The organism is Sphingomonas sp. Leaf257 (genome assembly GCF_001422185.1).
GTDB lineage: Bacteria > Pseudomonadota > Alphaproteobacteria > Sphingomonadales > Sphingomonadaceae > Sphingomonas > Sphingomonas yabuuchiae.
In genome coordinates, this window is sequence record NZ_LMMH01000023.1 from 1 (window position 1) to 54,835 (window position 54,835).

General features: G+C 65.2%; 61 protein-coding genes and 1 tRNA gene (1 of these 62 cut by a window edge). 29 read left to right on the top strand and 33 right to left on the bottom strand.

Features of this window, described 5'->3' with window-relative positions; genetic code table 11:
* The 23 genes from ASF14_RS10815 to ASF14_RS10935 form a co-directional block, all read right to left on the bottom strand.
* A partial coding sequence (locus ASF14_RS10815; protein ID WP_201780576.1) for a hypothetical protein occupies window positions 1-248 on the bottom strand: 248 nt, incomplete at its 3' end.
* A 188-nt stretch (window positions 249-436) separates the two neighbouring features.
* Window positions 437-889 carry a hypothetical protein gene (locus ASF14_RS10820; protein ID WP_056434809.1) on the bottom strand — a complete coding sequence of 151 codons (453 nt, stop codon included), beginning with the start codon at window positions 887-889 and terminating at the stop codon, window positions 437-439.
* Between the two features lie 131 nt (window positions 890-1,020).
* On the bottom strand, window positions 1,021-1,233 hold the full coding sequence (locus ASF14_RS10825) for a hypothetical protein (RefSeq protein WP_156361150.1): 213 nt from the start codon (window positions 1,231-1,233) through the stop codon (window positions 1,021-1,023).
* Window positions 1,234-1,235: 2 nt separating this feature from the next.
* A complete protein-coding gene (gp17, locus tag ASF14_RS10830; RefSeq protein ID WP_056434811.1) occupies window positions 1,236-1,670 on the bottom strand; it encodes a tail completion protein gp17 in 435 nt (144 codons plus the stop codon).
* Between the two features lie 626 nt (window positions 1,671-2,296).
* Window positions 2,297-2,647, bottom strand: coding sequence for a phage head completion protein (locus ASF14_RS10840; protein WP_056434813.1), 351 nt, complete (start codon window positions 2,645-2,647; stop codon window positions 2,297-2,299).
* A complete protein-coding gene (locus tag ASF14_RS10845) occupies window positions 2,647-2,943 on the bottom strand; it encodes a head-tail connector protein (protein ID WP_056434814.1) in 297 nt (98 codons plus the stop codon). The genes ASF14_RS10840 and ASF14_RS10845 overlap by 1 nt, the downstream gene beginning before the upstream one ends.
* A 2-nt stretch (window positions 2,944-2,945) precedes the next feature.
* Entirely contained in the window at window positions 2,946-3,257 is a 312-nt protein-coding gene (locus tag ASF14_RS10850) for a hypothetical protein (RefSeq protein ID WP_056434815.1), read from the bottom strand.
* Window positions 3,258-3,310: 53 nt separating this feature from the next.
* Window positions 3,311-4,606 carry a phage major capsid protein gene (locus tag ASF14_RS10855; RefSeq protein ID WP_082442199.1) on the bottom strand — a complete coding sequence of 432 codons (1,296 nt, stop codon included), beginning with the start codon at window positions 4,604-4,606 and terminating at the stop codon, window positions 3,311-3,313.
* 12 nt (window positions 4,607-4,618) lie between these two features.
* Window positions 4,619-5,317 carry an HK97 family phage prohead protease gene (locus ASF14_RS10860; protein ID WP_156361170.1) on the bottom strand — a complete coding sequence of 233 codons (699 nt, stop codon included), beginning with the start codon at window positions 5,315-5,317 and terminating at the stop codon, window positions 4,619-4,621.
* On the bottom strand, window positions 5,317-6,615 hold the full coding sequence (locus ASF14_RS10865; protein ID WP_056434816.1) for a phage portal protein: 1,299 nt from the start codon (window positions 6,613-6,615) through the stop codon (window positions 5,317-5,319). Before ASF14_RS10865 ends, ASF14_RS10860 begins: the two co-directional genes overlap by 1 nt.
* Window positions 6,615-8,168: a terminase TerL endonuclease subunit gene (locus ASF14_RS10870; RefSeq protein ID WP_236697026.1), complete on the bottom strand. Its 1,554-nt coding sequence runs from the start codon at window positions 8,166-8,168 to the stop codon at window positions 6,615-6,617. The genes ASF14_RS10865 and ASF14_RS10870 overlap by 1 nt, the downstream gene beginning before the upstream one ends.
* Before the next feature lie 194 nt (window positions 8,169-8,362).
* Entirely contained in the window at window positions 8,363-8,842 is a 480-nt protein-coding gene (locus ASF14_RS22040) for a hypothetical protein (RefSeq protein ID WP_201780577.1), read from the bottom strand.
* 79 nt (window positions 8,843-8,921) lie between these two features.
* The gene (locus ASF14_RS10880) at window positions 8,922-9,278 is read right to left on the bottom strand and encodes an HNH endonuclease (protein WP_056434818.1); all 357 of its coding nucleotides are present in this window, start codon (window positions 9,276-9,278) and stop codon (window positions 8,922-8,924) included.
* Window positions 9,279-9,475: 197 nt separating this feature from the next.
* Entirely contained in the window at window positions 9,476-9,892 is a 417-nt protein-coding gene (locus ASF14_RS10885) for a hypothetical protein (protein ID WP_056434819.1), read from the bottom strand.
* 278 nt (window positions 9,893-10,170) lie between these two features.
* Window positions 10,171-13,224 (bottom strand): phage/plasmid primase, P4 family, encoded by a 3,054-nt coding sequence (locus ASF14_RS10890; protein WP_168371520.1) that lies wholly within the window; start codon window positions 13,222-13,224, stop codon window positions 10,171-10,173.
* 308 nt (window positions 13,225-13,532) lie between these two features.
* The gene (locus tag ASF14_RS10900; RefSeq protein WP_056434822.1) at window positions 13,533-13,712 is read right to left on the bottom strand and encodes a hypothetical protein; all 180 of its coding nucleotides are present in this window, start codon (window positions 13,710-13,712) and stop codon (window positions 13,533-13,535) included.
* Window positions 13,709-14,119 (bottom strand): hypothetical protein, encoded by a 411-nt coding sequence (locus tag ASF14_RS10905; RefSeq protein WP_056434823.1) that lies wholly within the window; start codon window positions 14,117-14,119, stop codon window positions 13,709-13,711. Before ASF14_RS10905 ends, ASF14_RS10900 begins: the two co-directional genes overlap by 4 nt.
* Window positions 14,112-14,651 carry a hypothetical protein gene (locus ASF14_RS10910; RefSeq protein ID WP_156361151.1) on the bottom strand — a complete coding sequence of 180 codons (540 nt, stop codon included), beginning with the start codon at window positions 14,649-14,651 and terminating at the stop codon, window positions 14,112-14,114. The genes ASF14_RS10905 and ASF14_RS10910 overlap by 8 nt, the downstream gene beginning before the upstream one ends.
* A 22-nt stretch (window positions 14,652-14,673) precedes the next feature.
* Window positions 14,674-14,952 carry a helix-turn-helix transcriptional regulator gene (locus tag ASF14_RS10915; RefSeq protein ID WP_056434825.1) on the bottom strand — a complete coding sequence of 93 codons (279 nt, stop codon included), beginning with the start codon at window positions 14,950-14,952 and terminating at the stop codon, window positions 14,674-14,676.
* The gene (locus ASF14_RS10920) at window positions 14,949-15,425 is read right to left on the bottom strand and encodes a phage regulatory CII family protein (RefSeq protein WP_056434826.1); all 477 of its coding nucleotides are present in this window, start codon (window positions 15,423-15,425) and stop codon (window positions 14,949-14,951) included. Before ASF14_RS10920 ends, ASF14_RS10915 begins: the two co-directional genes overlap by 4 nt.
* Complete coding sequence (locus ASF14_RS10925; RefSeq protein ID WP_056434827.1) at window positions 15,415-15,954, bottom strand: hypothetical protein; 540 nt, start codon at window positions 15,952-15,954, stop codon at window positions 15,415-15,417. Before ASF14_RS10925 ends, ASF14_RS10920 begins: the two co-directional genes overlap by 11 nt.
* Window positions 15,951-16,727, bottom strand: coding sequence for a Rha family transcriptional regulator (locus ASF14_RS10930; RefSeq protein ID WP_056434828.1), 777 nt, complete (start codon window positions 16,725-16,727; stop codon window positions 15,951-15,953). Before ASF14_RS10930 ends, ASF14_RS10925 begins: the two co-directional genes overlap by 4 nt.
* A gap of 38 nt (window positions 16,728-16,765) precedes the next feature.
* Window positions 16,766-17,101: a hypothetical protein gene (locus ASF14_RS10935; protein WP_056434829.1), complete on the bottom strand. Its 336-nt coding sequence runs from the start codon at window positions 17,099-17,101 to the stop codon at window positions 16,766-16,768.
* Between the two features lie 86 nt (window positions 17,102-17,187).
* On the opposite strand from ASF14_RS10935, the gene ASF14_RS10940 reads away from it, so the two are divergent.
* From ASF14_RS10940 to ASF14_RS10960, 5 genes are all read left to right on the top strand, one after another.
* Window positions 17,188-17,889: a S24 family peptidase gene (locus tag ASF14_RS10940; protein WP_056434830.1), complete on the top strand. Its 702-nt coding sequence runs from the start codon at window positions 17,188-17,190 to the stop codon at window positions 17,887-17,889.
* A gap of 90 nt (window positions 17,890-17,979) precedes the next feature.
* The gene (locus tag ASF14_RS21505; RefSeq protein ID WP_156361152.1) at window positions 17,980-18,240 is read left to right on the top strand and encodes a hypothetical protein; all 261 of its coding nucleotides are present in this window, start codon (window positions 17,980-17,982) and stop codon (window positions 18,238-18,240) included.
* A complete protein-coding gene (locus tag ASF14_RS10950; RefSeq protein ID WP_056434832.1) occupies window positions 18,227-18,748 on the top strand; it encodes a hypothetical protein in 522 nt (173 codons plus the stop codon). Before ASF14_RS21505 ends, ASF14_RS10950 begins: the two co-directional genes overlap by 14 nt.
* An 85-nt stretch (window positions 18,749-18,833) precedes the next feature.
* Window positions 18,834-19,016, top strand: a complete 183-nt coding sequence (locus tag ASF14_RS21895; protein WP_056434833.1) for a hypothetical protein — start codon at window positions 18,834-18,836, stop codon at window positions 19,014-19,016.
* Window positions 19,013-20,086 (top strand): tyrosine-type recombinase/integrase, encoded by a 1,074-nt coding sequence (locus tag ASF14_RS10960; protein WP_056434834.1) that lies wholly within the window; start codon window positions 19,013-19,015, stop codon window positions 20,084-20,086. Before ASF14_RS21895 ends, ASF14_RS10960 begins: the two co-directional genes overlap by 4 nt.
* Before the next feature lie 81 nt (window positions 20,087-20,167).
* Here the strand turns inward: ASF14_RS10960 and ASF14_RS10965 are convergent.
* The 3 genes from ASF14_RS10965 to ASF14_RS10975 form a co-directional block, all read right to left on the bottom strand.
* Window positions 20,168-20,243: transfer RNA gene (locus tag ASF14_RS10965), tRNA-Ile, on the bottom strand.
* Window positions 20,244-20,402: 159 nt separating this feature from the next.
* The gene (locus ASF14_RS10970) at window positions 20,403-20,669 is read right to left on the bottom strand and encodes a hypothetical protein (protein WP_056434835.1); all 267 of its coding nucleotides are present in this window, start codon (window positions 20,667-20,669) and stop codon (window positions 20,403-20,405) included.
* A 192-nt stretch (window positions 20,670-20,861) separates the two neighbouring features.
* Window positions 20,862-22,259 (bottom strand): M20/M25/M40 family metallo-hydrolase, encoded by a 1,398-nt coding sequence (locus ASF14_RS10975; protein ID WP_056434836.1) that lies wholly within the window; start codon window positions 22,257-22,259, stop codon window positions 20,862-20,864.
* Window positions 22,260-22,365: 106 nt separating this feature from the next.
* Here ASF14_RS10975 and ettA point away from each other — a divergent pair, with 106 nt between their 5' ends.
* Together ettA and ASF14_RS10985 are read left to right on the top strand one after the other, a co-directional pair.
* Window positions 22,366-24,045 (top strand): energy-dependent translational throttle protein EttA, encoded by a 1,680-nt coding sequence (gene ettA, locus ASF14_RS10980; RefSeq protein ID WP_056434837.1) that lies wholly within the window; start codon window positions 22,366-22,368, stop codon window positions 24,043-24,045.
* Between the two features lie 149 nt (window positions 24,046-24,194).
* Window positions 24,195-25,379, top strand: a complete 1,185-nt coding sequence (locus ASF14_RS10985) for a sensor histidine kinase (RefSeq protein ID WP_236697027.1) — start codon at window positions 24,195-24,197, stop codon at window positions 25,377-25,379.
* 33 nt (window positions 25,380-25,412) lie between these two features.
* Here the strand turns inward: ASF14_RS10985 and ASF14_RS10990 are convergent, their stop codons facing one another.
* The 4 genes from ASF14_RS10990 to ASF14_RS11005 all read right to left on the bottom strand — a co-directional run bounded on the left by ASF14_RS10990 (window position 25,413) and on the right by ASF14_RS11005 (window position 29,231).
* Window positions 25,413-26,189 carry an NYN domain-containing protein gene (locus ASF14_RS10990; RefSeq protein WP_056434838.1) on the bottom strand — a complete coding sequence of 259 codons (777 nt, stop codon included), beginning with the start codon at window positions 26,187-26,189 and terminating at the stop codon, window positions 25,413-25,415.
* Between the two features lie 26 nt (window positions 26,190-26,215).
* Complete coding sequence (locus ASF14_RS10995; protein ID WP_056434839.1) at window positions 26,216-26,596, bottom strand: DoxX family protein; 381 nt, start codon at window positions 26,594-26,596, stop codon at window positions 26,216-26,218.
* A 112-nt stretch (window positions 26,597-26,708) separates the two neighbouring features.
* Complete coding sequence (greB, locus tag ASF14_RS11000) at window positions 26,709-27,191, bottom strand: transcription elongation factor GreB (RefSeq protein WP_056434840.1); 483 nt, start codon at window positions 27,189-27,191, stop codon at window positions 26,709-26,711.
* 30 nt (window positions 27,192-27,221) lie between these two features.
* Window positions 27,222-29,231, bottom strand: coding sequence for a lytic transglycosylase domain-containing protein (locus ASF14_RS11005; protein ID WP_056434841.1), 2,010 nt, complete (start codon window positions 29,229-29,231; stop codon window positions 27,222-27,224).
* 80 nt (window positions 29,232-29,311) lie between these two features.
* On the opposite strand from ASF14_RS11005, the gene dapA reads away from it, so the two are divergent.
* The 12 genes from dapA (at window position 29,312) to ASF14_RS11065 (ending at window position 43,658) form a co-directional block, all read left to right on the top strand.
* The gene (gene dapA, locus ASF14_RS11010; protein WP_056434842.1) at window positions 29,312-30,211 is read left to right on the top strand and encodes a 4-hydroxy-tetrahydrodipicolinate synthase; all 900 of its coding nucleotides are present in this window, start codon (window positions 29,312-29,314) and stop codon (window positions 30,209-30,211) included.
* Between the two features lie 90 nt (window positions 30,212-30,301).
* Window positions 30,302-30,625 carry a hypothetical protein gene (locus tag ASF14_RS11015; RefSeq protein ID WP_056434843.1) on the top strand — a complete coding sequence of 108 codons (324 nt, stop codon included), beginning with the start codon at window positions 30,302-30,304 and terminating at the stop codon, window positions 30,623-30,625.
* A gap of 79 nt (window positions 30,626-30,704) precedes the next feature.
* Window positions 30,705-31,184, top strand: a complete 480-nt coding sequence (gene smpB / locus ASF14_RS11020) for an SsrA-binding protein SmpB (RefSeq protein ID WP_007403364.1) — start codon at window positions 30,705-30,707, stop codon at window positions 31,182-31,184.
* Window positions 31,184-31,759, top strand: coding sequence for a DUF2062 domain-containing protein (locus tag ASF14_RS11025; protein WP_056434844.1), 576 nt, complete (start codon window positions 31,184-31,186; stop codon window positions 31,757-31,759). The genes smpB and ASF14_RS11025 overlap by 1 nt, the downstream gene beginning before the upstream one ends.
* A 95-nt stretch (window positions 31,760-31,854) precedes the next feature.
* Complete coding sequence (locus tag ASF14_RS11030) at window positions 31,855-33,912, top strand: M13 family metallopeptidase (protein ID WP_056434845.1); 2,058 nt, start codon at window positions 31,855-31,857, stop codon at window positions 33,910-33,912.
* A 63-nt stretch (window positions 33,913-33,975) separates the two neighbouring features.
* On the top strand, window positions 33,976-36,003 hold the full coding sequence (locus ASF14_RS11035) for a M13 family metallopeptidase (protein WP_056434846.1): 2,028 nt from the start codon (window positions 33,976-33,978) through the stop codon (window positions 36,001-36,003).
* An 81-nt stretch (window positions 36,004-36,084) separates the two neighbouring features.
* Window positions 36,085-38,505 (top strand): hybrid sensor histidine kinase/response regulator, encoded by a 2,421-nt coding sequence (locus ASF14_RS11040; RefSeq protein WP_056434847.1) that lies wholly within the window; start codon window positions 36,085-36,087, stop codon window positions 38,503-38,505.
* Between the two features lie 27 nt (window positions 38,506-38,532).
* Window positions 38,533-38,895 carry a response regulator gene (locus ASF14_RS11045; RefSeq protein WP_428968041.1) on the top strand — a complete coding sequence of 121 codons (363 nt, stop codon included), beginning with the start codon at window positions 38,533-38,535 and terminating at the stop codon, window positions 38,893-38,895.
* An 88-nt stretch (window positions 38,896-38,983) separates the two neighbouring features.
* Window positions 38,984-40,705: a dihydroxy-acid dehydratase gene (ilvD, locus tag ASF14_RS11050; protein WP_056434848.1), complete on the top strand. Its 1,722-nt coding sequence runs from the start codon at window positions 38,984-38,986 to the stop codon at window positions 40,703-40,705.
* Window positions 40,692-41,078, top strand: coding sequence for a hypothetical protein (locus ASF14_RS11055; RefSeq protein WP_056434849.1), 387 nt, complete (start codon window positions 40,692-40,694; stop codon window positions 41,076-41,078). The genes ilvD and ASF14_RS11055 overlap by 14 nt, the downstream gene beginning before the upstream one ends.
* The gene (locus ASF14_RS11060; RefSeq protein WP_056434850.1) at window positions 41,075-42,457 is read left to right on the top strand and encodes a bifunctional ADP-dependent NAD(P)H-hydrate dehydratase/NAD(P)H-hydrate epimerase; all 1,383 of its coding nucleotides are present in this window, start codon (window positions 41,075-41,077) and stop codon (window positions 42,455-42,457) included. Before ASF14_RS11055 ends, ASF14_RS11060 begins: the two co-directional genes overlap by 4 nt.
* Before the next feature lie 4 nt (window positions 42,458-42,461).
* Window positions 42,462-43,658, top strand: a complete 1,197-nt coding sequence (locus ASF14_RS11065) for a class I SAM-dependent RNA methyltransferase (protein ID WP_056434851.1) — start codon at window positions 42,462-42,464, stop codon at window positions 43,656-43,658.
* Here ASF14_RS11065 and truA read toward each other — a convergent pair.
* Together truA and fmt are read right to left on the bottom strand one after the other, a co-directional pair.
* Window positions 43,640-44,389, bottom strand: coding sequence for a tRNA pseudouridine(38-40) synthase TruA (gene truA, locus ASF14_RS11070; RefSeq protein WP_056434852.1), 750 nt, complete (start codon window positions 44,387-44,389; stop codon window positions 43,640-43,642). The genes ASF14_RS11065 and truA overlap by 19 nt on opposite strands.
* Complete coding sequence (fmt, locus tag ASF14_RS11075; protein WP_056434853.1) at window positions 44,386-45,291, bottom strand: methionyl-tRNA formyltransferase; 906 nt, start codon at window positions 45,289-45,291, stop codon at window positions 44,386-44,388. Before fmt ends, truA begins: the two co-directional genes overlap by 4 nt.
* Before the next feature lie 54 nt (window positions 45,292-45,345).
* Between fmt and recR the strand changes: the two genes are divergently transcribed.
* The 3 genes from recR to rmuC all read left to right on the top strand — a co-directional run bounded on the left by recR (window position 45,346) and on the right by rmuC (window position 48,056).
* Window positions 45,346-45,942: a recombination mediator RecR gene (gene recR, locus ASF14_RS11080; RefSeq protein ID WP_056434854.1), complete on the top strand. Its 597-nt coding sequence runs from the start codon at window positions 45,346-45,348 to the stop codon at window positions 45,940-45,942.
* Between the two features lie 45 nt (window positions 45,943-45,987).
* Complete coding sequence (def, locus tag ASF14_RS11085) at window positions 45,988-46,509, top strand: peptide deformylase (RefSeq protein ID WP_056434855.1); 522 nt, start codon at window positions 45,988-45,990, stop codon at window positions 46,507-46,509.
* 92 nt (window positions 46,510-46,601) lie between these two features.
* Complete coding sequence (gene rmuC / locus ASF14_RS11090) at window positions 46,602-48,056, top strand: DNA recombination protein RmuC (protein WP_056434856.1); 1,455 nt, start codon at window positions 46,602-46,604, stop codon at window positions 48,054-48,056.
* 345 nt (window positions 48,057-48,401) lie between these two features.
* On the opposite strand, the gene ASF14_RS11095 is transcribed toward rmuC, so the two are convergent.
* On the bottom strand, window positions 48,402-50,009 hold the full coding sequence (locus ASF14_RS11095) for a phosphoenolpyruvate carboxykinase (RefSeq protein WP_056434857.1): 1,608 nt from the start codon (window positions 50,007-50,009) through the stop codon (window positions 48,402-48,404).
* A gap of 210 nt (window positions 50,010-50,219) precedes the next feature.
* Between ASF14_RS11095 and ASF14_RS11100 the strand changes: the two genes are divergently transcribed.
* The 7 genes in view from ASF14_RS11100 to ASF14_RS11130 are tightly spaced (at most 18 nt apart) and all read left to right on the top strand, a layout consistent with a single transcriptional unit that may run on beyond the window.
* Window positions 50,220-50,927 carry a response regulator transcription factor gene (locus ASF14_RS11100; RefSeq protein WP_056434858.1) on the top strand — a complete coding sequence of 236 codons (708 nt, stop codon included), beginning with the start codon at window positions 50,220-50,222 and terminating at the stop codon, window positions 50,925-50,927.
* Window positions 50,896-52,461 carry a sensor histidine kinase gene (locus ASF14_RS11105; protein WP_056434859.1) on the top strand — a complete coding sequence of 522 codons (1,566 nt, stop codon included), beginning with the start codon at window positions 50,896-50,898 and terminating at the stop codon, window positions 52,459-52,461. Before ASF14_RS11100 ends, ASF14_RS11105 begins: the two co-directional genes overlap by 32 nt.
* Window positions 52,461-52,889, top strand: a complete 429-nt coding sequence (locus tag ASF14_RS11110; protein WP_056434860.1) for an HPr kinase/phosphorylase — start codon at window positions 52,461-52,463, stop codon at window positions 52,887-52,889. The genes ASF14_RS11105 and ASF14_RS11110 overlap by 1 nt, the downstream gene beginning before the upstream one ends.
* Window positions 52,889-53,800 (top strand): RNase adapter RapZ, encoded by a 912-nt coding sequence (rapZ, locus tag ASF14_RS11115; protein WP_156361154.1) that lies wholly within the window; start codon window positions 52,889-52,891, stop codon window positions 53,798-53,800. Before ASF14_RS11110 ends, rapZ begins: the two co-directional genes overlap by 1 nt.
* A gap of 18 nt (window positions 53,801-53,818) precedes the next feature.
* Complete coding sequence (locus tag ASF14_RS11120; protein WP_042482384.1) at window positions 53,819-54,226, top strand: PTS sugar transporter subunit IIA; 408 nt, start codon at window positions 53,819-53,821, stop codon at window positions 54,224-54,226.
* Window positions 54,223-54,495 carry an HPr family phosphocarrier protein gene (locus tag ASF14_RS11125; RefSeq protein WP_056434862.1) on the top strand — a complete coding sequence of 91 codons (273 nt, stop codon included), beginning with the start codon at window positions 54,223-54,225 and terminating at the stop codon, window positions 54,493-54,495. The genes ASF14_RS11120 and ASF14_RS11125 overlap by 4 nt, the downstream gene beginning before the upstream one ends.
* Window positions 54,495-54,835, top strand: the 5' end (the start) of a protein-coding gene (locus ASF14_RS11130) for a TrmH family RNA methyltransferase (RefSeq protein WP_056434863.1). The gene runs 460 nt beyond the window's last position; 341 of the gene's 801 nt are visible here — the first part of the coding sequence; its start codon is at window positions 54,495-54,497; the stop codon falls past the right edge of the window. Before ASF14_RS11125 ends, ASF14_RS11130 begins: the two co-directional genes overlap by 1 nt.

Here is a 54,835-nt window from a genome sequence, read left to right on the forward strand (position 1 = left end):
GCATAGTCTTCCGCCGTCGTTTCGCGCCGCTGATCGGCCGACATGGCGGACGGCTTGCCCTCATTGTCCTGCGCCCGCTTCAGCGCGCGCTGCGTCTGGAGTTCTTCGATCCGGGCATATTGCGGCGAGGCCGGGCCATAGAGATGGATACGGACGGGCTGGCCGTCATGGAACATCAGATTGCCGCTGGCGTCCTTCAGGTGCAGCGGGGCGGCGGTGCTGATCGCCTTGGTGGTGATATCGAGCATTGGAAACCTCTTTGCGGCGGGATTGCGCGGGATGCACCGACCCGCCCCGTCCCGCGCAACGCCTTGGTGGTGATATCGAGCATTGGAAACCTCTTTGCGGCGGGATTGCGCGGGATGCACCGACCCGCCCCGTCCCGCGCAACGCGGGGCGGGCCGATGCTCTTGATCCGGCTGGAGCCGGAAGGGGGTTAGGCGGGGGCGGGGACCTTCACCGGCTTGGTGCAGATTTCGATGGCCGGGGCAGCGGTCAGCATGGTGTCGGCACCGTCCGCCGTTTCGGGCATCCCGAAGGTGCGACCCTGAAAATAGCGCATCGCTCCGTCCTGATAGGTGACGGCGAAGGCATAGAGCTTTTGGCTCTCGTCATCGCCCGACGTCTGCAACAGGGTCTGCCCGGCGTCCGCGCTGTCGAGCGCGATCGTCGGCGACAGCGCGCCATAATCGGGCGAGCCCTTATACTTCTGTTTGCCGCCCTTCATCGGCTGAAATTCAACCTTGGCGAAACTGGTCCCGAAGGTGCCCAGCTTTTCCACCTGCCCGATGACCAGAAACGACAGCGCGGCGAAACCGGCCTTGTCCTGTGTGGCGGGCGCAGCGGCGGAAATGGCGAGCGTGGTGCCCGCCGCAGTCTGCGAAGTCATAGTGTGTTGCTCCTGTTAAGCGGCGGGATGGATCAGGCGTTGGCCGCCTTGCCCTTGGTCTTGCCCTCGTNTGGTGCCCGCCGCAGTCTGCGAAGTCATAGTGTGTTGCTCCTGTTAAGCGGCGGGATGGATCAGGCGTTGGCCGCCTTGCCCTTGGTCTTGCCCTCGTCGGGCTGGGCGTCGGCCACCTTTTCGACCAGACCGGCCAGCGTCAGGTTCAGCAGTTCGCCAGCGGTCAGCTGCAAATCATGATCCTTCACGTAATTGGTCTCGGTGCCTGCATCGGTGAAATCGCGCAGTGCTTTGGCCTTGAACTTAGGGGCTTCGGTCGTCGTATCAGTCATGGTCATGCTCCAGTGAGGGCGTCGTAAGTGACGCGGAAATCTTGGGCCTGTTCGTAGGTGTCGCCGGGGCCATCCACGTCCGGCCCGCGCCCGGCGAGCAGGATGGACACGTTCAGGCCGCCCCCGATCTTGCCGGTGCGATCCGCGCCCGCATCGGCCACCAAGCCGATCACGGCGCGTTGCTGCGCCCAGCTGACCGCGCGGACCGTCACCGACACGCGATCAGTGCAACGCCGGGTCGTGCTGCGCTTCAGCCGCTTGCGGTCCACGACGCTGACCGTGCGGACCAGCAGGGCGGGCAGGCGTTCGTCGCCTGACAGGCGGCCGCCCTTGATGCTGTCGCGGTCGACCAGCGCCAGCAGCGGCGCATAGGCCTGCAACACCGCGCCAATGATCGTCGCCCCGTCGATCACGTCGGGGATAGGCTGGTCGCTCATGCGTCATCGTCCATGTCGTCGGGGGCCAGGCCTTTCCGGCTCAGGCGGGTGGTGATGTATTTTTGGGCGGCGCGGATCGCCTCGGTTTCCTTCACGTCCAGCGCCGGGCGCAGGAACGGAAAGGCGCGCGATCCGGTGTGAAAGACCTCCGGCCCGACCGGCCGCCCACCNGGATCGCCTCGGTTTCCTTCACGTCCAGCGCCGGGCGCAGGAACGGAAAGGCGCGCGATCCGGTGTGAAAGACCTCCGGCCCGACCGGCCGCCCACCGATCACAAGGGTGGGGCTGGCGTTGCTGTCCTTCAGCTTTTCATTCAGCTTTCGCGCACCAATGCCGCCAACGGCTGCGATGAAGTGCGGCGCGGTCCCGTATTCGAGCCAGACGCCTAGCGAATAGCTGAAGCCCCGCTTGACCGTCACGACAACGCGGATCGTGTCATCCGTGACGGCGCGGGCCTTCACGACGATATCCGCCGCTACGCGCTCCGACTCGCACCGATCGCGCGCTTCCTCGGCGATGACCTTCGCGCCCGCGCGCGCCGCGCCGGGCAGCAGCTTGGTCCGGCAATAGTCGGGGATCGCGGCGATATAGCGCTTGACCTCATCGCGCCCCGTGACCTTGGCCACGTCAGGCCGGGTTCCCGGCCGGGGTGTAATCCTCCACCATAAATTCGATGCCGTCGCGTCGCCCGATTTCGACGGGGACAGTGACGATTTGCATGATGCGCGCGCCCATCACCAAACGCATCTGGTTGGTGATATCCGCCCGGTAGCGCATCCGCACCCGTGCGCGGCGGGTGGTAGTCGTCATCCCCTGATCGACCGCCTCGCCCCGGCTGGGCAGCACGTCTTGCACCTGCGCCGGGATAGGGCCGCCGATCGGTGTCCATCGCCGACTGCCCGCGTCGGAAAAGCCCTTTCCCTGATCCAGCCGTTGCACGATGACACGGCGGTCCAACATGCTGGCGGTCACGCGCATCAGACGCCCCAATGCCGCAACGGGGCCAACAGCGCCGCCACCGATTGCGGCGGCCCCGCCGAAGCGTCGCGCTCATCGTACCAATGCGCGGCAAGCATCAGGATCGCGCGGGTGGCGATCGGCATGTCCTCAGTGGGCAAGGATGGAGCGGTGCCGACGATCGTCCGGTTCGTCCATTTTTCGGCCATACGGCGCGCCGCAACGATCAGGTCCAACAGATACCCGTCTTCGTCAGCAAAGGACGGATCAAGCCGCAGCTGGTCCTTCAGCTGCTTGACGGAGACGGGTTCGGCCATGGTCAGCCCTGCGCCTGATCGGCGCCAGCGGCCTTGGTCTTCGGGGCAGGGGCCTGCTTGTTGGCAGGGGCCTGCTGCTGCTTGTTATCGGGCTCTTTCTGCATTGCACCTTCTCCTTGGCCTGCGGCTTCACCCTCGGCACCCTCGGCAGCGTCAGCTTCGTCGGCTTCGTCTTCGAGAATTTCGACCAGCCCATTCGCGAACAGCGCATGGCCGCGCGCCCGGGTGACGATATGTTCGCTACCGGCCTCGACATTCTTGTCCGTGTCGGAGCCTTCCTCGCCGGAATAATCCCGGAGAACCTTGATTTTCATGGTGATCAACCTTCAGTCGAATGACCGGGCGGGATCACTCCCGCCCGGATGGATCAGGCGGCCGCCGGGAACGATCCGTAGACCAGCGCCTCCGGCCGATAGACGGCCAGACCCAGCCGTTCTTCGGCCAGGATGGTCACGAGGTTGCGGACGAAATTGTCGCGGTCATCGGTGCTGAGCGTGACATTGGCGTCTTCGCGGTCGAACACCTGCGCCGCCAGCTTGAACGCGCCGGTCAGGAACTTGCCCGGCGTCTGGGCGGGCGTATCGACCACCGGCAGGCCCCACAGCGTCTTCGTGCCGGAGGTTTTGGGATCACCGATGATATAGCGGCCCTGCGCATCCTTCAGCGTCTCGATACGGGTCCAGTCGATCGGATGAAGGACATGGCCGGTGGCCGGGAACTCGGCCAGCACCGCCTGCAACATCGCAAGGCGAAGCTGATCGATCATGGTCGCCTGCGCAAAGGCGAAGGGCGCGCTGTATGCGACGGCCTGCGGGATCAGGCCCAACAGGTTCGAGCCGGTGCCGTCACCCTTCAGCAGCTGAAGTTCCTCGGCATAGGCCAGACCGTAACGCAGGCGGCCGTCGACATAGCTTTGCAGCATCGGCGCGTCGGCCATGATTTGCTTGGACGCCTGTACCCAGTGGGCGATCGTCGCGACAGGCTTGGTCAGCAAGTCGAACTTCAGGTCCGATTGCGGCTTGAGGCCGCCTTCCGCCACCGTGCCCGCCGCGTTCACGAAGCCCGTTTCCTGCACATACTGGATGGCGTTGGAATTGGTTCGGCCCGGCGTCAGCAGATCACGGACGGTCATGCGACGTTCGGGCGGGGCGACGATGCCGTCCTGCCGATCGGGAATGATCAGGTCGCCAGCCGATCCCGCCGCGTCGGTGGTCAGGCTGGTGATCAGCGCCTTGGTCGGGAACTGGACCGAGCCCTTGGACGGGCTGCGCTGCATGAAGGACTTGATATCCTCGGCTTCGACGAACTGCTGACCCACCGATTTGCGTTCGTCGGGCGTGCCACCCGTGCCGAACCGGGCAAGCTTCTGCTCGATTTCGGTCATCTGCGCGGACAGATCGTTGAACTTCACCAGCGCTTCGTCGGCCGATTCCTTGGCCTTGGCCGACAGCTGCTCGCCCTTTTCCATACGCCCTTTGGCGTCCTCGGCGAACTCCTTAACCTTGTCGGTGGCGGCCTTCAGGTCGCGGGACAGCTGCTTGATATCGGGGGCGTCCCCGCCATCCTTGCGGCCAAATTCGACAGGTTCGTAACCGGGCGCGATTCCGACGCCCATGGCAATGGCCGCCGCGCTGGACGCAGCGAGAATATTCGGATGCTTCATGATGTTACCTCGTTAGAAGGTGGGCAGGCTGAAACCTGACAGGGTTTCGGAAAGGGACTTCAGTTCGCCAGCGCTGGCGGACTCGCTCCGCAGCAGATGATCCAGACCGTGATTGGCGATCGCGGCGGCCTGGGATTTCGAGAAGGGGAAAGCCTCGCGCAGTGCCTTCTCAAATTCGGGCTTGGTGGGCAGCTGCCCACGTTCCAGCTTGAATTTTACCGCCTCGACACGGGCGTCATCCTTGGCGGGGAAGGTAACAAGGCTGACCTCCACCAGATCGAGCTTATGGAGCGTGCGAATGCCGGTCTTTTCGTCATAACTGGCCTGACGCACCCAATAGCCGATCGACAGGCCCGTCACCGCGCCCGCCTTCAGCAGGGCATGGGCTTCCCGCGCCTGCGCAACATCGTCCTTCAGCAGTCGCCCTTTGACCTTCAGGCCATGGGCATCCTCGGCCAGCTGGTCGTAAACGCCGATGGGCTCGGCCGCACGATGCTGCCACAGGACCGGCACGATGCGGCTTTTCGCCTTCAGTTCGGCGAGGCTTTCGAGAAAGGCCCCCGGCGCGACGATTTCGCCATAGCTGTCCGGATCGCCGCCGAAGACCGAGCCATAGCCCTCGAACGATCCGTCGTCTGCCACGTCGCTGGCCTTGATCGACAGGCTGAAGTCGCGAACCTTCAGCTGCCCATGCTTGTGGTGCATCAGCATCACGCGTCTTCCTTCTGTTTGAGGGACGGCATCCCCTCCGGGAACAACCAATCGATAATAGAGCGCCGGGCGGCCTCCCCGCTGGCACTGGTCAGTTCGCCCAGCTTGGTGGCCGGGATCATGTTGGACTGAATGGTCAGATCGTCCCCACCGGGGAGCGGGGCCAGATTTTCGAGGCGGCGAACCTCGTTACGGGTCATGATCCCGTTCTGAACCATTTGGCTGTAGAAGGACGCGCGTGCCGCGCTGTCCGCGCGCAGCAGCCCCTCGAAATTGAATTCCACCGTGATCCGCAGCCGCTCGGCCGGGGTCAGCAGCTGTTTCATGATCGCCTGTTCGATCCGCTTCAGCCGTTCGCGCAGGGTGAATATCAGGAAGCCGATCGTCTGCTGTTCCAGCCCGCTGCCCCAGCTGGTGCTGTTGGTGGTGTGTCCGACCATGTGGGGCGGGACACCAAACCAGCGGCACCCATCCTCCACCGAAAATTGCCGGGATTGCAGCATCTGGGCATCGACCGCGCTCAGCTGGATCGACTCCCAACCAAGCCCAGCCTCCAGCACGATCGGCCGCCCATTGTTCTCGCCCCCCATCGGGTCGACCACATATTTGTAAATGTCGTCGCGCTGTTCGGGGGTCAGCACGCGATTGTCTTTCGTGGTCAGGACGCCGGATGAGCGAAGGCCGTTCTTGTATACCAGCGCGGCCGCCTCATCTGTGGCCAGTGCCAGGCCGAACGACTGGCGACCGAAGGACAGGGTGGACAGGCCGCCCAGCGGCGCGCCGCCAAAGCCCCGGACATGGAACATCTCGTCCTGCCCGATTTCGACTAGCTTACCCCCATCCGAGTAGCGATACCGCAGCGAGCCATTTTCGATCCGGCGAGCCTGCACCAGTTCTGGACGAATTGGGGTTAGCGCCACGATCCGCTTGCCCGCGCCGCGGCTGATCCGGGCATAGGCATTGCCCCACAATTCGAGGCTGACGCACATGAATTGCCAGAAATCCAACGCCGTCTGATCGGCGTTCGGGCTGTATTGGAGCAGGGTGTAAAGCGGGTGCCCCTTGAACCGCTCCCTCGTATCGTGCGGCCCGTCCTGATAGACCACCAAGGGCAGTGACGAAATCGTGCCAGCTACCAGCCGGGTGCAAGCCCAGACCGTCGAGAGGGTCAGCGCGTTGGCCGCGTTGACGGTTTTTCCCGACGTATTCGGCTCCGTCAGAACGCCCGACCATGAGCGCGGATCGAGCAACGACAGCAGCATTTTCATGCCGCGCCGCATCTTACGTCCGAACTCCATTATGCGCGCGCCCGGAGCGCGGCCAGATAGTCGTCCATACCGGCTCCTTTCGCCTCAGGGTTTTCGGTCATCAGCATCACCGCGTTGAACATGGCGGCGAGCGGATCGATTTTGGCGCTGGGCGTGGCCTTCACGATGGCGACCGCGCTTACGCCGCGCGGCTCCATCTTCGCGTTGCCGACGCACCAGCGCATCAGTTCCTTGCCTTCGTGGCGCAGCGTCCGCGCCGCGACCTTGCGGGCCGCGCCCTTAATGGCGGCGCTCAGCTTGTACCCCTGTCCGATCGACCGCAGCTGATTGTCAGGGTCAAAGCCCCGCGCGACCAGTTCGTCCACGATCGCCGACACGCCCACCGGGTCCAACCCGATCGCGCCGGTTTCCGGGAACAGCCCGGCGTCGCGGACGCGGCAAAGCACGTCGACGACGCCAATCACGTCCTCGGTCAGTTCGTGATCCGTGCTGTCCTCGGCATCCAGATCAATGACCGCCTCATCCGGCATTTCGCATCGGAACAGTGAACCTTCATCGACCAATTGGTTAAGCATGGTCGCGATATCGGCCCGGCGCTTCCAGACGACGGACCAAGCCCATGCTCGGCACCAGACCAGCCAGCGCTTCGACCCCTTTTCCCGGCCGATCAGGCACAGGCCTAAAAGGTCATCCAAGCCGCCGCCATCGATCCCGGCCACGATAACTTCGCAACGCCGGATCAGGTCATCCAGCGTCAGCGCCGTATCGGCCGCCGCATCCCAGAAATCCGCGCCCGTCCAGCGATCCCGCGAAAGGCGGGTGCCGATTTCAACGTTGAGATGCTTGGCCAGGAACTTCTGTAAATCCCCCGGCTCGCCTGCGCGGGCCTCAGCTAACTTTTCCTCAATGAACTCCACATCAACCGATCGGCCGATGTTAGGGTTGGTGACGTAGAATTGATCGGGGTTCAGGTATGCTTCCGTGTCAAGCATCGCTTGGGGCCACTCATAAAGCATTCCCAGCTTACGCTTGTTAACGATGGTCCCGTCCCGGATGCCCCGGAACTGGTCCAGCCGATCCTTGAAGACGCCGCGTGGCAATTCGTCGCTATGCGTCGTCAGGTAGACAGTGAAACCTTCGCGCCGGGACACCTGCCCGCCGGTCGCCTCCATCAGCATGGCGGCGGCATTGGCCTGCTTGCCGAACTGCCACAGTTCCTCAACCAGCACGAAAGCGGCCTTTTTGCCACTGACCACGCCCGCGTCGGCCGACACGACCTTCAGTTCCGACTTGTTCACCCGGTGCCGGATGGTCCGTTCATGATCGACCACGTGCAGGATAGCGATCAATTCGGGGTCCGCCCGGACCATGCCCGCCGCTGGCACGAACACGTTGCCTGCCACCTCTTTGGTGGGGGCGAGCACCAGCAGTTCGGCCGAATGCCGCCAGTTGCGGATCAGGGCCGTGACCATGATCCCGGCCGCAATGGTCGACTTAGCGTTCTTCTTGCTGATCAGGAGCATGAACTCCCAGATCAGCCGCTTGCCGCTCTCCGCATCATAGGCCCCGAAGATCGCGGCCACGAAGTCGAACACGAACTGTTCGCACGCCTCCCCGAAAGTCGGCATTCCCGGCACGTCGACGATGCGCAGGCCCTTGAAAATCTCAAGCGCGGCTTCCGCCTCATCTGGGAACAGCGGCTCCATTGGGATCAGGCTTTCGCCTGCGACGATCCGCTTTTCCCAATCTGGGCAGGCGGTCGACCATTCCCGTGCCATTAATTTATGAGCCTAGGCGGGGGTGGTGGCGCATATTTGCCCTGAACTTCTGCCGCCCGCTGCTGCGCGGCCGCCTTCTTGCCCGGCTTGGCCGGTTTGGGCGGCGCTCCGTTGGTGCCCCGGTTGGCGACGCGTTCCGCAACCTGTTCAAGGTGCCCTTTGTCGAGCCGCTTGAACAATTCCTTTTCCGCCGTGACATTCCCTTCGGCCGCCGCGTCATTCAACCGCGACAGCTGGGTCATCTCCATGCGCAGCCGGGCGTCTTTACGCTTAGCGCATTCGGAAAAATAATGTTTGCGCAGCGTCGGGACGGACACCCCGATCGACGTTGCTGCCTCTTTCTCGCTTAGGCCGCGTGCGAAGGCCAACAGGACCTTATTGGAGTTTGCCTTGGTCCGGCGATGCTCGGGGCGTCCACGGGCCTCCCTGTCCAACTGGACGGGATCGCCAAACAGATCGACCTCCAAATCCTCGGCCACTAGAAAAAAATCCCTGCGTGAGAGCGGTTGCGGTCTAGGGGCAGGGGCGTCCCAGAGATTGGACCCACCCCCCCACCTGTCAGCGGGCGCGATGCTCTTGCCGTTGCTTCGCGCTGTCGTGGCAGGGCTTGCAGAGGCACCACAGGTTGTCCTGATCCCAGAACAGCGCCTCATTGCCCCGGTGCGGTTCGCGATGATCCGCGACCAGCTTGGCCGTGTCAGGCTCGACGCGACCGCAGCCCGCCCATTGGCAGGTGAATAGATCGCGCGTGAGAATGACCATGCGCAGGCGTTGCCACCGCGCCGTCTTGTACCATCGCCGCCACGGCTGGGCGTCCCGCTCCCTGTCCCGCTCAACCCGAGTGGTGGGCGCATCCCGACCGATCCGCGACCGCAACCCGTTCAGGCGCGGCTTCAGTCCAGTCAGTTTGACCATGCACCACCAAAGGAAAGGGCGGCGAGGCCGAAGCCGCGCCGCCCTGAAAGGCTGAGGGAGGAGTGGAAGGCGCGCCGCTAAAGGCCCGTCCCCAACGTACTGATATTTACGCCAATAGAGGTCCGGAAACGAACAGCGATATTTTCATGTCCGGACCTAAAGTGGATTGACATGTCCGGACGCGGAAAACCGCCATTTTAGCCCCGTACAGCGTTGATACGGACAGTTAGGGCGTTCAGCACCCGACCGTAACGCATACGCAGCCCATCGGCCCCGTGCGTCTTGCCCAGCGGGCGCAGCAGCTTCAGCCACGACACACGCGCTCGGTCGCTGGTCGCCTTGGCCAGCTGCGTCACTGCCAGCAGCACCAAGCGGCGATCCTCATCGCCGGGGATCAGGCGCAGCCATGCCACGGCCTCATCCCGCTCCATCACCTCCACCCGGCTAAGCGGGCTGCGCGGGATCGGCCGCTCATCGCGTGCGTCCCAATCCCACCAGTCCTTTTGGATCAGGCTCCAAGGCCCATCCTTGGCGAACGGCCAGTGGTTGCCCGGCATCCGCCAGCAGAGCCGCACCGCCTCCACCAAACGGGCCTCCACCGCCTCAAAGGTCATGAACCTTCCGGCTCCGGAACCCTCGCCATCAACCCTTCCGGCATTGCTGCAATCATATGCCATTGGTTTTCCTATCTTTTCTTTCTCATCCGGAAGGGTTGGAAGGATAGGAAGGATATAGATGATATTTCATCGTGCATGCGCATGCGCGCATATGTGCGCACCCTACGACGAAATGTTCAGAAATCCTTCCAACCCTTCCAAAGGCGCAGAAATCCGCCGTTTTTTCCTTCCGGTGAAGGTTCCGGCACCCTTCCAACCGGAAGGATCAGTGTCGACTAGAGCGCATCGCCTTCATCATCCGGAGGCGGCGCGGGCGCAGCGGCGGGCGGGGGCTGGCCTGTCGAAGGCGGGGCATCGTCGTCGCGGTCCTCCAGCTTTAGCACCTTGCCGTGATCGTCGACAAAGTCCTCCACCTGTTTGACCAGCTTCAGCCCGAGCCACTGCATCCCATCGGACGCCTTCTTTTGATAGCCCTTATCGGACATGGCGTTGGAAAATCCCTTGTTTGACCACTCCCGCTCGCCCGCCGCCTTGGCCCACGCCACGAACACCTCATGCAGCTTCGACGACTGCACCCGGCTGTTCGCGTCCACCTCCGTACACAGGCGCAGGAAGCGCGCGATCGGGTCAGACTGGTCGCGATAGGCCTCGGTCGCCTGAGTGACGCTGGCAGGCTCGACAAGGCCATGGGCCATGTAGTCGAGCAAGCCCTGCACCAGCCGGTTGAGGACGCCTGACCCTTCCTTGGACGTGATCTTCTGGACCAGATGCGGGTCCTTTTTCGGCCACACCACCCCCGGCTCCGGTATCTCGATATTGCGAAGCCACGGGATCAGCTTCAGGCGCGACCAGATACCGTCATCGGTATCGGGCACGTTGAACTTGCTGTTGCCGATAATGATCAGCTTGAACTTGGGGACCAAGTTGAAGAACCCCCGGTGGAGCATGCGCACCGCCAGTGGCTCGCCGCCCGTCACCAGCTTGATGAGGCCGGAGTCCAACGTTTCGTTCTTCCCCGGCTCCGACGCGCGCAGCATCCGCACGCCGCCCAGCTTGGCCAGATCGGGCGAGGCGGCATCGCCCCGTTTCTTAAGGCCCTGATCAAGGAAACTGCCGATTGGGATCGTGTCGGCATAATCGCCCGCCACATGCGTCCAGCTTTCCAGCGTCACGCCCTTGCCGTTGCGCCCGCGCCCCCACCAGAACCACAGTTTCTGTTCGCTGGCGTCGCCGGTCAGCGAATAGCCGCCCAGCTGATGCAGATAGCGCCGCATCTCGGCATCCGGCTGCGCCCATTCGAAACTGGCGTCATAGAGCGGGCACTTGGCGTCCGGATCATAGGCGACCGGGGACAGCTTGGTCAGTAGATCCTCTCGCCGATGCTCGGTCAACGCGACGGTGGCGCGGACCTTTCCGTCCGGCCCTTCCTCTTTCCGAAACCGCAGCGTGCCGTTCTGCACGTTCAACGCAAAGGCGTCATGGTCGAATGCCTCAATCGGCACGGTCAGCCAGCGCCGCGCGAGATTGGCGACGGATGCGGGCTTGTGAACCGTCTCGGCCTTACGCCCCCATTCGGCGATCAGTGACGATCGCAGGCGCATATTGCGGCCGACCAATATCCAATCGTCCATCGCGGCCGGGTCGCGTTCAACCGCGAAATCGTCGTCCCGGTCCGGATCGACGGCGACGCCGGTATCCCGCACCGCCCGCGCCTCGTCCTGAATCGCGCGGATCGTGTCGAACACGGCTGCGATCACCTCGGCCGGGAGCGTCTTTTCGTCTTGATCCAGCACGCGCCAACGCCGCCCGTCCCAACCCAGCCAACCTTTGGTTGTGGTGTAACGGAAGTCCGCGCTCCACCGGTCTCGGAATCGCTCGGCGATACCGAAGTCCGTCATGGGATAGCCCGCGCATGTCAGCCCGGTCAGCAGCGGCTCGATGGCGAAGCCCTTGGCCCACCCGTCCGCGACCGCGCGTTCCACCCCACTGCCCAGCGCAACGGCGTCCGCGCGGCTTTCATAAACCGTGGCCAGTGCGGCCAAGGCCATCGCTTCGCATAGCAATCCGGCCGCGACTCGCCGCCCGATCCCGAATGCGATCCGGCTGATATCCTGTTCCACGGGCTGGCACCGCTCGACGGCGCGGCCAAGCCACGCCTCGGCCAAGCGGAACACCCGCTCTCGCCCCTCCCGGCCCAGTTCGGGGCCCTCGTTTTTCATCCCTTCCGATCCGGAAGGATCGGGTTGTTGGGCCTCCCGCCCCCCAGCGGCGGGGGAGCGGCCGGGGGCGGCCCGGCGGGAGGATGGCGCGGACGAACGGCGGTTCGCTCTCTCTCGTGCAGCGGCCGCAATCTCGCCGAGATTGCGAGGGCTATCGCTTCCTGCTGACCAGCCGGAGTGGATCGTGGCTTGCAGCTGGCCCTCATCATCACGGCCGGGATTGTCCCGCGCGGCCGCCTCCAGTGCATGCCGCGCCATCGCCCCGTCCAGCGCCCCGGCCGCCACCAATGACGACAGCTTCAGCGCGGCCTCGAACAGGCGTTCATTGCGCTTGCCGGTGCCCGCGCGCCGAACCTCGCCCAATTCGCCATCGAGGGCGGCCAGCGCATATTTCCGCACGGCCGCATCTTCGGAAAGCGCCTGGTCAACGGCCGATCGGGGCGCAGCTGCGCCCCCGGCCGGGGCGGGCTTCAGCTTGGCGGGCTTGCCACCGCGCGTGCGCAATATGTCGACCAGCGCGGCCGGGGCCTCGGCAAAGGCGGTATCGTCACGCCAGTCCCCGCGATCCAGCCAGCGATACCGCGCACCCGTTTCGGCCATCACCGACGGCGCCACACAGACATAACCGCCCAGCCCGCGTACATCGACATGATCGGGCAGATTGCCACGGTTGCGGATCGGCTCGCCCTCCGGCTGTTTCAGCCAGACATGCACGCCGTCACTTTGCGTCATCGACGTGACCGACCGGGGCAGGGGGCACCCCATTTGTGCCTCCAGATCGTCCTTCAGCCGTTCCAGCGTGTAGACCTCGCCCGTTTCGTCATCCACGCGCGGATCGAAATCGAGCACGAACAGCCCGTTATCGCCCAGCGGGACGCCGATCAGTGCATTCGGATGCTGACGCCACCACGCGGCAATGCGGCGCTCATCGCGCGTCGCATCCTTCAGACCCTTGCCGGTGTAGGGGGCCTTGGCCTTGAACGTCCGTTCGCCGCCACCGGCAATCTGAACGGTTTCGTCGCGTTCGCGGCATGGGAAAACGGCCCATCCACGGCGCGCATAAGTGAGGGCCGCTTGCCCCATAGGGCTAAGCGGGGTTTGCGAAGTCACAGGCGATCCCCCGGAAATTCAATCTGTCGTGACGATCCGGGCCGCGCCCGATCGTCGGAAATGGTGGCGGCTGGGCCTGCCCGATCAGGGCGGATCATCGCCCACCCGTCGCGCGGCCTGCGCCAAGCGCGCGTTCAGCCAGTCCACCGCAGCGATCGATGCACGCGCCTCCAGATGCTTCGCACCGCTGGCGCGTGTCTCCATGATATCGGCCCGCCGATCACGGGGCAGCTTCGGCCAGCAGCGATCACACACCGCTTGCCATTTGCGCCGCGACGATCCGCAGCCACGGACAGGACAAAGCCACATCACAGCCCCGCCGCCTCGATACGGGCAATCTGGCGTTCAACCCGGACGCGGGCATTCGCCGCACGATCCCACGCCTTTCGCCGATCGGCTGGATAGACATCGGGATCGCGCGCCACGTCCATATGGCTGCGATAAAGCGCGAAATCGCGCCGGAGCGCCTTGGCGAGACGACCGCTCATGCCACGTCACCCCAGGGCGGGATCGTCTGATTGCCATTACACACGAAGATGCGGCGATGCTGCGCCATGAACGCCTGCATCCGACCATTCAGGAAGGGGGCAGACTCGACTGTCACGGCCGACCAATCGGTCATCGCCGCGATCTTGTCGGCCAGCACGACCGCCGTTTCCGCCGGAGCCGCCATCGCGCACATCCCATATTGGGTGGGCAGATGGGTCAGCACCCAGACGAAGGGCGGCGTCCCGTTCGGCGTCGCGTCCCACACATGGGGCAGCATCGGGCGGAAATCCAAGGCAAATGCCCCCTTGATCCAGCCTGCCGCCCGATACGGCGTCCAGCCACCATCTTCAGCAACGCCCAGCGCATCGAACGCCCCGGCCGTCCAGCCCTTCCACGGGTCAACCATGTGCGGCCTCCACCACGAATTTCCTTCGGATTGTCGTCAGGCCGGTGGACAGGATGATCGCTTGGCGATGCTCCAACGGCCCGTGATTGATGACGCAAATGCGGCGATCCCCCGCCGTGCGGGCCTTCAGCTTGCGCAGGGCATAGCTGGCCTCATCGGCGTGCCCGAAGCCGCAGCGGCGGGCCAATTGCCTGTCCGTGGGCATCGGCTCGCCGATCGCCACGCACCGTTCGATTTCCGCGAAAACGCGCGCCTCCCGGCTGGCGTCGTCGTGGATGGCGACCGGACTGGACAGGCGATGAGCCACGAAGTCGAAACCCCGCCCATCGGGACGGCGCGGACTGAACATGCTGATCAGCCCCATATCGACCATAGCTCGCACGGCCGACCATATCGGCTGGTCACGCGGCGGTTCCTGCCCCGTCGCGAAGGTCAGGCGCGCGCCCGGCTGCGCCGTAAAAACCCATGCCCGCAGCGCGGCCTCTGAAGCGGCCAGCGTTGCACCGTCAGTCTGGGCAGCAAGCCCCCCCATGGTGATCCCCGCGCCTCCCGAACTAGGCCGCGACTTGGCTGATCGGCCGATCAAACCAGCCGCCATGCGGACGGTGCGACCAGTGGGACGAAAACACGGCGGTATCGCTGGCCAGATAGATCGCCTTGGCCATGTCATCGTCTGGCATCACGTCGCCACGGATCAGGCGTTCGACCATCATTTCCGACAGCCCGGCCTTGCGCGCGAAACGCTTGAGGGAGCCGGGCTTGGCAACGGTCAGGTGAAAGGCGAGGCGACGCGCCCCCTCATTGGGGACACGGGCGGGCAGGTTGAGCTTCATGAGCGGGTTTCCTCGGTAGGGACGTTGGCGACGATCGCGTCCAGCGCGACGGCGATTTCCAGAAGGTGGCGGACTTCCCGCCGGATTTTGGCCTGTTCGACGCGATCAATTCGGCCGTCCGACAGCGCCGCGCACATTTCCTGCGTCACGTCGCCAGCCTCTTTCGACAGGCGGCCCATCATAGTCAGCAGGTCCGCGTCGCTGGTTGGCACCTCGGGCAGCGCGACGAACACGCCACCCATCACTGCGCACAGGGCTTGGGTGACATGTGGCCAGCCGTCGCGATCGCGCGCTAACGGCTCCAGGTCGGCCACAATATCGACCGGCATAAATGCGTCCCGATTGTGAGGCGACGCATAGGTACTAAGCGTCGATTGGCCCACTCTGGTGAACCCGGCGGCCTTCACCTGCCCGCCGACACCCGACAAAAGGTTGTCAGTTGCCACCTTGAGGGCAAGGCGATCAGGCGTCATGGTCGCCCCCGTTTCCTTCCGGAGAATCCTGATGATCGCAGAGTTTCCCGATGACCTCGCTCCGGTCATTGCCCGACACGATGGAAAGATTGCGGTCCTGACCAGCGAGCATGACCACGGTTTTCTCATGTCCGCCGGAGCGGCCGTCACCATCGCTGCCCGATTGCTCGCCAGCGTTGCCGACACTCACGGCCGAGAATCCGTCATTCTTTCGCTGGAGGGCCTCGAACTCACCGGCGGGCACCGGGAGGATGGGGAAGGATATGCGCGTCTCGTTCTGACGATTGAGGGCGCGCCGTTGACCGTGGAGTTGGATGCGACAAAAGCGGCGGAACTCTCCATCGCGCTCGCTTCCGCCGTTCGCCATCTCGACAGTCCGGCCCCGCCACGCAGTGATGGCTAAGCCAGCCGTCACCCGTTGCACCTCCACCCTGCCGTCCAATATCTTTGCTGACAGGTCGGGGACGCTCGGCGGGGCGACGCGGATAACCACGATGCGCGCCTCGGACGGAATAATAGCGATAGTCATGCCACGGCCTCTAAAATCAGGCGAACGCCGCGCCGTTTGATCCCGTCCGACCGAAAGCTTTCGATCCCCAGGGCGGAAAGCTGGCGGCCGAACGCGGTCAGCGACGGGATAGCCGGGTGGCCACAATCGGCCGCCCACCCGGCGAAATCCTGATACAGCGCGGCGGTGCTGGCCTGCGCATCCGGTGCGCGCTCAAGCCGTTCGTCAGTCCACTGGACGATGATCGGTGCAACAGAGCAGGCCGCCCCCGCGAAACGCTGGAGCACGTCGGAGCCGAAAACATCGGGCAATCCTGCGACCGTCCACGCCCGCCGCGCCGTCGAACAGCGCTGCGCGACATGCGCCGCGCGGACGAACGCGATCGCGTTGCGCACCCGGTCGGGATCGTCGAAGATCGCATGTCGAGCCGCGACCGGCAGTTCCCGTGCCTCATCGGCCATCCGCTGAAGCAATTGCTCCATGCGTTCGAACGCGTCGTAAAACGCGATGCGGAAATCCAACGCCCGATCGCCCTTGAACCCGCCGACCAGCACAACGAAGCCCTTGCGGTTCATCGTGTAATAGTGGCTGTCGCGTTGGGCACCTTTGCCGGTATCGACCTTGGCGATCTTGCGTCCAAAAGTGGACGCAAGATCGGGGCGCCGCAGTAGCGTGTCGCGGATAGCCTCCAGCACATGCTTATGCTGGCGACCAAACGCTACAGCCACGTCGCGGCTATCCGCTACCACCTGACCATCAACGATCGTCACAAACGATCCGGCTTCTTCGATCATGGGCCGAGAAGTTGGCCCATGATCAACACCAGCAGTGCTCATGCGACCACCTGTCCGATAATCTGGCGCGAACTATTGGATGACGGAAAGGCCGGGACGACCGTATCGTCATCGTTATGAACTGCCTCAATATTCTGCACTGTGAGACCGAGCAGACACGCCGCGTCGGCGGGTATGGGGCAGGTCCAGTTGGCGGCATCGCGAAGGTGCGCCATCAGACGCTCATAGGTTGCGACGGTGCAGCTTCCTCCGGCGGCAATTCGATCGAACAACTTACCGTCATTCACAACGATCGTTGCGAGGCGCGCCAAGCTGCGCTCGTTTTCGCGAGCCCAGATTTCCGCAGAGCGAACGAGGGTTCCTATCAGGTCCATGCCGCACTATTGCGGGCAATTGCCCTTACCTGTCAACGGGCAATTGCCCGCAATACATTTGGTGCCATGTGCGGGATAATGCCCGCATGAAAATCAACGCTGTGGAAGTAGCTGCACGGGCCACCGAACTGGCGATGCAGAAGAAACTCACCGATCGCGAGGCGTCCATTGATGCCACTGGCAAGCCCGACCTAATCCGCGACATGCGGCGCGGCCGTATGCCATCAAGTGACAGGCTCCAGGCGTTGGCCGACACCCTTTCCACGACAGTCGATTTTCTGCTCGGAAAGTCGAGTTCTTCGGTTCGTCCCGGTGAAGACCCGCCAGCAGGTATGGACAGACTGCCCATAGATGTTCCAGTGTATGGGACGGCTTTGGGGGCGAATTTGGACGTGGAAGATGGAGGTACGGTCGTTTCGGTAGAGATGACTATCATCGAAATGACGGAGGTTATTGATAGGGTGCTTCGTCATCCCGGAATTGCGGGGGATATGGAGGCATATAGCCTGACGGTTGTTGGTCAATCTATGTCACCTCGTTGGGATGACGGCGATCCAATTTATATCACTACAAAGCGGCAGGCACGTATAGGGGATTATGTCGTCGCCCAAATCCGCGATGGCTCGGAGGAAGTCGTTTGCGCCATGGTGAAAAAGTTGGTCGGCCGTCGGTCTGACGCGCTCCAGCTGGAGCAATTCAATCCTCCCATGCGGTTTTGGCTTCCAAACGATATGATTGCCCGCATTCATCCAGTGCTTTCGCCACGGGAGTTAGCTGGGCACTACTGAGGGCAATTGCCCGCATTTCTCTTGACACGGGCAATTGCCCGCATGTAGCCATTGGCTTCACGCCGCATGGAGCGGCGATGGAGGCCATCAGTGCACCACCATTCTGCTGACCTTTCTGGGCGCGTTCAACGCTGGCGCGCTGAACCCGAAGCGCTGCCCGCACTGATCCGCGATCACCATGCGGGCACGCCCGCCGATCTCGACGAACCGCAGCAGCCTGAAGATCCGAACCGCAACGACAGTGCTGGCGCGGCCTTCCTCGCGGTTGTCGTGGCACTCGCAATCTACCTCATTTGCGGCGCGATCTATGTCATTTATGGCGTCTGGATGGGCTGCCATGATCGGCTTTAGTCTTTTGTCCGATGCCCAGCCGAACACCGCCGATCGTCGCCACTGGCAAGCGGTCCTTCGCGACCGCGACACGCGGCGCACGCTGTACGCCCCGCGCCTGCGCGATCAATGGTCACAGCTGGCCCAGGCCGCCGAACAACTACTGGCGAACCGTCGTGAACGCGATCCGATATCGATCGCCAAGCGTCGCATGACGCCCGACACCGCCCGCCAGCGGAAGCGCGTCATGGCCGCGATCGTCGCTATCTGGCGGGACGTGGAGCGGCTGGCCGAACTTATCGAGCCGATCGACTGGCCCCGCATCTACGGGGCCAACTGGTCGGAAATCCTGATTGACCTGCGCGCGGTGGCCAAGGCCGCAGTGACGGGCCCCGACCAGGACATGGCGGCTTGCGCGGTGGCACTGGCATGGCATTTCGAACCGGTCATCCCCGGCTCGATGCCCCATATCTGGATCGCGGCGTCTTATGTTCGACATACCGCCAGCCGTGATCGTGCGGCCGCGTAATGCATCGATCAAACCGCCATCACGCGAGTGCCCCACAGGATTGCGCTCAGCGGTTGGCTGAAATGGAAAAGGGGAGGGCGGTCCAATGACTGCGCCCGCGCGTTTTACGAAGACCGATGTGACCAGGGCCATGAAGGGCGCGCGAGACGCGGGCTTTGGCCATGTTCGCGTCGCCATCGATGTTCATGGTAACATGGTTATCGACGCCAGTGACTTACCGACAATAGTTGCTCGCGCGAACCCGCTCGACAGGCTGCTGCCCAAGTGAAGACCCGCTATCAGAATGTCACGGTAAACCCCGACCGCCACGGCAAACTTCGTGCGCGGTTCCGGAAAGCTGGCCGCAAGCCCGTCTATATGAAGCACCTGCCGGACGAAAAAGGTTTCAAGGCGGAATATGAGGCTTTGTTGGCCGAGCGGCCGATGATCGTCGTACGTCCGGCCGTGCCGGGCAGCGTGGGCGATCTAGTATCGCGCTATTACGCAGCGGGCGATTTCAAAGGGCGAGGCACGCCAGAGACGCAAGCGCGTCGCAAATATCTTATCGACAGTTTCCGACAGGATTTTGTGGACGATTTGGTGTCGGACTTCGGGTTCGAGCACATTGAGGCGATCCTGCTGGCCCGCACCGAAAAGCACTGGGACGACACTCGCAAACGGACGATGGGTGGCCAAGTCGCGGCGGTGAAGCTGCGCAAGGAACTGCGGCGTCTGTTCGCCTATGCCAAAAAGCTGAAGTGGATCGAACATAACCCCGTCGAGGATGCCGCAACGATCGGGAAGACGAAGCTGACCGGCTTTCATACTTGGACCGAGCAGGAGATTGCGCAGTACAAGGCGCGGCACCCGCTGGGCACCCGCGCAAGGCTGGCGCTGGAAATCATGCTGTGGACGGGGCAGCGGCGAGGGGATGCACGCCTGTTCGGCCCGGCGCATGTCGTTCGCGGCAAAATCAATTTCACAGCAGCAAAGAATCAGGCCGACCTTTGGCTGCCGATGGCCCCGGACCTACGCCGCGCGATCGACGCCATGGACAGCGTGGGCCTGCGCTCGTTCCTCGTCACCACCGCTGGCAAGACCTTCACGAAGGATGGCTTTGGCAACAAGATGCGCGAATGGTGCGATGAGGCAGGCTTGCCCCAATGCACCTCGCACGGCCTCCGCAAGGCGATCGCCCGCCGGATGGCCCAGAGTCAAGCCACCCAGCTGGAAATCAAGGCCGTGGGCGGTTGGAAGGGAGATAGCGAAGTGGCCATTTATACGGCCGCTGCCGATCAAGAAGGCCTCGCCGATGGTGCGATCAACCGGACCATCAACCGATTTTCGGATCAAAAATGACCCGATTTGTCTAACCTTGGGCCTAGGGTTAGACATATTCAGCCATGAAATGCTAAAAATACAATGCTTTAGACGGGAAGTTGGTGGGCCCGGCAGGACTCGAACCCGCAACCTAGCCGTTATGAGCGGCCAGCTCTAACCGTTGAGCTACAGGCCCCACCGCGAATGTCGTTAGCGTGATGCGGCCGGACTTCGCAAGCGTCGTGCGACAACTTTGCACAGGAAATCGGGCAAAGAAAAAGGGCGCTTCCGCATGGGAAGCGCCCTTTTCCGACATAGCAGTCGGCGCTTCGGACCCGAAGGTCCGAGGCGACTATTACTGCATGTTGTCCGCCTTGGCGTCGGCAGCGTCACGGACGTTGTCGGCAGCGGCGTTCATGTTGTCGGCAGCGTTCTCGAGGGTCGCGGCAGCAGCAGCGTTCGAGGTGTTGTCCGCAGCGGCATCCATGTTGTCAGCCGACATTTCCATGTTGTCAGCCAGCATGTCCGCGTTGTTCTCAACAGCGGCAGCTTCCGGCGACTTGTTGCAGGCGGCGACGGACATCAGGCCGGCGGCAGCGAGAACGAAAGCGATCTTCTTCATTCGAATGCTCCCAAGCAAAGCAAAAATCGCGGCCGGCCCGAATGCCGTCGCGAAGCGGCTCAAATAACGTGCGGTTCATCGCGGTCAATCCGCAAAATTCATCGGATCGCAAGGTTCGCGACGAACTGATGGCGCGGATCGGGCTTTTTCAAGGCGTTGGCGTTACCAAAAGGTTGCCGCGAGACCGACGGTTCAGCGCGGGGTGACCGGGCCGATGGCCTCGGGCGCGTTGGCGACCACTGCCAGCATGGCAGTCCAGGCGGCGACATTCTGGCGAAGGGCCGCCGGATCGACGCGGTCCAATACGTCGTCGGGCGTATGATGGGTATCGAAATAATCCCATCCCGACTGGTTCAGGTCGATCCCGGCGGTCCCGAGCTTGATCGTCGGGCCGATATCGGTGCCGTCACCCCCCAGGGCGCTGCCCCGGGTAATGCCCAGCGGTGCCAGGGCGGTCTGCAGCCGGTCCGCGACCGGCTTGGCGGTGGTGGGCAGGTTGACCTCGAACCGCCAGACCCGGTCCGCGCCGAAGTCGCTTTCCGATGCCGTGGCATGGCGCTCACCGGCATGGGCCTTGGCATAGGCCTCGCCGCCCATGCCGCCGACTTCCTCGGCGCCGAACCAGACGACGCGGATGGTCCGGCGCGGCTGCCCTGCATCCATGATCCGCTTGGCCGCCGCGGCAGTGATCGCGATCCCGCTGGCATCGTCGATCGCCCCCGTCCCCAGGTCCCAGCTGTCGAGATGGCCACCGACCAGCACGATGCCCGCCGACGGATCGCTGCCCGGCACCTCGGCAATCACGTTGCCTGATTCGCGAGCGCCGACCATGCGCGGGGTCAGGACCAGCTTCATGCGGACCGGCTGGCCCCGGCTGGCGATTCGCTCCAGTTGCTCGGCGTCGGGAACGGAAAGGGCGGCCGCCGGGATGGGCTTTACGCCTTCGGGGAAGTTGGTCGTGCCGGTATGGGGGAAGCGATGATGGTCGGTGCCGATCGACCGGATGACGATCGCGACCGCGCCGCGCCTGGCCGCCAGCGCGGGGCCGGTGAAGCGCGCCGTGCCATAGGCGCCATAGCCCGATCCGTCCTGGGTCCTGGGCATGGCGTTGCCGATATAGACGATCTTGCCCCGGATCGCGTCATCAGGCGCCGACTGGAACGCCGCCATGCTGGGGAAGACCGCGACCTCGCCCGTCAGACCGCCCGCCGGTGTCGCACCCGAATTGCCCAGCGCGGCCAGTGTCAGCTTCTGCGGGAAGGGGGCCAGGATTTCCGCGCTCTCCGCGCCGCGTTCCCACACCGGCATCCGATAGGGCTCGATCCGCACATTCTTGAACCCCAGCGCCGTCAGCCTGGCGACCGACCATGCCCGGGCGCGCGCCTCGGCTTCGGTGCCCGCCAGCCGCTGGCCGACTTCGGTCGTCAGTCCCTCGACGATATCCCAGGCGACCGTATCGTTCAGCGCCGCATCGCGCAGCCGTTCGACCTCGGGTGCGACGGTGGCGGGCGGGGGCGGAGGGGTCCGCTGCGCCAAGGTGGGGGAGGACAGGGCGGAGGCGGTCAAGGCCGCGAGAAGAAAGCGCTTCATGGGCCGGAGTGTTACGCAGCCGGTCCCGTTTGCCAACCGCCCGCGCAACCACTACATGGGCGGGCAAATATCCCACAGTCGAAAAAGCACGGAGCTCCGCGCCGCCATGGCCGTCCAATATACCTATGTGATGAAGGGTCTGACCAAGACCTTCCCCGGCGCCAACAAGCCTGTCCTCAACAACATCCACCTTCAGTTCCTGCCGAGCGCCAAGATCGCTATCATCGGCCCGAACGGCGCGGGCAAGTCCACGCTGATGAAGGTGATGGCGGGCATGGACACCGACTTCACCGGTGAGGCCTGGGCCGCCGAGGGTGTCCGCGTCGGCTATCTGGCGCAGGAGCCGCAGCTCGATCCGTCGAAGGACGTGATGGGCAACGTCAAGGACGGCGTGCGCCCGATCGCCGACCTGGTCGATCGCTTCAACGCCATCTCGGCCGAGATGGGCGATCCGAAGGACGACACGGATTTCGACGCCCTGATGGAAGAGATGGGCGAGCTTCAGGCCAAGATCGACGCGGTCGACGGCTGGTCGCTCGACAGCCAGCTGGAACAGGCGATGGAAGCGCTGCGCTGCCCGCCGGGCGATGCCGATGTCACCCGCCTGTCGGGCGGCGAGAAGCGCCGCGTGGCGCTCTGCAAGCTGCTGCTTGAAAAGCCCGACATCCTGTTGCTCGACGAACCGACCAACCACCTCGACGCCGAGAGCGTGTCGTGGCTGGAGAATTACCTCAAGGAGTACACCGGCAACGTCATCCTCGTCACCCACGACCGTTACTTCCTGGACAACGTCGTGAACTGGGTGCTCGAGCTGGATCGTGGCCGCTACTACACCTACGAATCCAACTATTCCGGCTATCTGGAAAAGAAGGCCAAGCGCCTGGAGCAGGAAGAGCGCGACGAGGCGGGCAAGCAGAAGGCGATCGCCGACGAGCTGGCCTGGATGCGTCAGACGCCCAAGGCCCGTCAGACCAAGTCGAAGGCGCGTATCCGCGCGTTCGAGGAACTGATGGAGAAGCAGGAGAATCGCGTCGCGGGCAAGGCGCAGATTCTGATCCAGATCCCCGAGCGTCTGGGCGGCAAGGTGATCGAGGCCAAGGGACTGACCAAGTCGTACGGCGACAAGCTGCTGTTCGAAGGCCTCGACTTCATGCTGCCGCCGGGCGGTATCGTCGGCGTGATCGGGCCGAACGGCGCGGGCAAGTCGACGCTGTTCAAGCTGATCACCGGCCAGGAACAGCCCGATGCGGGGACTATCGAGATCGGCTCGACCGTCAAGCTCGGCTATGTCGACCAGAGCCGCGACGAACTCGATCCCAATAAGAATGTCTGGCAGGAAATCTCCGACGAACTGGAGGTCTTCCGCTTCGGCAAGCAGGAACTGGGCACGCGCGCCTATGTCGGCGCGTTCAACTTCCGTGGCCCCGACCAGCAGAAGAAGGTCGGCCAGCTGTCGGGCGGTGAGCGCAACCGCGTCCACATGGCCAAGATGCTGAAGGAGGGCGGCAACGTCCTGCTGCTCGACGAACCGACCAACGACCTCGACGTGGAAACGCTGCGCGCGCTGGAAGAGGCGCTGGAGACGTTCGCGGGCTGCGCCGTGGTCATCAGCCACGATCGCTTCTTCCTCGACCGTCTCTGCACGCACATCCTGGCGTTCGAGGGCGACAGCCATGTCGAATGGTTCGAGGGCAATTACGAGTCGTATGAAGAGGACAAGCGTCGCCGCATGGGCGATGCCGCCGATCGCCCGACCCGTCTGGCCTATAAGAAGCTGACCCGCTGATCCCAAAGATTTCGGTTTCGGATGACGCCCTTCCCAAGCGATCGGGGAGGGCGTCGTCGTATCGGGGGCTGGCCCACGGCTTTAAACCGATGCGGCCAATTCCCATCTCGACCGTTATAACGACAGGGTAACAAAGGGCGCGGTTGGGAATGGCGGTAGTGGAGCAGGCGCAAGGCGAGGATCGTGAGATCGCCGGCGCAGGGCAGTTGCATTATCGGCTCCGCCAACAATCCGTCCTCGCCGCCTTCGGGATCGAGGCGCTGCGCGCCCGCGACCTGGACCCGATGCTGCAGCGGGCGACCGAGCTTTGTGCAGAGGGGATGCGATCTTCCTTCTGCAAGTTTTTGGAATACAAGGCGGATCGGGAAACGCTTCTGGTTCGCACGGGTGTGGGTTGGGGGCCGGGTGTCGTCGGCTCGACCGAAATGCGCACCGACATGGGCTCGCCCGCGGGCTTTGCGCTCCAGACGGGGCAGGGGGTCATCTCCAACCATCTCGACCAGGAAGAGCGGTTCCGGACGCCGCAGTTCATGGCCGACCACAAGATTCGGCGGGCCATCAACGTGCTGGTCGAAGCATCCGGCCAGCGTTACGGGGTGCTGGAGGTCGACAGCCCGGACGAGGGCCGTTTCGAGGAGGCCGACCTCGCCTTCATGCAGGGTTTCGCCAATCTGATCGGCGTTGCCATCGAGCGGCAGGAGGCCGAGCGCCGTCTGGCCGAGGCGGTGGAGCATCAGCAGCTTCTGACCCGCGAAGCCAGCCATCGGGTCAAGAACAGCCTGGCCCTGGTGTCGGCCATGCTGAACCTCCAGAAGCAGGAGGATGACGATCCCCGTGTCCTCAGGATGCTGAACGATGCGCAGGCGCGGATCGCTGCCATTGCGCAGACCCACGACCGGCTGTGGCGCAGCGAGCGGGTCGGCATGGTGGCGCTCGACGATCTAGCCTGCGGTATCGCGGATCAGCTGGCCCAGCAGGCCAAGGATCATGAGGTACATTGCGATATCGAGGCGATCGAGATGAACGCCGATACCGCGATCCCCATCGGACTGATGCTGACCGAGCTACTGACCAACGCGATCAAATATGCCTATGGCGAGGAAGGCGGCGTGATCGATGTATGCCTCCACGCGCGCGACGGGCAGATCGTCCTGTCGGTGCGCGACAAAGGCAAGGGGCTACCCGAGGATTTCGACATGAAGGTCGCTTCCCGCCACAGCCTGGGCATGCGGATGATCACCAGCCTGGCCCGGCAGTTGCGGGGTGAAGTGCGGTTCGACGACGCCGCACCGGGTACCTGCGCGACGCTGACCATGCCCGATCCGAGGGACTGAACCGGTCCCTCCCTCACGGAGGAGTTTGATCGTTCACCGCACCCGCTTCACGAAGGTCCGACCATCCTCTCGCCGCTCGGTCTGGAAATTGGGGACCGCCTCGATCAGGTCGGATAGCCGCTTGAAGCCGAAATTGCGCGTGTCGAAGCTCGACCGATTGCCCGCCAGCTGCCCCATCGCCGACAGGCTGGCAAAGCCGCGCTCGTCGCGCTTGACCGAATTATAGGCGTCGACCAGCAGCTTGAGCAGTTCCTCGTCGATCGGGCGCGGGGTACCCGCCGTGCGCTTCGCCTGTTCGATCGAGGGCGGTAGCGAGTCGGCCAGCGGAACATCGGCCGAAACCGGCTTGGCGCTGGCGGGGCGGGGCGCTTCGCCGATCAGCGCGCCGACATCGATGAAGCGGCTGCATGCCTGTTTGAATGCCTCGGGCGTACGGCTGTTGCCGAAGCCATAGACGGGAAAGCCGTCCTGCCGGATACGCGTGGCCAGCGGCATGAAGTCGCTGTCCGACGACATGATGCCGAACCCGTCGATCCGGCCCCGGAACAGCAGGTCCATCGCATCGATGGTCATTTTCATATCGGTGGCGTTCTTGCCCTTGGTCAAGTCGAACTGCTGCTGCGGCTCGATCCCGTGCTTGACCATGACGTCGCGCCAGCCCTTCAGGCCGGGCTTCGACCAATTGCCATAGGCGCGGCGGACATTGACGGTGCCCAACTCGGCGAGCACCGTAAGGACGGGGTCGATGGCCGCCGACTGGGCATTGTCGGCATCGATGAGCAGCGCGATGTTGCGGGTCAGGGCGTTCATGGCGCCCTGACTATCAGAGCTGCGGATCAGCCGCCACGCCGCATCGCATCGACGCCGATCGAACCGCCACCCGCCGCCGCGAGGTACAGGAAGGCGAAGCAATAGAGGATCGCCGCCTCGCCACCATTGGCCAGCGGCAGGAAACCCTGTGGTGCATGGACCATGAAATAGGCGACCGCCATCTGGCCCGACAGGAGGAAGGCCACCGGTCGCACGAACAGCCCGACGAACAGCAGTGCGCCACCGACCAGTTCCAACACGCCCGCCGCCGTCAGCAAGGGGTTGAGCGGCATGGGGAAGGGGGGAAACCCAAAGAATTTCGAGACGCCATGCGCCAGGAACATTAGGCCGAAGACGGCGCGGAACAGTGACAGAAGCGGGGCGGAGAAACGGGTGGGGACGGGCATGGCCGATACTCATTCACGAAGGACCGCGAGGATCGCCGTCCGTTGAGCATATTTTGCCGTTTGCCCAATCCTCAACAAGAACCGGATGCGAAACGAACCGTTGCGAATGCGGTTACGGATCGGGATAGGCGATGGCGATCACCTCATATTCGCGCTCGCCGGCGGGCAGCGTCACGCGCCGCAGATCGCCGACCGAGGCCCCCCGTAGCGCCCGGACGAGGGGGGCGTTCCAGCCGACGCGTCCCTGGCCCGCATCGGCCTCGTCATCGCCGACCAGCGTCAGGATGCGCTCATTGTCATCCTCGTCCGCGATGGTGACGGTCGCGCCGAACCACACCTTGCCGCGATCCTCCTGCCGGGCAGGATCGATGACCTTGGCCGCCTTCATCCGCTTGGACAGCCAACCCAGCCGCCGGTCGATCTCGCGCAGGCGCTTGCGACCATAGATATAGTCGCCATTCTCGGAGCGATCGCCATTGCCCGCCGCCCAGGCGATCGTGTCGACCAGCTTGGGCCGCTCGACCGCAAACAGCGCCTCATATTCCTGACGCAGCGCGGCATAGCCCGCCGGGGTGATATAGTTGGGACGATCCATCGTCCTCCTCTATTCCCTATGCCGCCGCGATCAACCCGGCCGCGACGACTTGCCCAGATACCAGCTGAGCGGCGTCGGCCCCCGGCTGGTCGCGCGGGCGGGGTTCATCAGGTCGTAGACCACCGCATTTTCCAGCACCCGCTGCACATAGTTGCGGGTCTCGGAATAGGGGATAGCCTCGATCCAATCCACGATGTCTACAGTGCCGGTGCGCGGATCGCCATTGGCGCGCAACCACTTGTTCACATTGCCGCCTCCCGCATTATAGGCCGCAATCGCAAGCGGATAGCTGCCATAATTATTGCGAATTCTCTCGAAGTAACTGGCACCGAGCTGAATCGACAGGTTCGGATCGCTGGTCAGTGCGGCGGGTGAGTAGGACAGGCCGATCTTGCCCGATTGCTCGGCGGCGGTGGCGGGCATCAGCTGCATCAGCCCGCGCGCGCCCGCATGGCTGACGGCGGCACGGTCAAACTGGCTTTCCTGCCGCGCAATGGCATGGATGATCGTCCAGCTCTGCTCATAGCCGGTTGGGACCGGGATGGTCGGGAAACCGGCCGCCGAATAATCGGTCAGCCCGTTCTGCATCGCGCTGCGCCCGACCATGACGGCCAGGTCGGGACGATTGATGCTCCGCGAGAGATCGGCGGCGAGGAGATGGTCGCTCTCGTCCTCCGCATCGGCCGCGATCTGGCGAATGAACGCGCTCTGGTCCTGCCACTGGCCGATCATGCCCAGGAACTTGGCGGCGCGCACGGTTTCGCGCGCATCGAAGGCGGCGCGCACGGCAGGCGCGACATTGGTCGCGGCGATCGCGGGCGGCGCGACGAGCGGGCGGCCGGTCCGCTCCAGCGCGAGCTGACCATAGAATTGATCGCGATACTGCGCGGCCCGGCTGTAGAAACCCGCCGCCTCGGACGAACGACCCGCCGCCTCGGCCGCGCGTCCCGCCCAGTAAAAGCCTTTGGCGCGGGTCTGCGGCGACTGGCTGCCCCGGCCGTACCGGTCGAACAGCGTCATCGCATCGGCAGGGCGTGCCAGCTTCATCGCGCTCTGCCCGGCCAGCCAGACCAGGCTCGTATAATCGTCGCGCTCGCCATAAGGCTTGGTCGAGACGTCGGTGCCTGCCGGATAGGCATCGTCGACCTGCCGTGCGATGTCATAGGCGGTTTGCAACTGGCCGTCGGCCGCTGCCGCCCGTGCGTTGACCAGCAGCGCCTCGTAGAATTTTTCGACATTGCCGGGGCGCGTCGCGAGTTGCCGCGTCCGGGCGAGCCAGGACCGCGCGGTCAGGCTGTCACCAGTGTCGCGCAGCCAGCTGGCGCGGTCGGCGACATAGCCCGCATCATTGGCATAGATTTCCGCCGTCGACGCAGACAGGCTGGCGGCATCCGCCGATTTCGAGCGGAAGGCCAGTCGCGCTGCGAAGATAGGACGCCGCGCCACGCTGGTATAATTCAGCTGTCGCGCCGCCGCACTTGTCTGCCCCGACCAGAGCAGCGCATCCATCCGTGCATCCTGGTCCTCCGGCGTCAGTGCGGAGGCGAAGGTCGACATGACCAGCGCTTCGTCATTCGGCGACAGCGCGCCGCGCCGCCAGGCCGTTCGCGCGGCCTGCGCCGCGTCCGCCGGTGCGCCGGTCGCCAGCAAGGCGCGGGCATAGGCCACGCCGCCCGCCGCCGACTGGGGTGGGAAGCGACGGAAATAGGCGACGATACTCGACGGTGCGGCGGTGAAGTTGGCCGCCTGCTTTTCGGCCGCGCGGCGGTTGCCCGCTTCGCCAGGCCAGCCGGGATGCGCCATCAGGAAGCCGGCATAGCTGTCGAACGGCAGCGAATCGGTCTGTTGCAGCGCGCGCCACTGGGCCAGCGCCGCCGCGATCGCCCCGTCGGCGGGGGCGGGCATCCCCTGCGTCGCCTGGTTGGGGCTCATATTCGCCATTTGCGTGCGATACCGGTCGAGCTGGTCCTGCCCACCCGGCGTGATCATCGATCCAGCCAATGTCGCGAGGAGCGCCCCCGCCTTCGTCAATGCCATCATGGTGGACAGAATAGGGACTCTACCCGTACATGTCCTGAACAAATTGTCCCACTCGGCGCAGTAGGAGCGCATTTCCTCTCATGTTTTCAGGGTCCATTCCGGCGCTTGTGACGCCGTTCGACGATCAGGGCGGTCATGTCGGCGGAGCGTTCGACGAGGCGAAATTCCGGGATTTCGTCGAATGGCAGATTTCCGAGGGCTCGACGGCACTGGTCGCCTGCGGCACGACGGGCGAAGCGGCGACCATGCCGAAGGACGAGCATTTCCATGTCGTGCGCGTCTGCGTCGACCAGGCGCGCGGCCGGGTGCCGGTGATCGCGGGCGCAGGCTCGAACGACACGATCGTCGCGATCGAAAATCTGAAGGCCGCGCAGGAAGCGGGTGCCGACGCCGCGCTGATGGTGCCGCCTTATTATAACCGGCCGAGCCAGGAGGGTATCGCGCTCCACTTCGCCGAACTGGCGAAGAATGCGCCGCTGCCCATCGTCCTCTATAACGTACCCGGCCGCACCGTCACCGACATCCAGCCCGCGACGCTGATCCGCGTCGTCAAGGCGGCGCCGCAAGTCTTCGTCGGCGTGAAGGACGCCAGCGGGGCGCTTGCGCGCGTGTCGCATCATCGCGGGGCGCTGGGCGCCGATTTCTGTCAGCTCTCGGGCAATGACGACCTGGCGCTCGCCTTCAACGCGATGGGCGGGGTGGGCTGCATCTCGGTAACGGCCAATGTCGCCCCGCGCCTGTGCGCCGACTTCCAGGCGGCTTGTGCGGCCGGGGACATGGCGCGGGCGCTGGAGCTGCACGACCGGCTGTTCCCGCTGCACGAGGCGATGTTCACCGACGCCTCGCCGGGCCCGGTCAAATACGCGCTCAGCCGCATCATGCCGCACTTCCCGCAAGGCGTGCGCCTGCCCATGACCTGGCCGTCCGAGGCTTCGCGCGCGCAGGTCGATGCGGCGCTGGCCCATGCCGGATTGATCTGACCCCAACGTTCTTTTGCGGGCCTTCCTTCGGCCGCAATCCCGGCCGACCATCGGTGTGATCGATAGGCGGCATGGGGAGAGTCGGCCGATGTGGACGCTGGTGATGATCGCTTTGCAGGCGGGAGCCGTGGCCGGGCCCGTCCTGCCTGTGCCACGCAAGCCGTCGACGGCACGGCGTTGTCGCCCGGCGATACGGGCGACGATGTGGTGGTCTGCGGTCGGTCATCCGATGCGGACCGGATCGGCACCATTCCCGATTATTCCAAACCCATGACCCTGCCCAAAGCGCGCACGGAAATAGCGGGCGTCGGCACGGTTTCCGCGGAGGCCGAGCAGGTGGATGTCGGCGGCATGCCGAGCAAGCGGGCCATGATCCGGCTGACCATCCCGCTGGGCGGCCGCCGCAAGCCCTGATCGCCCCGTTCCAGAAACGGGATGATGCCGTCATCAGCGGCTTTTCATGACGGCATTCAGCGCCTACATCGGCCCGTCCATGCGCCCGAAACCCCAAACGTTCGACAAGAAGAAGATCGTCGCCGAGAACCGGCGCGCCCGCTTCGATTATGCCATCGAGACGACCTATGAGGCCGGTATCGCCCTGACCGGGACCGAGGTGAAGTCGCTTCGCTTCGGCGAGGGATCGATCGCGGAATCCTATGCGGAGGTGCGCGGCGAAGAGGTGTGGCTGGTGAATTCCAACGTGCCCGAATTCAGCCACGGCAACCGCTTCAATCACGAAGCCAAGCGCCCTCGTAAATTGCTCCTTCATGAGCGCGAAATAAACAAGCTCCACGGTGCGGTGGCGCGAGAGGGCATGACCCTGGTGCCACTGATGATCTATTTCAACTCGCGCGGCCGCGCGAAGGTGGAGCTGGCATTGGCGAAGGGCAAGAAGGCGCACGACAAGCGCGATTCGATCAAGGAACGCGATTGGAAGCGTGAGCAGGGCCGTATCCTGCGCGATCGCGGCTGATGGCCTCGGCCGTGCCCACCCTGTGGGGCCGTTCCCTGGCCTGGGTCCGGCGCAACATGCCGACCCGCGATTCGATGGAGAACAACCGGCTGCTCCGGCCGGTCGCCCACCGTGTCCTGGCGCCTGAGCTGTGGCGCTTCACCCGGCGGTCGGTGCCGCGCGGCGTCGCGCTGGGCGTGGTGGCCGGATTCCTGTTCCCGGTCGCGCAGATCGCGATCGCGGCGGTCTTTGCGCTGCCCTTCCGCGCCAATGTGCCGGTCGCGGCGCTGACGACCTTCATCACCAATCCGCTGACCACGCCGATCATCTGGGTCATCGCCTATCGCATCGGGACCTTCCTGTTGCGCAGCGAAACGCCGATCAACACCCAGCCGGTGGCCGAAGCCGCCACCGGTTGGCTGCAATGGGCGTTGAGCGCGTTTCACTGGCTGTGGGAGCAGGGGCCTGCCTTCGGCCTGGGCCTGTGCGTGCTGACCGGCGGGTGCGCGGTGATCGGCTATGCCGCCTCGGCACTTGGATGGCGCGTGTGGATCGCGCGCAAATGGCGCAACCGACGGAAAAGCGTGGCAATCTGATAGCGGTATCGCGGTTTGACGTGACTTTCTAACGGTTTGACTGGGCGTATCGGCTCGCTACAACAGCGGCATCCATCTCCTTTTCGGGAATTCAGATGCGCTCTCTGCTGATCGCCGCTCTTCTTACGACCGCCATTTCCCCCGTCATGGCCCAGACTGCGAACCCTGTCGACAAGGCCGCCGTGGGCCCGGTGAAGCCCAATGCCAAGAACGGTCCCGAGATCGGCGATTTCGGTTTCGACATGGCGGGCCGCGATACGGCGGTGAAGCCGGGCGACGACTTTTTCGATTACTCGAACGGCACCTGGTACAAGGGCACGACGATCCCCGCCGATCGCTCGTCCTACGGCATGTTCCACGTCCTGCAGGACCGCTCGCTGGAGCAGACGCGCACCATCCTGGACGAGGCGACCAAGCAGCCGGGCAACAAGGCGGGCGACTTCTATGCCAGCTTCATGGACGAGGCCGCCGTCAATGCGAAGGGTGCGACCCCGGTCAAGCCGTGGCTGAGCGCCATCAAGGCGACCAAGAGCCGCGACGCGCTGGCCGTCGAGATGGCCAAGCTCCAGCGTCAGGGCGTCGGTGCGCCCTTCGGCGTCTATATCGGCCAGGACGACAAGGCGCCCGACACCTATATTCCGAACTTCGGCCAGAGCGGCCTGGGCCTGCCGGACCGCGACTATTATCTGAAGGACGACGCCAAGCTGGCGACGATCCGGACCGCCTATCAGGCCTATCTCGCCAAGATGCTGACGCTGGCGGGCGAGCCCAATGCCGAGGCGCGCGCGGCGGCCGTGTTCAACTTCGAAAAGGGGCTGGCTGGCGTTCACTGGACCCGCATCGAGAGCCGTGACGCGGACAAGACCTACAACAAGTGGATGGCGGCGGATTTCGCCACCAAGGCACCGGGCTTCCCCTGGGCGCAATATATGCAGACGCTGGGCGTCTCGGGCCGTCCCGCCTATCTGGTCGCGCAGCCCAGCGCGATCACCGGCGAGGCCAAGCTGTACAGCGAAGCGCCGCTGAACGTCCTGCAGGACTATGCGATGCTGAAGGTCCTGCGCAGCTATGCGGGTTATCTGTCGAGCGATTTCGACAAGACCAACTTCGCCTTTTACGGCACCACCCTGTCGGGCACGCCCGAGCAGCAGGCGCGGTGGAAGCGCGGCGTCGGCCTCGTCTCCAACGGCCTGGGCGAGGAAGTCGGCAAGCAGTATGTCGCCAAATATTTCCCGCCGGAGTCGAAGGCCGCCGCCGATGCGCTGGTCAAGAACCTGATCTCGGCGATGGGCGACCGGCTGCGCAATCTGGAATGGATGGCGCCCGAAACCAAGCAGAAGGCGCTGGCCAAGCTCGCCGCCTTCACGCCCAAGATCGGCTATCCCGACAAGTGGAAGGATTATTCCGCGCTGCAGATCCAGCGCGGCGATCTGGTCGGCAATGTCGCGCGCGCCAATGCCTTCGAGTTCCAGCGGGACCTGAACAAGCTGGGCCAGCCGATCGATCGCGGCGAATGGTTCATGACGCCGATGACGATCAACGCCTATGCCAACCCGCCGATGAACGAGATCGTGTTCCCGGCGGCGATCCTCCAGCCGCCCTTCTTCGATCCGAAGGCCGATCCGGCGGTGAACTATGGCGGCATCGGCGCGGTGATCGGGCATGAGATCAGCCACCACTTCGACGATCAGGGCCGCAAGTACGACGCGACCGGCAAGCTGACCGACTGGTGGACGGCGCAGGACGTGGCGCGGTTCAAGACCTTCACCGACGCGCTGGTGAAGCAATATGATGCCTATGAGCCGCTACCCGGCCAGCATATCCAGGGCGGCCTGACGCTGGGAGAGAATATCGCCGATCTGGCGGGCCTGACCGTCGCTCTCGACGCCTATCACAAGTCGCTGGGCGGCAAGGCCGCGCCGGTGATCGACGGCACGACCGGCGACCAGCGTTTCTATTATGGCTGGGCTCAGGTGTGGCGGACCAAGTGGCGCGAACCGGCACTGCGCCAGGCGCTGCTGTCCGATCCGCACTCGCCGGGACATGAGCGCGTGCTGACCGTGCGCAATCTCGACCCCTGGTATGCGGCGTTCGGCGTCAAGCCGACCGACAAGATGGCGCTGACGCCCGAGCAGCGCGTCCGCATCTGGTAATCGACCGAATGACAGGCCCTCCGGCACTGACCGGAGGGCCTTTTTTGCGTTTTGGAGAGACTGATGAAGAGCTTGGCCATCGCCGCGCTGCTTGGCGCGACTGCGATCACGGGGACCGTGGCGCTGAACGCGCAAGACCGTCCCGCCGCTGCCAACGGCCCGACCTATGGGCGGTTCGGCTTCGACGAAAAGGGCATGGACAAGTCCGTCCGCCCCGGTGACGACTTCTATGCCTTTGCCAATGGCGAATGGGCGAAGACCACGGCCATCCCCGCCGACAAGTCCAGCTATGGCGCGTTCGACAAACTCGCCGACCTGTCGCGGGAGCGGACCCACACCATCCTCGAACAGGCCAAGGGCCAGCGGAACCAGATCGGCACCGCCTATGCCACCTATCTCGACACCGCCGCGATCGAGGCGAAGGGACTGGCACCGATCCAGCCCTGGCTGAACCGGATCAAGGGGCTGACTGACAAGTCGGGCTATGCCACCCTGCTGGCCGAGGCGGATCGCAACGGCGTCGGCATCCCCTTCGGCTCGGGCGTCGGGCAGGATGCGCGCCAGCCCAATCTCTACACCGTCGGCCTGCGCCAGGCCGGTCTGGGAATGCCGGACCGCGATTATTACCTCAGCAACGATCCGAAGATCGCCGCCCAGCGCGCGGCCTATCAGGCGCATTTGTCCAAGATGCTGACCATGGCGGGCGAACCCGATGCCGAGGCACGAGCCCAGGCGGTCGTCGCCTTCGAGACGGAGATCGCCAAGGTCCACTGGACCCGGATCGACAGCCGCGACCGGACCAAGACCTACAACAAGATGACCGTGGCCGATCTTGCGAAAAGCGCGCCAGGCTTCGACTTCGCGACCTATCTGAAGGGCGTGGGCACGCCGGTCGATACGCTGGTCGTAGCGCAGCCGACGGCGGTGACGGGTATCGCCGCGCTGATCCAGTCGACGCCGATCGCGGTGTTGAAGGACCAGCTGCTGCTCCGCTCGCTCGACGAGTTCGCCGATGTCCTGCCCGCCCAGTTCGACCGCGAGCAGTTCGCCTTTTACGGCACCGTCCTGTCGGGCACCCCGCAGCAGCAGGAACGCTGGAAGCGGGCGGTCGACTTCACCAGCAGCGCGCTCGGCGACGAGGTGAGCAAGGTCTATGTCGCGCGCTACTTCCCGCCAGCGACCAAGCTGGCCGCCGATGCGCTGGTCAAGAACGTCCTGGCCGCGATGGGCAAGCGGATCGACCAGCTCGACTGGATGGCCCCGGAAACCAAGGCGAAGGCCCATGCCAAGCTGGCCGCCTTCACCCCCAAGATCGGCTATCCCGATCGCTGGAAGGACTATTCGGGCCTGAAGATCGTCAGCGGCGACGCCTTCGGCAACGCCCTGCGCGCGGCCCAGTGGCGGCATGAGGACAATATCGGCCATCTCGGCAAGCCGATCCAGCGTTGGGAATGGGGCATGACGCCGATGACGGTGAACGCCTATGCCAATTTCGGCATGGTCGAGATCGTCTTCCCCGCCGCGATCCTGCAACCGCCCTTCTTCGATCCGAAGGCCGACCCGGCAGTCAATTATGGCGGTATCGGCGCGGTGATCGGCCATGAGCTGAGCCACCATTTCGACGACCAGGGATCGAAATTCGACGCGCACGGTCAGCTGACCGACTGGTGGACGGCCAAGGACGTCGCGGCGTTCAAGGAACGTACCGGCGCTCTGGTGAAGCAATATGACGCCTATGAGCCTTTGCCCGGCCTGCATGTGAAGGGGGCACTGACGCTGGGCGAAAATGTCGCCGATCTGGCTGGCCTGTCGGTTGCCTATGATGCCTATCACGCCTCGCTGAAGGGGAAGGCGGCGCCGGTGATCGACGGCTTTACCGGCGATCAGCGCTTCTATCTGGGCTGGGCGCAGGTCTGGCGGCGCAATTACCGCGAGGCGAACCTTCGCAACCGCTTGCTGACCGATCCGCACTCGCCGTCGCAGCAGCGCGCCTGGGTCGTGCGCAATCTCGATCCCTGGTATGCGGCCTACAGCCCCAAGCCGGACGAGAAGCTGTATCTGACGCCGGAACAGCGCGTCCGGATCTGGTAAACGGCATCCGCTTCCCGGCATGGACCGTCCGTCCGAGGGATCGGGCTTGACCATGCCGGGTTGCCGGATGATGGATTACCGATGGCGATCGCGTCCCTCGAGAGATTTCACCCCACCCGCGTTGCGGCCGTCGTATCGGTCGCGAGCGGAGCGGGCGCGGCTGCCCTGTTGTTCGTGGCGATCCGCAGCTGGGTCGTCGCGGCGGGGTTTCTGGCGGCCGCGCTGCTGGCCTTTGGCGTCATCCTGGTCTGGCGCATCCTGACGCCGAAGGTCGAGCATAGCCGACGCAGCGTCGACTGGGATTTTGCCCGCGTCGTGGCGGATGCCAGCCTGGACGCGATTGCCGTCACCGACCGGGCGGGGCGGCTGGTCTGCGCCAATGACGCCTATGCCTCGCTCTTCCCGACGATGCCGACCCCGCCGGGCGTCCCGCTCGACGCGGCTTCGGTGGAAACGCTGGCGGAGGCCGGGCGGACCGCCTGGCGCGACGGGCTGGGCCGGGCGGACCGGATCGCGGTGATGGGCACCGAATTGTCGGTGCTGGTCACGCGCGCCGGTGACGAGGCCGATTTGCTGGTCTGGCGCTTCGCCATCGCCGAGGAACAGGACCTGGCCGAGACGGTCGAGCGGCTGATCGGCGGCATCCATGGCGACCGACTGGGCACGGCGGGCATCATGGCGGCATTGATCGCGCCCGATGGCCGGGTGCGGGCCGCCAACCGCGTGCTGTGCGCGCGGGCGATGGGCGGCGAGATGATCTCGATCGTCGGCCGCGACTTCGCGACCTTCCTGGCGCATGATCCGGGCGGCCAGGTCCGCTTCGCCGCCGAACTGGCGAAGGGCGAAGGCAAGCCGCTGCGCATCCTGCAAATTCCCTTTGTCGAAGGGGAGGCCGCGCCGATGTTGGTCGCGCTGCTCGACGAGGATGAGCAACTGGTCGCCCCGGCAGGTACGAGCGCGGGCAGCCATGTCCGTGGCCTCGTCTCGCTGATGCCCTTTGGGATCGCGCTGGTTGACCGCGACGGGCGCTTCATCCAGATGAACTCCGCCTTCATGCGCGCCGCCGGGGTCAACGGCACCGCGCCGCCGCTCTATCCGGGCGATCTGGTGGTGCGAGAGGACAAGGCGGCCGTGGCGGATGCGATCCGGCGCTTCGCCAGCGGGGCGACGCATTCGGCCGATATGGCCGTCCGGCTGAAGGATCATCCCGAAGAGCCGGTCGCGCTGACCATCGCGGGGGCGCGCGGACTGGGCGAAGCGGCGGTACTGCTGAGCCTTAAAGACAATTCGGAGGAAAGCCGCCTGAAGCGCGAAGTCGCACAGGCGACCAAGATGCAGGCGGTCGGCCAGCTGGCGGGCGGCGTCGCACATGATTTCAACAATATCCTCACCGCGATCATCGGGCATTGCGACCTGATGCTGATGCGTCATTCGCCCGGCGACAGCGACTATGACGATATCCAGCAGATCCGCACCAACTCCAATCGCGCCGCCAGCCTGACCCGCCAGTTGCTCGCCTTCTCGCGCCAGCAGACGTTGCGGCCGCAGATCCTGCAACTGCCCGACGTCGTCTCCGAGGTGTCGAACCTGCTGAAGCGGCTGCTCGGCGAGCGGGTGCGGCTGGATGTCAGCCATGGCCGCAATCTGGGCCCGGTCCGCGCCGATCCGGGGCAGCTGGAGCAGGTGGTCGTCAACCTCGCGGTCAACGCCCGCGACGCGATCCTGGAGAATGAACCGGCGGGCGGCGGCATCCTGACCATTCAGACGCGCGCCGTGTCGATGGCCGATGCGCGTGCGCTCAACAACGATATCCTGCCCGCCGCCGATTACACCGCCCTCATCATGAGCGACAACGGGACCGGCATTCCGCCCGAAATCCTCGGCAAGATCTTCGAGCCCTTCTTCACCACCAAGGAGCTGGGCAAGGGGACCGGCCTGGGCCTGTCGACCGTCTACGGCATCATCAAGCAATCGGGCGGCTATATCTTCGCCGATTCGCCGCCGGCCGGCGGGGCGAAATTCTCCATCTACCTGCCGGTCCATGCCGCCCCGGCCGTCTCGCCCACCAAGGCAAGTCCGGCAAAGCCACCGGCCAAGGTCACGACCCCCTGGGGCTCGGGCACGATCCTGCTGGTCGAGGACGAGGATATGGTCCGCGCCGTCGCCGAACGCGCGCTGTCGCGACAGGGCTATACCGTCATCTCGGCCGAGAATGGCGAGGCGGCGCTGGAGATGCTCGACAAGCATGGCAAGCCCGACCTGCTGATTTCCGACGTGGTGATGCCGACCATGGATGGGCCGACGATGGTCGGTCTGGTCCGCAAACGCTATCCCGACCTCGCCGTGCTGTTCATGTCGGGCTATGCCGAGGAACAGCTGCGCAAGTCGATCACGCTGCCCAATGTCGGTTTTCTCCCCAAGCCTTTTTCGGTCCAGCAACTGGCCGAGGCGACGCAGGCGGCGCTGACGCAAGATGGCGGGCAGGGGCCGGATCGCAACTAGCGGCTGGCGCGGGGCGCAAAGCATGTTATGGCGATGCTGATGACAGAGCCCGTGCAGATCCTCATCGTCGAGGACGAACCCCTGATCGCCATGATGCTCGAGGATTTCCTGGACGTCCTCGACAAACAGGTCGCGGGCACCGTGGACAGCGTCGACGATGCGCTCGCGCGGGTGGCCGAGGGCGGTATCGATGCCGCCATTCTCGACGTCAACCTGCGGGGCGGCCAGAAGAGCACCCCCGTCGCCGAAGCGTTGGCCGAGCGTGGCGTGCCGTTCGTCTTCGCCACCGGCGGCGCCGACGATGCGGTGGACGAGCGGTTCCGTGATCGTCCCCGTCTGCAAAAGCCTTTCACGATGGACGGCGTGGCGAAAGCATTGGGTTCGCTCTGACCCGCTGACGCCTGCAAAGGCCCGGGATTGCGGGCCATTGCGAAATTTGCTTGCGTCTGGGGGCTGTCTGGCGACATAGGCCTGCGCCATGACACGCCAATTCGACAAGTCTCGCCTGCCGTCCCGCCACGTTTCCGTCGGCCCGGAGCGCGCACCCCATCGCAGCTATTATTATGCGATGGGTATCCAGGAAGAAGATATCGCCAAGCCCTTCGTCGCGCTGGCGAGTGCGGGCAATAACTCGGCCCCTTGCAACACCACGCTCGACGCGCAGGCCGATGCCGCGCAGGCCGGGGTCATTCGCGGTGGCGGCATGCCGCGCCGGTTCAACACCATCACCGTGACCGACGGCATCGCGATGGGCCATCAGGGCATGAAGTCCTCGCTGGTCAGCCGCGAGGTCATCGCCGATTCGGTCGAACTGTCGGTTCGCGGCCACTGCTATGACGCGCTGGTCGGCTTTGCGGGGTGCGACAAGTCGCTGCCCGGTATGATGATGTCGATGCTGCGCCTGAACGTGCCGTCGATCTTCGTCTATGGCGGCTCGATCCTGCCCGGCCGTCATCACGACCGCGACGTGACCGTGGTCGACGTGTTCGAGGCGGTCGGCCAGCATGCGGCGGGCAATTGCCCGCTCCACGACCTGATCGCGCTTGAAAAGGTGGCCTGTCCCGGTCACGGCGCGTGCGGGGGCCAGTTCACCGCCAACACCATGGCCTGCGTCGGCGAGGCGATCGGCCTGTCGCTGCCGAACAGCAACATGATGCCCGCACCCTTCCTCGACCGTCACGGCATCGCCGAGGCGGCGGGCGAGCAGGTGATGGAGCTGATCGGGCGCAACATCCGTCCGCGCGACATCTGTACCCGCGAGGCGTTCGAGAATGCCGCGCGCGTCGTGGCGGCAACCGGCGGGTCGACCAATGCCGGGCTCCATCTGCCCGCGATGGCGAACGAAGCGGGGATCGACTTCGATCTGTTCGACGTCGCCGAGATCTTCAAGACCACGCCCTATATCGCCGATCTGAAGCCCGGTGGCCGCTATGTCGCCAAGGACATGTATGAGGCGGGCGGCGTCTATATGCTCATGAAGACGCTGCTGGCGGGCGGGTTTCTGCACGGCGACTGCATCACCGTGACCGGCAAGACGCTGGCCGAGAATATCGACGAGGTCACCTGGAACCCCGACCAGAAGGTCATCTACGACGTGAAGACGCCGCTCAGCCCGACGGGCGGCGTGGTCGGCCTGCGCGGCTCGCTGGCGCCCGAGGGGGCGATCGTGAAGGTGGCGGGCATGAAGCGCCTTCAGTTCGAGGGCATCGCCAAGGTCTTCGACTGCGAGGAAGAGGCCTTCGCCGCCGTCGAGGCGCGCGCCATCACCGAGGGCACCGTCGTCGTCATTCGTTATGAAGGGCCGAAGGGTGGTCCGGGCATGCGCGAGATGCTGTCGACCACCGCCGCGCTTTATGGCCAGGGGCTGGGCGAGAAGGTCGCACTGATCACCGATGGCCGTTTCTCGGGCGGCACGCGTGGCTTCTGCATCGGCCATGTCGGTCCCGAAGCGGCCGATGGCGGCCCGATCGCGTTGGTCGAGAATGGCGACTCCATCCGCATCGATGCCGAGGCGGGCACGATCGACCTGCTGGTCGAGCCCGCCGTGCTGGACGAGCGCCGGGCGCGCTGGACCCCGCGCGTGAACGATTATCAGGCCGGTGTGTTGTGGCGCTATGCCCAGAATGTCGGCCCCGCGCATCAGGGCGCGGTCACGCACCCCGGCGCCAAGTCCGAGCGCCATGTCTATGCGGATATCTGATCCGCGGTGGCTGGTCGGCGCCTTGGCACTGGCCGGCTGCTCGGGCGGACAGGATGAGCGGCAGGCGGCGGCACAGAACGGCCCCGCCGCCGAACAGAAACCCGGTCTGGCCATCGAATGCGCACTGGCGGGGGCACAAGCCTTCGCCAGTGACTGCACGGTGGAGCAATCGGGCGCAGGGGATGCGGTCGTGCTGACCGTGCGGCATCCCGACGGTGGCTTTCGGCGGCTTCAGGTGACGCGTGACGGGCGCGGCGTAGAGGCTGCTGACGGGGCCCAGCCCGCATCGGTAACGGTCGCCGGGGACCGGACGATCGAGATCGCAGTCGGTGGCGACCGCTATCGCCTGCCTGCCACGGTGGGGACACGGTGATCCCGATCGATGGCCTGCCCGTCCTGACCGGGGCCGAGATGCGTGCGGCCGAACAGGCGGCAATGGTCGGGGAGGTGACCGAGGCAACCCTGATGGATCACGCCGGTTCTGCCATTGCGCAGGCGGTGGCCCGGTTGGCCGCCGGGCGCGAGATACTGGTGCTATGCGGCCCGGGCAATAATGGCGGCGATGGTTATATCGCGGCTGCGGCGCTCAAGCGGCAGGGTTTGGCGGTACGGGTGGCTGCCAGCGAAGCCCCGCGCAGTAGCGGAGCCTGCCGGGCGGACGCACTTTGGGGCGGCGGGGCCGAACCGCTGGATGGGGCGGAGCCTGCACCTGTCCTTGTCGATGCGATCTTCGGAACAGGTCTGTCGCGGCCGCCATCCGACGAAGTTCAGAATGCGCTGGCCCGACTTGCCGAGGCGGCATGGCTGCGCATTGCAGTCGACCTCCCGACCGGCGTGGCGACGGATAACGGCAAGGCACTGGGCAAGGTGCCGCACTTCGACGTCACGCTTGCGCTGGGGGCGGTGAAGCCGTCGCATCTCCTGCAACCCGTCGCCAGCCTCATGGGTCAGGTGCGCTTGCTGGATATCGGCGTTGCTACCCGATCGCACGCCCGTACCCTGACACGGCCGAACCTGCCCGAGCCGGATGCAGACTCTCACAAATATAACCGTGGGATGGTAGCCGTGGTCGCGGGCAGCATGTCGGGCGCTTCGGAACTGGCGGCGTTCGCAGCTTTGCGGGCGGGGGCGGGTTATGTGCTTCACCTTGCATCGGCTGGGGTATCCGGCTCGGCCGCGCCGCACGCGATTGTACGCCGGGCCTATGCGGCGGACGCGTTGGTCGAGGATCGGATCGGTGCGGTCGTGATCGGCCCCGGCCTAGGACGGGACGCCGACGCCTCCGCACGGCTTGAGGCGGCGCTTTCCAGCGGACGGCCGCTGATCATTGATGGCGACGCCCTCCGACTGGTCGAGCTTGGGACGCTGGCCAAGCACAAAGCCTCCAAAATCCTCACCCCGCACGGCGGCGAGTTCACCCATCTGTTCGGCGAAGTCACCGACGACAAGCTTAGCGCCACGCGCCGCGCCGCCCGGCAAAGTGGAGCGGTCATCGTGCACAAGGGCGCCGATACCGTCATCGCCGCCCCCGATGGCCAGGCAATCCTCTGCCCGGAGGCCAGCCCCTGGCTGTCCACCGCAGGGACCGGCGACGTGCTGGCCGGAGCGATCGGTGCAATGCTGGCGGCGGGGCTCGAACCGCTGGCAGCGGCGGAGGCGGGGGTATGGCTTCATGCCCAGGCCGCAAGACGCTTGGGCAAGGCTTTCATCGCGGACGACTTGGCAGACGCGCTTTCCGCCGTCAGAGGCTGATCGCATGAGCGATACCATCATCCGCGTCGCCGCCCGGGGCGACGGCGTGACCGCGACCGGCCGCCACGCCGCCTTTGCCGCACCCGGCGACACCCTGTCGGCCGACGGCACCGTCATGCCCGGCCCGCATCACCAGACCCCGCCCTGCGGCCATTTCCCGCGCTGCGGCGGGTGCCAGCTCCAGCATCTGGACGACGAAAGCTATGCCGGGTTCGTCACCGACCGCATCGCCTCCGCGCTTGACGCGCAGGGCCTGACCGCGCCGCTGCGCCCCACGCATTGCTCGCCCTCGCACAGCCGCCGTCGCGCAACGCTCCATGCCGAGGCGAAGGGCGGGCGCGTGCTGATCGGCTTTTCGGAGGAAAAGAGCCACGCCATCGTCGACATGGCCGAATGCCATATCCTTCACCCCACGCTGTTCGCGCTGGTCGCCCCGCTTCGCGCGTTGCTCCAGCGGCTGGGGTTCAAGCGGCGCGGCGACGTCCATCTGGCGCTGGCCGATCAGGGGGCGGACATCCTCGTCACCAGCTTCTCGCCCGACGGGCTGGAAGCGGCCGAGACGATCATCGCCTTCTGCCAGCGGCACGGCGTTGCGCGTTTCTCGGTCGATGACGGGCTGGGCGCGGAAACCCGCTGGGAGCCCGAGCCCGTGACGATCACCTTGGGCGGTGTCGGGGTTCCCCTGCCGCCCGGCGCCTTTCTACAGGCCACCGCCGATGGCGAGGCGGCTTTGGTCGCCGCCATGCGCGAGGCGGTGGGCAATCCCCGCACCACCGCAGACCTGTTCGCTGGCCTCGGCACTTTCGCGCTGGCGCTGCCGGGCAAGGTCTATGCCGCCGAGGGCGCGCGCGATGCCATCCTGTCGCTGAAGGGCGCGGCGAATGGCGCAGGAAAGATGGTCTTTGCCGAACATCGGGACCTGTACCGTCGCCCGCTGACCAAGGCGGAGCTGGACCGGTTCGACGCCATCGTGCTCGATCCGCCGCGTGCAGGCGCGCGGGACCAGGCGGATGCGCTGGCCAGCGCCGAGGTGCGCGCGGTCGCCTATGTCTCGTGCAATCCGTCCAGCTTCGCGCGCGATGCCAAGGCGATGGTCGATCAGGGGTGGCAGCTCGACTGGGTGCAGCCGGTGGGCCAGTTCCGCTGGTCGACCCATGTCGAACTGGCTGCGCGCTTCTCGCGTCAGCCTTCGTCCGGATAATCCGCCGCGACGAAGAAAAGCCCGTCTGACGGCGCGTTCAGCCCCAACTGCGCGCGGTCGCGGGCGTTCAGCGCCGCTTCGACATCGTCGGGTGACCAGCGGCCCATGCCGACCAGTGCGAGGCACCCGACCATCGACCGCACCTGGTGATGCAGGAAGGACCGCGCGGCGGCGCGGATGTACAGCCGTGTATCGACCCGCTCGACCGACAATAGGTCGAGCGTCCGCACCGGGCTGTCCGCCTGGCAATGAACCGAGCGGAAGGTCGTGAAGTCATGCCGCCCGACCAGCCGCGCGGCGGCGTCCGCCATGGCGGCTTCGTCGAGCGGCTGGGGCACCTGCCATGCCAATCCGGCTTCATGGGTCAGCGGCGCGCGGCGATTGACGATGCGATATTCATAGGATCGCCGGATGCACGAAAAGCGCGCATGCCAGTCGTCCGGTACCGTCACGCAATTCAGCACCGCGACGGGGTTCGGCCTGATCCGCGCGTTGATCGCCTCCATCAGGCGGAAGGGGGCGATGTCCTTGGCGATGTCCACATGCGCGCGCATCGCCATGCCGTGCACGCCCGCATCGGTCCGTCCGGCGGCGTGAACGGCGGTGCGTTCGCCGGTGACGGCATGGACGGCGTCCTCCAGCGCCTGTTGAACGCTGGGGCCATGCGACTGGCGCTGCCAGCCCATGAAGGGCCGCCCGTCAAACTCGACCGTCAGCGCAAATCGCGTCAAAGCCGCGTCCCCGCCGGGATGGCAAAGCCGCGCAGCAGATCGTCGGTGCTCGATACGCCACGTCCGGCCCGCTGAACACTGACCGGCCGGAGCGCGCCTTCCCCGCAGGCGATGGTCAGCCGGTCGTCCAGCACCTCGCCGGGGGCACCATGGCCGTCGACCGGCTGGGTCGACAGCAGCTTGATCCGCTCACCCTGATATTCGAACCACGCACCGGGGGCGGGATGAAAGGCGCGGACCTGCCGCTCCAGCTCGACCGCGCTCCTGGCGAAATCCAGCCGCGTCTCGGCCTTGTCGATCTTGGCGGCATAGGTGACACCCTCGGCAGGCTGGGGCCGCGCCGGGTAGCGTTCGGGGCCGGCCAGGACCTTGACCATCAGCTCGGCCCCCATCGTCGCCAGTTCGTCGGTCAAGTCGCCCGTCGTCTTGCGTCCGATCGGCGTCGATCCTTCCAGCCGGACCGGTCCGGTATCGAGACCCGCCTCCATCTGCATGATGCCTACGCCCGTCACGACATCGCCCGCCAGGATCGCCCGCTGGATGGGGGCCGCGCCGCGCCAGCGCGGGAGCAGCGAGCCATGGACGTTCAGACAGCCCAAGCGCGGCGTGTCGAGGATCGCCTGCGGCAGGATCAGCCCATAGGCGGCGACCACCGCGACATCGGCCTCCAGCGCGGCAAAGCGTGCCTGCTCGTCCGCCGAGCGCAGAGATACCGGGGTCATCACATTTATGCCCAGACCTTCCGCCGTCTGCTGCACCGGCGAGGGGGCCAGCTGTCGCCCGCGCCGCCCGCCGGGACGTGGCGGCTGGCTATAGCTGGCGACGACCTGATGCCCGGCCTCGACCAGCGCTTGCAGAACCGGGACGGCAAAGCCCGGCGTACCCATGAAGATGATCCGCATGGCAACGCCTCTCTGCGCTGGCGGGACGGCGCGCAACCCCCTATCTGTTCACACATGGCATCCCCCGAGATCGAGGCGCTGACCCAGGCGCTGGCGCGTATTCCTGGCCTTGGCCCCCGATCGGCTCGCCGCGCGGTCCTGCACCTGCTGAAAAAGCGGGAGGCGGCGTTGGTGCCGCTGCTGACCGCGCTGGGGGCGGTCGAGGAGCGGCTGGAGACCTGCTCGACCTGTGGCAATATCGACACCGCCAATCCCTGCGCGATCTGTGCCGACCCCAGGCGCGATGCGGGCGCGTTGTGCGTGGTGGAGGAAGTCGCCGACCTTTGGGCGCTGGAGCGGTCGCGGCTGTTTCCGGGGCGCTTCCATGTGCTGGGCGGACGGCTCTCGGCGCTGGAGGGCGTGCGGCCCGAGGACCTGACGATCGACGCGCTGATTCGCCGGATCGAGGGCGGCGGCATCGACGAAGTCGTCCTCGCCATGAACGCCACGCTGGAGGGACAGACCACCGCCCATTACATCGCCGAGCGGATCGAGCGCTTTCCGGTCCGCGTGACCCAGCTTGCCCATGGCCTGCCGGTGGGTGGCGAACTGGACTATCTGGATGAAGGCACGCTGGCCCAGGCGCTGCGCGCACGTCGGCCGGTGGTCTGATCCGCTGGCTTGACGGTTCGGGTCGCTGACCGTAGCGAAATCGTCATGGCCATTCTTCCGATCGTCGAAATTCCCGACCCCCGCCTGCGTCTCGTCTCCAAGCCTGTCGAGACGGTGGACGACACCGTCCGCCAGCTCGTGTCCGACATGATCGAGACGATGTACGACGCGCACGGCATCGGCCTCGCCGCGATCCAGGTCGGCGTCGACCAGCGCATTCTCGTCATCGACCTGCAGGAGGAAGAGGATGAGGAAGGCAAGCCGGTCAAGAATCCCAAGGCCTATATCAACCCGGAAGTCCTGTCGGTCAGCGACGAGCTGTCCACCTATAATGAGGGCTGCCTGTCGATCCCCGAGCAATATGCCGAGGTGAAGCGGCCTGCATCCTGCCGTGTGAAGTGGCTGGACGAAAAGGGCGAGGCGCATGAGGCGGAACTCGACGGACTGCTCGCGACCTGCATGCAGCATGAGATCGATCATCTGAACGGCGTGCTGTTCATCGATCATGTCAGCCGGTTGAAGCGCGACATGCTGATGCGCAAGCTGAACAAGATGCGCAAGGGCTGACCTTTCCCGGCTCGGCCGGTCGAATGACCTTGTTCGACCGGCTTCGTTCGTTCTATGTTCCGACCTGTCCCTCAGTCTGACAGGTTGTCGAAATGCCCGAATTGATCGCCGTTGCCCTGCTCGCCCTGTTGCTGGGGGGCGTGGTCGGCTGGATGGCCGCGCGGCGAAAGGCCGATGGCCTGGCCGCCGAACTGGCGACCGCCAAGACCCGTGCGGGGGAAGTAGAGCCGCTGCGTGCCGCCCGCGACGCCGCCGAGCGCGACCGGAGCGAGGCGCTTCAGGCGCTGGCCGAACTGCGCGGCCGCGCCGCCGATCTCGATGTCATCCGGGCGGCGCGTGATGCCGTCGAGGCCGAGCGCAACGCCGCGCATCGCGAGCTGGCCGAGTTGCGGGCTCGCGCGCAGGAGCGCGAAACGGCCTATGCCCAGACGCTGGAGGCGCTGGGGCAGGCACGCGAACAGATCAACGCCCAGTTCGGCGAGGCCGCTGCTCGGGCATTGGAAGTTGCCCAGCGCCAGTTTCTGGAACGCGCAGAGGCGCGCTTCCGCCAGTCGGAGGAGGCCTCCGGCCAGACGCTCAAGGCGCTGCTCGATCCCGTTCACCAGCGGCTCCAGCGCTATGAGGAAGGCGTGCGCAAGGTCGAGGACGAGCGCCGCGACGCATTCGGCGAACTGAAGGGTCAGATCGAGGCGATGCGGATCGGCCAGGAGCGCGTCTCGGGCGAGGCGGCCAAGCTGGTCAATGCGCTGCGCAACGCTCCCAAGGCGCGCGGACGCTGGGGCGAGCAGCAGCTTCGCAACGTGCTGGAGAGCTGCGGCCTGTCCGAACATGCCGATTTCCAGACCGAGGTCAGCGTCGATGACGGCGAGGGCGGTCGCCTGCGCCCCGATGCGATCGTACGTGTGCCGGGCGGCAAGGCACTGGTGATCGACGCCAAGGTGTCGCTCAACGACTATCAGGATGCCTTTGGCGCGGTCGATGAGCCCGAGCGGCAGTTGGGGCTGGCGCGCCATGCCGCCGCGATGCGCGCGCACGTCAACGGTCTGGGCAACAAGAGCTATTGGAACCAGTTCGAGGACGCGCCCGACTATGTCATCATGTTCGTCCCCGGCGAGCATTTCCTGTCGGCGGCGCTCGAGAATGATCCGACTCTGTGGGATTTCGCGTTCGACAAGCGCGTGTTGCTGGCTACCCCGACCAATCTGATCGCGATCGCGCGGACGGTCGCGGCGGTCTGGCGGCAGGAGAAGCTGGCGCAGGAAGCGCGGCAGATCGGAGCGCTGGGCAAAGAACTTTATGCCCGCCTTGCCGTGATGGGCGGCCATGTGTCGAAGTTGGGCAAGAACCTTGATACCGCGATGACCGCCTATAACGCCTTTGTCGGCAGCCTGGAGAGCCAGGTGCTGACCAGTGCGCGACGCTTCGAAGCGCTGAATATCGACACCGGCGGCAAGAGCATCGACTCGCCACCGATCGGCGAACAGGCGGTGCGTCCACTGAGCAAGCTGCTGCCGGTGGCGGATCTGGCCGAGGTGGAGACGGAGTAAGGTTTCTCGTCTTGCCTGAATGACATTCGAATATGCCCGTCTTTTCCCCTCGCCCCTCATAGAGGGGAGAGGGTTGCGAAGACTTGGTCTTTGCGAAAGCAAAGGCCTAGTCGAAGCTGGGTGAGGGGTGTTGCGCTCGCTCTGCGAGCACGCGAGCCAAAGGCTCGCTCAACCCCTCACCCAAGCTGCGCTAGCCAGCAGGCTGGCAAGCTCCGCTACCCCTCTCCCCTATCCAGGGGAGAGGGAAGTGGGGGCGGTTGCCGGGTTGGCGATTATCTCGCGATGACTGGCATACCAGTTTCAAATGAACGGGAGGCATTCTTATAGAACGCCTCCCCCGATCCGTCAGGCCGCAACCGTTCCCTTCGGCGCCGCCGCGCGAACGCCTTCGTCGACATGGTCGGCGAACTGCTTGAAGTTCTCGTTGAACAGATCGACCAGCTTGGCCGCCGTCGCGTCATAGGCGGCCTTGTCTGCCCAGGTGTCGCGAGGGTTCAGGATCGCCGCATCGACGCCGGGCACCGACACCGGAACCTGGAAGCCGAAATTCGGGTCGGTCCGGAACTCGACCTGGTTCAAGCTGCCGTCGAGCGCGGCGTTGAGCAGCGCGCGGGTCGCCTTGATCGGCATACGGTTGCCGACGCCATATTTGCCGCCGGTCCAGCCGGTGTTGACCAGCCAGCAATCGACCCCGCCCTTGGCGATCCGCTCCTTCAGCAGGTTGCCATAGACCGAAGGATGGCGCGGCATGAACGGCGCGCCGAAACAGGTCGAGAAGGTCGCGTCCGGCTCGGTCACGCCAATTTCGGTGCCCGCCACGCGGGCGGTATAGCCGGACAGGAAGTGATACATGGCCTGTTCGGGCGTCAGCTTAGCGATCGGCGGCAGGATACCATAGGCGTCCGCCGTCAGCATGACGATGTTGCGCGGTACGCCCCCCATATTGTCCTTCGACGCATTGGGGATGAAGTCGATCGGATAGGCACCCCGGCTATTCTCGGCCAGGCTGTTGTCGTTCAGGTCGAGCTGGCGCGTGACCGGGTCCATGACGACATTCTCGAGCACCGTGCCGAAGCGCTTGGTGGTCGCGAAAATCTCCGGCTCGGCCTCGGGCGACAAGCGGATCATCTTGGCGTAGCAGCCGCCCTCGAAATTGAAGACCGCCGTGTCCGACCAGCCATGCTCGTCATCGCCGATCAGCGTCCGGCTGGCATCGGCCGACAGGGTCGTCTTGCCGGTGCCCGACAGGCCGAAGAACACGGCCGTCGAGCCGTCCGCGCCCATATTCGCCGAACAGTGCATCGGCATCACGCCGGTGGTCGGCAGCAGATAGTTGAGCAGGCCGAACACCGACTTCTTCATCTCGCCCGCATAGCGCGTGCCGCCGATCAGGATCAGCTTCTCGGTCATGTTGACCGCGATCACCGTCGACGAGCGGCAGCCGTGACGCGCGGGGTCGGCGCGGAAGCTGGGCAGGTCGATGATGGTGTATTCGGCGGCGAACTTGCGCAGCTCATGCTCTTCGGGACGAACGAGCATCGTGCGGATGAACAGATTGTGCCAGGCCAGCTCGGTCACGACGCGCACGCGGACGCGGTGCTCGGGCTGCGATCCGCCATACAAGTCCTGGACGAACAGGTCTTCCTTCTGGCCGAGCGCGGCGAAGAAATCGGCCTTCAGCGCGGCGAAATCGTCCGGGCTCATCGGCTTGTTGGTCTTGCCCCACCAGACGGTGTCGCGCGTCGTGTCGTCGCGGACCATGAACTTGTCCTGCGCCGAACGGCCGGTGTGCTCGCCCGTCTCGACGACCAGCGGACCGTCGGCCGACAGCTTGCCCTCACCGCGTGCGACGGCGGTTTCGATCAGCCGTGCGGTGACGAGGTTCCAATGCAGGGTGGCACGGGTTTCGATCCCCTGGGCCTGCAGACCGATCTCCGGAATCCGTTCGTTCATAAGAGCTTCCTCGTTCCCCAAGGCGGCGGGTCCTGACGGCCCGGCGCTGTTTCACCGCACGCGAATACGTATGCGTTGGATCGTCCCATACGCCATTTGTTAAACACGTCAAACACGCTGTATGGCGAAGATGGTTGAGCCGTGTCTCACTTTGGCTTAACCGAGGGCCATGGCGGTCTTTTCGCATGACACGGGTCCGGGGGCGGTCGCATGACGGCCACCATTGCGCTGGTCGATGACGACCGGAACATCCTGACATCGGTATCGATCGCGCTTCAGGCCGAGGGTTTCGTCACGCGCGTTTACGCGGACGGCGAGGCGGCGCTGAAGGCGTTGATCGACAACCCGCCAGACCTTGCGATCTTCGACATCAAGATGCCGCGCATGGATGGGCTGGAGCTGCTCCGTCGCCTGCGTGAAAAGAGCCAGATTCCCGTCATCTTCCTGACCAGCAAGGACGACGAGCTGGATGAGGCGCTGGGTCTGGCGATGGGCGCGGACGACTATATCGCCAAGCCCTTTTCGCAGCGGCTGCTGATCGCGCGTATCCGGGCGATTTTGCGTCGGTCCGAATATGTCGGCACGCCGCAGGGCACGCCCGCCGCCGATGCGCAGGGCCCGCTGACCCGTGGGCAGCTTGCCATGGACCCGGCGCGGCACCGCGTGACGTGGAAGGGCGAGCCGGTCACGCTGACCGTCACCGAGTTCCTGATTCTCGAGACGCTGGCGCAGCGACCCGGCATCGTGCGCACCCGCAACCAGCTGATGGATGCCGCCTATCAGGACGACATCTATGTCGACGACCGCACGATCGACAGCCATATCAAGCGCCTGCGCCGCAAATTCCGGCAGGTAGATCCTGAATTCGACGCCATCGAGACGCTCTATGGCGCCGGTTACCGATTCTCCGAGGAGTGAAGCCCCCGACCTGGCGTTGCGCTGGTCGGGTCAGATTTCGCTGACCCAGCGGATTCTGGCGCTCAACATCTTTGCGCTGCTGCTGCTGGCGGGCGGGTTTTTCTATCTGGATTCCTATCGCGCCCGGCTGCTCGACAACCGGGAGGCCCAGTCGCTGCGCGAAGTGCGGCTGATGGGCGAGGCGCTGAGTTCGGTACGCAGCGAGGAACGCGACCTGCTGGTCGTTCGGTTGGCGCGCGATACAGGCGGGCGCATCCGGCTGTTCGATGCCGCCGGGCGACTGGTCGCGGATAGCCGGGCGCTGGGCGTGCGCAACGTCGTACTCCGCGATCCGGACAAGCAGGATTGGGGGCAGGCGATCGCCCGCTTCCTGGACGCCGGGATCGACACCGTGGTCGGCGCGGCCCGGCCGCCGCTCTATCGCGAGCGTCGCGGCGGTGCGGAATGGCCGGACGTCCGTGCGGCGCGGGACGGACGTGTCTCCGCCTCGGTCTGGCGTGCGCCCGATCGCACGCCGGTCATCACCGCCGCTGCGCCGTTGCCGAGCGGCGGGGCGCTCATGGCGACCGAGAATGCACGCTTCATCACCGAGACGGTTAGGATCGAACGGTTCCGGTTGAGCGTGTTGCTGGCGCTGGTGGCGCTGATCTCGGTGCTGTTGTCGCTGTTCCTGGCGCGCACCATCGTCCGCCCGTTGCGGCGGCTGGCACGCGCGGCGGTGCGGGTTCGGCTGGGCCGGGCGCGGGAGGTCGTCGTGCCGCGCCTGCCCGATCGTCGCGACGAACTGGGGATGCTGGCCCGCGCGCTCTCCGACATGAGCCTGGCGCTGCGTGCCCGGATCGACGCGACCGAGGCTTTTGCGGCGGACGTGACGCACGAGTTGAAGAACCCGCTTGCTTCGCTCCGCTCCGCCGTCGACACGCTGGAGACGGTCCACGACCCGGACCTCCAAGCGCAGTTGCTGGCGATCGTTCGCGACGATGTGCGGCGCCTCGATCGGCTGATCACCGACATTTCCGATGCCTCGCGGCTCGATGCCCAGCTGAGCCGGGCCAAGTTCGATCCCGTCGATTTGAATGCCCTTCTGGCCGGACTGATCGCACAGCGCGAGGCACGCGGGGTCGAACGGGGCATCCGCCTTCGTTTCGACTCGACCGAGCCGGGCCCGGCGATGGTATCCGGCGAAGGAGCAAGGTTGGAGCGGGTGTTCGAGAACCTGATCGACAATGCCCTGTCCTTTTCCCCCGACGAGGGGGTGGTCGCGATCAGCCTTGCGGGCGAACCGGACGATTGGGTCGTACGGGTCGAGGACGAGGGGCCCGGCGTGCCCGAGGAAGCGCGCGAGGCGATCTTCCGCCGCTTCCACTCGATCCGTCCGAGCTCGGAGAATTTTGGACGCCATTCCGGGCTGGGCCTCGCCATCGCCCGGACCATCGTCGAGGCGCATCAGGGGCGCATTCATGTCGAGTCGCGCGAGGACCGGATGAGCGGGGCACGCTTCGTGGTGCGCCTGCCGCTGGCTGCGATCGTCTGATGGGTGAACTCATCCATGCCACCTGCGTGACGATCGGCGGCATCGGGGTGATGCTGCGCGGACCGTCGGGAATCGGAAAATCCGATCTGGCGCTGCGGTTGATCGACCGGGGAGCGGTGCTGATCGGGGACGATTATGTCGCGGCAACGGCCAGGGATGGCACTCTGCATGTCACCGTGCCGGAACGGATCGCCGGACTGATCGAGGTTCGGGGCGCCGGCATCCTGCCTTATCCGTACCGGGCCAGCGCGACCATCGGCCTCGTCGTCGAACTGCGTGTCGACCCGGATGCCGAAGAACGTCTGCCCGAGGCACGACAGACCGTGATCGCGGGCGTCTCACTCCCTATATACCGGCTCAATCCGCGTCCCGCTTCGGCCCCGATCAAGGTCGAGTTGCTGGCGTCTCGCCTCAAGGAATGCCCGTAATGGACCGAAAACGCATCTTGCTGGTGACCGGCATGTCCGGGGCCGGCACTTCGACCACGCTCAAGACGCTGGAAGACCTGGGCTGGGAGGTGGTCGACAATCTGCCGCTCTTCCTGCTGAACGGTCTGCTGGAGGCCGCGCCGCCCCAGGGCATGGAGGGCAAGAACCGGCCGCTGGCGATCAGCATCGGCGTGCGGACCCGCGATTTCGCGCCCGACCAGATCACCCAGAGCATACGGCGTCTGAACGAGCGCCCCAATCTCGCCATCGAGACGCTGTTCCTGAATTGCGGCGGCGCGGAGTTGAAGCGCCGCTATGCCGAGACGCGGCACCGCCATCCGCTGGCGATGGACCGGGCCGCTGATGACGGCATCGCGCATGAGCGCGCCCTGTTGGCTCCGGTCCGTGACATGGCTGACCGGCTGCTCGACACGACCAACATGACCAGCAATGACCTCGGCAACTGGCTGCGTGCCAATTACGCGGTCGACGGCCTGAGCGAGCCGGTGCTGACGGTGATGTCCTTCGGCTTTTCCAAGGGGCTGCCTCGCAACGCCGACCTGGTCTTCGACATGCGGTTCCTGCGCAACCCGCACTGGTCGGCCGAGCTGCGTCCCGGCACCGGCTTGGACAAGGGGGTCATCGACTATATCCGGCATGACCCAGTCTATGAGACGGCCGTGGGGCAGATCGAGAAGTTGCTCGACACGCTGGTGCCGCGTTATATCGCGAGCGGGAAATCCTACATCACCATCGCGATAGGCTGTACCGGCGGGAGACACCGATCGGTCCATGTCGCCGAACGCATCGCGGGACGGTTGCGCCAGAGCGGTTTTTCCCCCACGGTGGTGCATCGTGATTTGGGTGCCGTGCCGAAAGACTCTTTGGAAGCCAGGCCGGCCAAACAATGATGGATATGCGTGTCTGACATGATCGGTCTGGTTCTGGTGACGCACGGGCGGCTCGCCGATGAGTTCGTGACCGCGATGATACATGTGGTCGGCCCGCAGGAGCGGATCGCCACCATCGCGATCGGGCCGGAGGATGACATGGAGGAGCGGCGTGCCGATATCGCCGCCGCCATTGCCACCGTCGATGCCGGGCGCGGCGTGATCGTCCTGACTGATCTCTTTGGCGGCACGCCCTCCAACCTCGCCATCTCGCTGATGGAGCGGGGCCGGGTCGAAGTGATTGCGGGAATGAACCTGCCCATGCTGATCCGGCTGGGCTCGGCGCGCAAGTCGATGCAGGTCGTCGATGCCGTAGCCGCTGCGCGCGAGGCGGGGCGCAAATATATCTCGGTCGCCTCCGAAGTACTGGGCGAGGCCGCCGCATGACGGAGCAGACGCGATCCGTCCTGATCACCAACCGCCGGGGCCTTCATGCGCGTGCCAGCGCCAAGTTCGTGACGCTCGCCTCGACCCAGCCCTGCGAAGTGCGGGTGGCCAAGGACGGCAGCACGGTGACGGGCACGTCGATCATGGGCCTGATGATGCTGGGTGCCGCGATGGGCGACACCATCACGATCAGCGCGGCGGGTGACGGCGCGGGCGAGACGGTGGAAGCGCTGGCCGCGCTGGTGGAAGCGAAGTTCGGCGAAGACTGATGCCCCGTGAAATTACCGCTTACTCCAACCCGCTGATCAAGTGGGCCCGCGATCTGCGCGACAAGCGTCATCGCAAGCAATCCCGCCAGTTCCTGGCGGAAGGCCTGCGCATCCTGACCGAGGCGCGCGAGACGGGGCGGCTGCCGACCCTGTTATTCTATGCCCGGCCGTCGGCGGGCCATCCGCTGGTCCGTGACCTGATCGAGGCGGTCGAGGCGTCGGAGGGCGAGGCGATCGAGACGAGGCCCGACATTCTGTCGAAATTGTCGGGCAAGGACAACCCGCAGGCGGTCGTCGGCGTGTTCGAGGAGTTGGGCGTCACGCTCGACGAGTTGGACCG

Coding starts and splice junctions, on each gene's coding strand:
- dapA (WP_056434842.1), top strand. CDS start 29,312: ATGTTTTCAGGGTCCATTCCGGCGCTTGTGACGCCGTTCGACGATCAG.
- ASF14_RS11005 (WP_056434841.1), bottom strand. CDS start 29,231: ATGATGGCATTGACGAAGGCGGGGGCGCTCCTCGCGACATTGGCTGGA.
- gp17 (WP_056434811.1), bottom strand. CDS start 1,670: ATGAGCGACCAGCCTATCCCCGACGTGATCGACGGGGCGACGATCATT.
- ASF14_RS11120 (WP_042482384.1), top strand. CDS start 53,819: ATGATCGGTCTGGTTCTGGTGACGCACGGGCGGCTCGCCGATGAGTTC.
- ASF14_RS10985 (WP_236697027.1), top strand. CDS start 24,195: ATGGCGGTAGTGGAGCAGGCGCAAGGCGAGGATCGTGAGATCGCCGGC.
- ASF14_RS10920 (WP_056434826.1), bottom strand. CDS start 15,425: ATGACGCCTGATCGCCTTGCCCTCAAGGTGGCAACTGACAACCTTTTG.
- rmuC (WP_056434856.1), top strand. CDS start 46,602: ATGCCCGAATTGATCGCCGTTGCCCTGCTCGCCCTGTTGCTGGGGGGC.
- ASF14_RS11045 (WP_428968041.1), top strand. CDS start 38,533: ATGGCGATGCTGATGACAGAGCCCGTGCAGATCCTCATCGTCGAGGAC.
- ASF14_RS11105 (WP_056434859.1), top strand. CDS start 50,896: ATGGCGCCGGTTACCGATTCTCCGAGGAGTGAAGCCCCCGACCTGGCG.
- ASF14_RS11100 (WP_056434858.1), top strand. CDS start 50,220: ATGACGGCCACCATTGCGCTGGTCGATGACGACCGGAACATCCTGACA.
- def (WP_056434855.1), top strand. CDS start 45,988: ATGGCCATTCTTCCGATCGTCGAAATTCCCGACCCCCGCCTGCGTCTC.
- ASF14_RS10840 (WP_056434813.1), bottom strand. CDS start 2,647: ATGCGCGTGACCGCCAGCATGTTGGACCGCCGTGTCATCGTGCAACGG.
- ASF14_RS11110 (WP_056434860.1), top strand. CDS start 52,461: ATGGGTGAACTCATCCATGCCACCTGCGTGACGATCGGCGGCATCGGG.
- ASF14_RS10820 (WP_056434809.1), bottom strand. CDS start 889: ATGACTTCGCAGACTGCGGCGGGCACCACGCTCGCCATTTCCGCCGCT.
- ASF14_RS10990 (WP_056434838.1), bottom strand. CDS start 26,189: ATGAACGCCCTGACCCGCAACATCGCGCTGCTCATCGATGCCGACAAT.
- ASF14_RS10855 (WP_082442199.1), bottom strand. CDS start 4,606: ATGAAGCATCCGAATATTCTCGCTGCGTCCAGCGCGGCGGCCATTGCC.
- ASF14_RS10915 (WP_056434825.1), bottom strand. CDS start 14,952: ATGAAGCTCAACCTGCCCGCCCGTGTCCCCAATGAGGGGGCGCGTCGC.
- ilvD (WP_056434848.1), top strand. CDS start 38,984: ATGACACGCCAATTCGACAAGTCTCGCCTGCCGTCCCGCCACGTTTCC.
- ASF14_RS10850 (WP_056434815.1), bottom strand. CDS start 3,257: ATGAAAATCAAGGTTCTCCGGGATTATTCCGGCGAGGAAGGCTCCGAC.
- ASF14_RS21895 (WP_056434833.1), top strand. CDS start 18,834: ATGACTGCGCCCGCGCGTTTTACGAAGACCGATGTGACCAGGGCCATG.
- fmt (WP_056434853.1), bottom strand. CDS start 45,291: ATGCGGATCATCTTCATGGGTACGCCGGGCTTTGCCGTCCCGGTTCTG.
- ASF14_RS10930 (WP_056434828.1), bottom strand. CDS start 16,727: ATGATCGAAGAAGCCGGATCGTTTGTGACGATCGTTGATGGTCAGGTG.
- ASF14_RS10900 (WP_056434822.1), bottom strand. CDS start 13,712: ATGAGCGGTCGTCTCGCCAAGGCGCTCCGGCGCGATTTCGCGCTTTAT.
- ASF14_RS10880 (WP_056434818.1), bottom strand. CDS start 9,278: ATGGTCAAACTGACTGGACTGAAGCCGCGCCTGAACGGGTTGCGGTCG.
- ASF14_RS10865 (WP_056434816.1), bottom strand. CDS start 6,615: ATGGAGTTCGGACGTAAGATGCGGCGCGGCATGAAAATGCTGCTGTCG.
- ettA (WP_056434837.1), top strand. CDS start 22,366: ATGGCCGTCCAATATACCTATGTGATGAAGGGTCTGACCAAGACCTTC.
- greB (WP_056434840.1), bottom strand. CDS start 27,191: ATGGATCGTCCCAACTATATCACCCCGGCGGGCTATGCCGCGCTGCGT.
- ASF14_RS10825 (WP_156361150.1), bottom strand. CDS start 1,233: ATGACTGATACGACGACCGAAGCCCCTAAGTTCAAGGCCAAAGCACTG.
- ASF14_RS11025 (WP_056434844.1), top strand. CDS start 31,184: ATGGCCTCGGCCGTGCCCACCCTGTGGGGCCGTTCCCTGGCCTGGGTC.
- ASF14_RS10940 (WP_056434830.1), top strand. CDS start 17,188: ATGAAAATCAACGCTGTGGAAGTAGCTGCACGGGCCACCGAACTGGCG.
- ASF14_RS10975 (WP_056434836.1), bottom strand. CDS start 22,259: ATGAAGCGCTTTCTTCTCGCGGCCTTGACCGCCTCCGCCCTGTCCTCC.
- ASF14_RS11030 (WP_056434845.1), top strand. CDS start 31,855: ATGCGCTCTCTGCTGATCGCCGCTCTTCTTACGACCGCCATTTCCCCC.
- ASF14_RS11035 (WP_056434846.1), top strand. CDS start 33,976: ATGAAGAGCTTGGCCATCGCCGCGCTGCTTGGCGCGACTGCGATCACG.
- ASF14_RS10860 (WP_156361170.1), bottom strand. CDS start 5,317: ATGCTGATGCACCACAAGCATGGGCAGCTGAAGGTTCGCGACTTCAGC.
- ASF14_RS10935 (WP_056434829.1), bottom strand. CDS start 17,101: ATGGACCTGATAGGAACCCTCGTTCGCTCTGCGGAAATCTGGGCTCGC.
- recR (WP_056434854.1), top strand. CDS start 45,346: ATGGCATCCCCCGAGATCGAGGCGCTGACCCAGGCGCTGGCGCGTATT.
- ASF14_RS10845 (WP_056434814.1), bottom strand. CDS start 2,943: ATGGCCGAACCCGTCTCCGTCAAGCAGCTGAAGGACCAGCTGCGGCTT.
- ASF14_RS10925 (WP_056434827.1), bottom strand. CDS start 15,954: ATGACTATCGCTATTATTCCGTCCGAGGCGCGCATCGTGGTTATCCGC.
- ASF14_RS10905 (WP_056434823.1), bottom strand. CDS start 14,119: ATGGTTGACCCGTGGAAGGGCTGGACGGCCGGGGCGTTCGATGCGCTG.
- ASF14_RS11065 (WP_056434851.1), top strand. CDS start 42,462: ATGAGCGATACCATCATCCGCGTCGCCGCCCGGGGCGACGGCGTGACC.
- ASF14_RS11040 (WP_056434847.1), top strand. CDS start 36,085: ATGGCGATCGCGTCCCTCGAGAGATTTCACCCCACCCGCGTTGCGGCC.
- ASF14_RS10910 (WP_156361151.1), bottom strand. CDS start 14,651: ATGGGGGGGCTTGCTGCCCAGACTGACGGTGCAACGCTGGCCGCTTCA.
- ASF14_RS11095 (WP_056434857.1), bottom strand. CDS start 50,009: ATGAACGAACGGATTCCGGAGATCGGTCTGCAGGCCCAGGGGATCGAA.
- ASF14_RS10995 (WP_056434839.1), bottom strand. CDS start 26,596: ATGCCCGTCCCCACCCGTTTCTCCGCCCCGCTTCTGTCACTGTTCCGC.
- rapZ (WP_156361154.1), top strand. CDS start 52,889: ATGGACCGAAAACGCATCTTGCTGGTGACCGGCATGTCCGGGGCCGGC.
- ASF14_RS10970 (WP_056434835.1), bottom strand. CDS start 20,669: ATGAAGAAGATCGCTTTCGTTCTCGCTGCCGCCGGCCTGATGTCCGTC.
- ASF14_RS11125 (WP_056434862.1), top strand. CDS start 54,223: ATGACGGAGCAGACGCGATCCGTCCTGATCACCAACCGCCGGGGCCTT.
- smpB (WP_007403364.1), top strand. CDS start 30,705: ATGCGCCCGAAACCCCAAACGTTCGACAAGAAGAAGATCGTCGCCGAG.
- ASF14_RS11055 (WP_056434849.1), top strand. CDS start 40,692: ATGCGGATATCTGATCCGCGGTGGCTGGTCGGCGCCTTGGCACTGGCC.
- ASF14_RS10950 (WP_056434832.1), top strand. CDS start 18,227: ATGATCGGCTTTAGTCTTTTGTCCGATGCCCAGCCGAACACCGCCGAT.
- ASF14_RS10885 (WP_056434819.1), bottom strand. CDS start 9,892: ATGACCTTTGAGGCGGTGGAGGCCCGTTTGGTGGAGGCGGTGCGGCTC.